Source organism: Leisingera sp., from assembly GCF_982940295.1.
This window is the reverse complement of record NZ_CEYXRG010000005.1, coordinates 165,096-219,006: the sequence shown is the minus strand read 5'-3', so window position 1 is coordinate 219,006 and position 53,911 is coordinate 165,096. Positions and strand designations below refer to the sequence as shown.

52 protein-coding genes, 1 other RNA gene, 1 pseudogene and 1 riboswitch (1 of these 55 running past the window's edge) are annotated in these 53,911 nt (G+C 64.7%); of the genes and pseudogenes, 22 read left to right on the top strand and 32 right to left on the bottom strand.

The genetic code is table 11. The features are described from left to right. Positions 1–87 precede the first annotated feature (87 nt). The 5 genes from ccoS to AC4HIX_RS07050 form a co-directional block, all read right to left on the bottom strand. Positions 88–246 carry a cbb3-type cytochrome oxidase assembly protein CcoS gene (gene ccoS / locus AC4HIX_RS07070; RefSeq protein WP_490398444.1) on the bottom strand — a complete coding sequence of 53 codons (159 nt, stop codon included), beginning with the start codon at positions 244–246 and terminating at the stop codon, positions 88–90. Between the two features lie 30 nt (positions 247–276). Then, the gene (locus AC4HIX_RS07065) at positions 277–2,454 is read right to left on the bottom strand and encodes a heavy metal translocating P-type ATPase (RefSeq protein WP_490398443.1); all 2,178 of its coding nucleotides are present in this window, start codon (positions 2,452–2,454) and stop codon (positions 277–279) included. A gap of 5 nt (positions 2,455–2,459) precedes the next feature. Continuing rightward, a complete protein-coding gene (locus tag AC4HIX_RS07060; protein ID WP_490398442.1) occupies positions 2,460–2,924 on the bottom strand; it encodes a FixH family protein in 465 nt (154 codons plus the stop codon). Between the two features lie 3 nt (positions 2,925–2,927). Continuing rightward, the gene (ccoG, locus tag AC4HIX_RS07055; protein ID WP_490398441.1) at positions 2,928–4,490 is read right to left on the bottom strand and encodes a cytochrome c oxidase accessory protein CcoG; all 1,563 of its coding nucleotides are present in this window, start codon (positions 4,488–4,490) and stop codon (positions 2,928–2,930) included. A gap of 231 nt (positions 4,491–4,721) precedes the next feature. After that, on the bottom strand, positions 4,722–5,597 hold the full coding sequence (locus tag AC4HIX_RS07050; protein WP_490398440.1) for a LysR family transcriptional regulator: 876 nt from the start codon (positions 5,595–5,597) through the stop codon (positions 4,722–4,724). Positions 5,598–5,695: 98 nt separating this feature from the next. Between AC4HIX_RS07050 and AC4HIX_RS07045 the strand changes: the two genes are divergently transcribed. After that, a complete protein-coding gene (locus tag AC4HIX_RS07045) occupies positions 5,696–5,896 on the top strand; it encodes a hypothetical protein (protein ID WP_475049968.1) in 201 nt (66 codons plus the stop codon). 255 nt (positions 5,897–6,151) lie between these two features. Next, complete coding sequence (locus AC4HIX_RS07040) at positions 6,152–6,901, top strand: DUF2270 domain-containing protein (protein ID WP_490398439.1); 750 nt, start codon at positions 6,152–6,154, stop codon at positions 6,899–6,901. Here AC4HIX_RS07040 and AC4HIX_RS07035 read toward each other — a convergent pair. From AC4HIX_RS07035 to ccoN, 6 genes and pseudogenes are all read right to left on the bottom strand, one after another. Then, positions 6,871–7,935, bottom strand: coding sequence for a calcium/sodium antiporter (locus AC4HIX_RS07035; RefSeq protein WP_490398438.1), 1,065 nt, complete (start codon positions 7,933–7,935; stop codon positions 6,871–6,873). The genes AC4HIX_RS07040 and AC4HIX_RS07035 overlap by 31 nt on opposite strands. A gap of 206 nt (positions 7,936–8,141) precedes the next feature. Further along, a pseudogene (locus tag AC4HIX_RS07030) lies at positions 8,142–9,271 on the bottom strand (WD40/YVTN/BNR-like repeat-containing protein). A 187-nt stretch (positions 9,272–9,458) separates the two neighbouring features. Further along, on the bottom strand, positions 9,459–10,328 hold the full coding sequence (ccoP, locus tag AC4HIX_RS07025; protein ID WP_475049960.1) for a cytochrome-c oxidase, cbb3-type subunit III: 870 nt from the start codon (positions 10,326–10,328) through the stop codon (positions 9,459–9,461). Then, positions 10,325–10,564, bottom strand: coding sequence for a cbb3-type cytochrome c oxidase subunit 3 (locus AC4HIX_RS07020; RefSeq protein WP_475049958.1), 240 nt, complete (start codon positions 10,562–10,564; stop codon positions 10,325–10,327). Before AC4HIX_RS07020 ends, ccoP begins: the two co-directional genes overlap by 4 nt. A gap of 11 nt (positions 10,565–10,575) precedes the next feature. Continuing rightward, positions 10,576–11,304 (bottom strand): cytochrome-c oxidase, cbb3-type subunit II, encoded by a 729-nt coding sequence (gene ccoO, locus AC4HIX_RS07015; protein WP_490398437.1) that lies wholly within the window; start codon positions 11,302–11,304, stop codon positions 10,576–10,578. A 14-nt stretch (positions 11,305–11,318) separates the two neighbouring features. Continuing rightward, a complete protein-coding gene (gene ccoN / locus AC4HIX_RS07010) occupies positions 11,319–12,929 on the bottom strand; it encodes a cytochrome-c oxidase, cbb3-type subunit I (RefSeq protein ID WP_490398436.1) in 1,611 nt (536 codons plus the stop codon). 206 nt (positions 12,930–13,135) lie between these two features. Between ccoN and AC4HIX_RS07005 the strand changes: the two genes are divergently transcribed. Next, positions 13,136–13,975, top strand: a complete 840-nt coding sequence (locus AC4HIX_RS07005) for a universal stress protein (protein WP_490398435.1) — start codon at positions 13,136–13,138, stop codon at positions 13,973–13,975. Between the two features lie 80 nt (positions 13,976–14,055). Here the strand turns inward: AC4HIX_RS07005 and AC4HIX_RS07000 are convergent, their stop codons facing one another. Both AC4HIX_RS07000 and fnrL read right to left on the bottom strand, forming a co-directional pair. After that, entirely contained in the window at positions 14,056–14,313 is a 258-nt protein-coding gene (locus tag AC4HIX_RS07000) for a GlsB/YeaQ/YmgE family stress response membrane protein (protein ID WP_490398434.1), read from the bottom strand. A 314-nt stretch (positions 14,314–14,627) separates the two neighbouring features. Continuing rightward, positions 14,628–15,368: a transcriptional regulator FnrL gene (gene fnrL, locus AC4HIX_RS06995; protein ID WP_058285088.1), complete on the bottom strand. Its 741-nt coding sequence runs from the start codon at positions 15,366–15,368 to the stop codon at positions 14,628–14,630. A gap of 61 nt (positions 15,369–15,429) precedes the next feature. Here fnrL and hemN point away from each other — a divergent pair, with 61 nt between their 5' ends. Beyond that, a complete protein-coding gene (gene hemN, locus AC4HIX_RS06990; protein ID WP_490398433.1) occupies positions 15,430–16,785 on the top strand; it encodes an oxygen-independent coproporphyrinogen III oxidase in 1,356 nt (451 codons plus the stop codon). A gap of 285 nt (positions 16,786–17,070) precedes the next feature. Here hemN and AC4HIX_RS06985 read toward each other — a convergent pair whose 3' ends face one another. The 5 genes from AC4HIX_RS06985 to AC4HIX_RS06965 form a co-directional block, all read right to left on the bottom strand. Further along, on the bottom strand, positions 17,071–17,799 hold the full coding sequence (locus tag AC4HIX_RS06985; RefSeq protein WP_490398432.1) for a helix-turn-helix transcriptional regulator: 729 nt from the start codon (positions 17,797–17,799) through the stop codon (positions 17,071–17,073). Positions 17,800–17,915: 116 nt separating this feature from the next. Further along, positions 17,916–19,508, bottom strand: a complete 1,593-nt coding sequence (locus tag AC4HIX_RS06980) for an ABC transporter ATP-binding protein (RefSeq protein WP_490398431.1) — start codon at positions 19,506–19,508, stop codon at positions 17,916–17,918. 133 nt (positions 19,509–19,641) lie between these two features. Beyond that, positions 19,642–20,748: an ABC transporter permease gene (locus AC4HIX_RS06975; RefSeq protein WP_475049937.1), complete on the bottom strand. Its 1,107-nt coding sequence runs from the start codon at positions 20,746–20,748 to the stop codon at positions 19,642–19,644. Positions 20,749–20,751: 3 nt separating this feature from the next. Then, positions 20,752–21,837 carry a microcin C ABC transporter permease YejB gene (locus tag AC4HIX_RS06970; RefSeq protein WP_475049934.1) on the bottom strand — a complete coding sequence of 362 codons (1,086 nt, stop codon included), beginning with the start codon at positions 21,835–21,837 and terminating at the stop codon, positions 20,752–20,754. 9 nt (positions 21,838–21,846) lie between these two features. After that, the gene (locus tag AC4HIX_RS06965) at positions 21,847–23,760 is read right to left on the bottom strand and encodes an extracellular solute-binding protein (protein WP_490398430.1); all 1,914 of its coding nucleotides are present in this window, start codon (positions 23,758–23,760) and stop codon (positions 21,847–21,849) included. A 218-nt stretch (positions 23,761–23,978) separates the two neighbouring features. Between AC4HIX_RS06965 and AC4HIX_RS06960 the strand changes: the two genes are divergently transcribed. Next, positions 23,979–24,215, top strand: a complete 237-nt coding sequence (locus tag AC4HIX_RS06960; protein WP_475049929.1) for a putative hemolysin — start codon at positions 23,979–23,981, stop codon at positions 24,213–24,215. 86 nt (positions 24,216–24,301) lie between these two features. Here the strand turns inward: AC4HIX_RS06960 and AC4HIX_RS06955 are convergent, their stop codons facing one another. Continuing rightward, on the bottom strand, positions 24,302–24,808 hold the full coding sequence (locus tag AC4HIX_RS06955) for a c-type cytochrome (RefSeq protein ID WP_490398429.1): 507 nt from the start codon (positions 24,806–24,808) through the stop codon (positions 24,302–24,304). 118 nt (positions 24,809–24,926) lie between these two features. Here AC4HIX_RS06955 and AC4HIX_RS06950 point away from each other — a divergent pair, with 118 nt between their 5' ends. Beyond that, positions 24,927–25,760: a prephenate dehydratase gene (locus tag AC4HIX_RS06950; RefSeq protein WP_475049923.1), complete on the top strand. Its 834-nt coding sequence runs from the start codon at positions 24,927–24,929 to the stop codon at positions 25,758–25,760. A 102-nt stretch (positions 25,761–25,862) separates the two neighbouring features. On the opposite strand, the gene ffs is transcribed toward AC4HIX_RS06950, so the two are convergent. After that, positions 25,863–25,961: signal recognition particle sRNA small type (gene ffs, locus AC4HIX_RS06945), an RNA gene on the bottom strand. A gap of 63 nt (positions 25,962–26,024) precedes the next feature. Then, complete coding sequence (locus AC4HIX_RS06940) at positions 26,025–27,881, bottom strand: 5'-nucleotidase C-terminal domain-containing protein (protein ID WP_490398428.1); 1,857 nt, start codon at positions 27,879–27,881, stop codon at positions 26,025–26,027. Positions 27,882–28,216: 335 nt separating this feature from the next. Here AC4HIX_RS06940 and nudC point away from each other — a divergent pair, with 335 nt between their 5' ends. Both nudC and AC4HIX_RS06930 read left to right on the top strand, forming a co-directional pair. After that, on the top strand, positions 28,217–29,200 hold the full coding sequence (gene nudC / locus AC4HIX_RS06935) for an NAD(+) diphosphatase (RefSeq protein ID WP_490398427.1): 984 nt from the start codon (positions 28,217–28,219) through the stop codon (positions 29,198–29,200). Positions 29,201–29,257: 57 nt separating this feature from the next. Then, on the top strand, positions 29,258–29,725 hold the full coding sequence (locus tag AC4HIX_RS06930; protein ID WP_490398426.1) for an SRPBCC family protein: 468 nt from the start codon (positions 29,258–29,260) through the stop codon (positions 29,723–29,725). Positions 29,726–29,752: 27 nt separating this feature from the next. On the opposite strand, the gene AC4HIX_RS06925 is transcribed toward AC4HIX_RS06930, so the two are convergent. Further along, the gene (locus AC4HIX_RS06925; RefSeq protein WP_490398425.1) at positions 29,753–30,631 is read right to left on the bottom strand and encodes an alpha/beta hydrolase family protein; all 879 of its coding nucleotides are present in this window, start codon (positions 30,629–30,631) and stop codon (positions 29,753–29,755) included. A gap of 70 nt (positions 30,632–30,701) precedes the next feature. On the opposite strand from AC4HIX_RS06925, the gene AC4HIX_RS06920 reads away from it, so the two are divergent. Both AC4HIX_RS06920 and AC4HIX_RS06915 read left to right on the top strand, forming a co-directional pair. Next, entirely contained in the window at positions 30,702–31,298 is a 597-nt protein-coding gene (locus tag AC4HIX_RS06920; RefSeq protein WP_490398424.1) for a TetR/AcrR family transcriptional regulator, read from the top strand. Positions 31,299–31,316: 18 nt separating this feature from the next. Then, positions 31,317–31,539: riboswitch (cobalamin riboswitch) on the top strand. Between the two features lie 108 nt (positions 31,540–31,647). After that, positions 31,648–32,052, top strand: a complete 405-nt coding sequence (locus AC4HIX_RS06915) for a hypothetical protein (RefSeq protein ID WP_490398423.1) — start codon at positions 31,648–31,650, stop codon at positions 32,050–32,052. 75 nt (positions 32,053–32,127) lie between these two features. Here the strand turns inward: AC4HIX_RS06915 and AC4HIX_RS06910 are convergent, their stop codons facing one another. After that, positions 32,128–32,658: a protein-tyrosine phosphatase family protein gene (locus tag AC4HIX_RS06910; RefSeq protein ID WP_475049905.1), complete on the bottom strand. Its 531-nt coding sequence runs from the start codon at positions 32,656–32,658 to the stop codon at positions 32,128–32,130. A 192-nt stretch (positions 32,659–32,850) separates the two neighbouring features. Between AC4HIX_RS06910 and AC4HIX_RS06905 the strand changes: the two genes are divergently transcribed. Next, the gene (locus tag AC4HIX_RS06905; RefSeq protein ID WP_490398422.1) at positions 32,851–34,659 is read left to right on the top strand and encodes a DNA polymerase III subunit gamma/tau; all 1,809 of its coding nucleotides are present in this window, start codon (positions 32,851–32,853) and stop codon (positions 34,657–34,659) included. Between the two features lie 192 nt (positions 34,660–34,851). Then, the gene (locus tag AC4HIX_RS06900; RefSeq protein WP_421053220.1) at positions 34,852–35,196 is read left to right on the top strand and encodes a YbaB/EbfC family nucleoid-associated protein; all 345 of its coding nucleotides are present in this window, start codon (positions 34,852–34,854) and stop codon (positions 35,194–35,196) included. A 63-nt stretch (positions 35,197–35,259) separates the two neighbouring features. On the opposite strand, the gene AC4HIX_RS06895 is transcribed toward AC4HIX_RS06900, so the two are convergent. After that, positions 35,260–35,742 (bottom strand): GNAT family N-acetyltransferase, encoded by a 483-nt coding sequence (locus AC4HIX_RS06895; RefSeq protein ID WP_490398421.1) that lies wholly within the window; start codon positions 35,740–35,742, stop codon positions 35,260–35,262. Positions 35,743–35,897: 155 nt separating this feature from the next. Here AC4HIX_RS06895 and recR point away from each other — a divergent pair, with 155 nt between their 5' ends. Then, complete coding sequence (recR, locus tag AC4HIX_RS06890) at positions 35,898–36,497, top strand: recombination mediator RecR (protein ID WP_490398420.1); 600 nt, start codon at positions 35,898–35,900, stop codon at positions 36,495–36,497. A gap of 22 nt (positions 36,498–36,519) precedes the next feature. Here the strand turns inward: recR and ltaE are convergent, their stop codons facing one another. Together ltaE and AC4HIX_RS06880 are read right to left on the bottom strand one after the other, a co-directional pair. Then, entirely contained in the window at positions 36,520–37,569 is a 1,050-nt protein-coding gene (ltaE, locus tag AC4HIX_RS06885) for a low-specificity L-threonine aldolase (protein WP_490398419.1), read from the bottom strand. Further along, positions 37,566–38,243: a hypothetical protein gene (locus tag AC4HIX_RS06880; RefSeq protein WP_490398418.1), complete on the bottom strand. Its 678-nt coding sequence runs from the start codon at positions 38,241–38,243 to the stop codon at positions 37,566–37,568. Before AC4HIX_RS06880 ends, ltaE begins: the two co-directional genes overlap by 4 nt. A gap of 137 nt (positions 38,244–38,380) precedes the next feature. On the opposite strand from AC4HIX_RS06880, the gene AC4HIX_RS06875 reads away from it, so the two are divergent. Next, positions 38,381–39,268: a LysR substrate-binding domain-containing protein gene (locus AC4HIX_RS06875; RefSeq protein ID WP_490398417.1), complete on the top strand. Its 888-nt coding sequence runs from the start codon at positions 38,381–38,383 to the stop codon at positions 39,266–39,268. A 107-nt stretch (positions 39,269–39,375) separates the two neighbouring features. Here AC4HIX_RS06875 and AC4HIX_RS06870 read toward each other — a convergent pair whose 3' ends face one another. Beyond that, complete coding sequence (locus AC4HIX_RS06870) at positions 39,376–41,499, bottom strand: ATP-binding protein (protein ID WP_490398416.1); 2,124 nt, start codon at positions 41,497–41,499, stop codon at positions 39,376–39,378. A 309-nt stretch (positions 41,500–41,808) separates the two neighbouring features. Further along, a complete protein-coding gene (locus AC4HIX_RS06865; RefSeq protein ID WP_475049890.1) occupies positions 41,809–42,576 on the bottom strand; it encodes a DUF1013 domain-containing protein in 768 nt (255 codons plus the stop codon). Between the two features lie 144 nt (positions 42,577–42,720). On the opposite strand from AC4HIX_RS06865, the gene AC4HIX_RS06860 reads away from it, so the two are divergent. Both AC4HIX_RS06860 and AC4HIX_RS06855 read left to right on the top strand, forming a co-directional pair. Continuing rightward, positions 42,721–43,365 carry a ribonuclease T2 family protein gene (locus AC4HIX_RS06860; RefSeq protein ID WP_490398415.1) on the top strand — a complete coding sequence of 215 codons (645 nt, stop codon included), beginning with the start codon at positions 42,721–42,723 and terminating at the stop codon, positions 43,363–43,365. Between the two features lie 309 nt (positions 43,366–43,674). Then, positions 43,675–44,532: a DUF2189 domain-containing protein gene (locus AC4HIX_RS06855; RefSeq protein WP_490398414.1), complete on the top strand. Its 858-nt coding sequence runs from the start codon at positions 43,675–43,677 to the stop codon at positions 44,530–44,532. Between the two features lie 63 nt (positions 44,533–44,595). Here AC4HIX_RS06855 and AC4HIX_RS06850 read toward each other — a convergent pair whose 3' ends face one another. Beyond that, positions 44,596–45,579, bottom strand: a complete 984-nt coding sequence (locus AC4HIX_RS06850) for an NAD(P)H-quinone oxidoreductase (RefSeq protein ID WP_475049885.1) — start codon at positions 45,577–45,579, stop codon at positions 44,596–44,598. Positions 45,580–45,842: 263 nt separating this feature from the next. Between AC4HIX_RS06850 and AC4HIX_RS06845 the strand changes: the two genes are divergently transcribed. After that, complete coding sequence (locus AC4HIX_RS06845) at positions 45,843–46,670, top strand: SDR family NAD(P)-dependent oxidoreductase (RefSeq protein ID WP_490398413.1); 828 nt, start codon at positions 45,843–45,845, stop codon at positions 46,668–46,670. A gap of 119 nt (positions 46,671–46,789) precedes the next feature. Here AC4HIX_RS06845 and AC4HIX_RS06840 read toward each other — a convergent pair whose 3' ends face one another. Further along, positions 46,790–47,491 carry a COQ9 family protein gene (locus tag AC4HIX_RS06840; RefSeq protein ID WP_490398412.1) on the bottom strand — a complete coding sequence of 234 codons (702 nt, stop codon included), beginning with the start codon at positions 47,489–47,491 and terminating at the stop codon, positions 46,790–46,792. A gap of 116 nt (positions 47,492–47,607) precedes the next feature. On the opposite strand from AC4HIX_RS06840, the gene rpsU reads away from it, so the two are divergent. Both rpsU and AC4HIX_RS06830 read left to right on the top strand, forming a co-directional pair. Then, the gene (gene rpsU, locus AC4HIX_RS06835; protein WP_005614280.1) at positions 47,608–47,814 is read left to right on the top strand and encodes a 30S ribosomal protein S21; all 207 of its coding nucleotides are present in this window, start codon (positions 47,608–47,610) and stop codon (positions 47,812–47,814) included. 708 nt (positions 47,815–48,522) lie between these two features. Beyond that, complete coding sequence (locus AC4HIX_RS06830; protein WP_475049879.1) at positions 48,523–49,590, top strand: CAP domain-containing protein; 1,068 nt, start codon at positions 48,523–48,525, stop codon at positions 49,588–49,590. An 85-nt stretch (positions 49,591–49,675) separates the two neighbouring features. Here AC4HIX_RS06830 and ppk2 read toward each other — a convergent pair whose 3' ends face one another. Beyond that, a complete protein-coding gene (gene ppk2 / locus AC4HIX_RS06825; protein WP_421053206.1) occupies positions 49,676–50,593 on the bottom strand; it encodes a polyphosphate kinase 2 in 918 nt (305 codons plus the stop codon). 269 nt (positions 50,594–50,862) lie between these two features. Here ppk2 and AC4HIX_RS06820 point away from each other — a divergent pair, with 269 nt between their 5' ends. After that, positions 50,863–51,702, top strand: a complete 840-nt coding sequence (locus AC4HIX_RS06820) for a CPBP family intramembrane glutamic endopeptidase (RefSeq protein WP_490398411.1) — start codon at positions 50,863–50,865, stop codon at positions 51,700–51,702. 65 nt (positions 51,703–51,767) lie between these two features. Here the strand turns inward: AC4HIX_RS06820 and AC4HIX_RS06815 are convergent, their stop codons facing one another. After that, a complete protein-coding gene (locus AC4HIX_RS06815) occupies positions 51,768–52,226 on the bottom strand; it encodes an Lrp/AsnC family transcriptional regulator (RefSeq protein WP_475049874.1) in 459 nt (152 codons plus the stop codon). 139 nt (positions 52,227–52,365) lie between these two features. Between AC4HIX_RS06815 and ald the strand changes: the two genes are divergently transcribed. Together ald and AC4HIX_RS06805 are read left to right on the top strand one after the other, a co-directional pair. After that, positions 52,366–53,484, top strand: coding sequence for an alanine dehydrogenase (ald, locus tag AC4HIX_RS06810; protein ID WP_475049872.1), 1,119 nt, complete (start codon positions 52,366–52,368; stop codon positions 53,482–53,484). 239 nt (positions 53,485–53,723) lie between these two features. Next, a protein-coding gene (locus tag AC4HIX_RS06805; protein ID WP_490398410.1) for a calcium-binding protein crosses the window boundary here: on the top strand, positions 53,724–53,911 show its 5' portion. Its footprint extends 718 nt past the window's final position; 188 of the gene's 906 nt are visible here — the first part of the coding sequence; it begins with the start codon at positions 53,724–53,726; its stop codon lies beyond the right edge, outside the window.

The window sequence follows — 53,911 nt, the reverse complement described above, 5'->3', positions numbered from 1 at the left end:
TAGCGCGGTGCCACGCCCAACGCCGCCAAGGGGCGCTGGCCTCAGCCAGGGCACCTGCGGGGCGGGAGTTTTTGGGGGAATAGCCGATCAGGGCTTGGGCTTGTTGTCCCACTCGTCGCTGAGAATGCGGCGGGCGTCGCCTTCGGGGTCATCGTACTGGTTGCTGCGCACCGTGTAGATGAAAGCCGCCAGACCCACCGCGCCAAGGATCAGGGAAATCGGGATCAGGTAGGTGAGGACGCTCATGGGGTCGGTTCCGTGATTTCAGGCCCGCCCTCAGCGCAGCCGCAGCGCGTTGAGGGAGACGGTAATGGAAGAGGTAGACATCGCCAGCGCCGCAATCAAGGGCGTGGCCAGCCCGGCAATCGCCAGCGGCACCGCGATCACGTTGTAGAGCGTGGCAATTCGGAAGTTCTCGCGGATCCGGCGGGTGGCCTTCTGCGCCACGCCGCAGGCCTCGGCTATGGGCTCAAGGTCCTGGCCCAGGAGCACGATGTCGGAGGCCACCCGCGCCGCATCCAGCGCCGAGGCCGGGGAGACCGACACATGCGCCGCCGCCAGGGCTGCGGTGTCGTTGAGGCCGTCACCGACCATCAGCACCTTCTTGCCCTGATCCGACAGAATCTGCACCCGGGCGGATTTATCGGCAGGCAGTGCCTCGGCCACCCATTTGGTGATGCCCAGACGCCGGGCCAGATCCTCGACCGCGCCGGTGGTGTCGCCGGAGATCAGCAGCACGTCTTTGCCCGCCTCCTTCAGCGCCTGCACAGCCTCCGCCGCGCCGGGGCGCAAGGCATCGGTGAACAGGAAGGCTTTGGCTGCCCCTGCCCCGCTGTCGAGCCAGGCCGCCGTCTGGCTGCCCTGCTCCGCGCCGACCCAGGCCGCCCTGCCGAGCCGGACACGGCTGCCGCGGTACAAGCCTTCAGCGCCGTAGCCCGGGACCTCGGTGATCTCCTGCACTGCGGCCGGTTTGACCCCGGCCTCCCGCGCGGCGCGAGACAGAGCCACCGACAGGGGGTGCGAGGAGCCTTCGGCCAGCGCAAGGGCAATTTCCAGATCGGCGCGGGCATGATCGCCCAGGTTGGTGACTTCCGGCGTGCCTGCGGTCAGCGTGCCGGTCTTGTCGAACACAACGGTGTCCACCTCCGCCAGCCGCTCCAGCGCGGTGGCGTGCTTGATCAGCATGCCCTTCTTGAACAACCGGCCCGAGGCGGCGGTGGTTACTGCCGGAACCGCAAGGCCCAACGCGCAGGGGCAGGTGATGATCAGCACCGCGGCGGCGATGTTCAGCGCCGTGCGGATGTCGAAGGTGTAGAGATACCAGCCAGCAAAGGCGAGCGCCGACAGGATGTGGACCCCCGGTGCATAGAGCTTGGCCGCGCTGTCGGCGAGCGAGGTGTAGCGGGAGCGGCCCGATTCCGCGATGGCGACCAAATCGGTCATTCGGTGCAGCGAGGTGTCCTCGCCCACCGCGGTCGCGCGGACGGTCAGCGGGCCGGTCAGATTCACTTCACCAGCGGAAACCGCCAGGCCCGGGGCGGCAAAGACCGGCAGCGTCTCGCCCGTCAGCAGCGAGCGGTCCAGTTCCGACTGACCCGCAACGATTTCGCCATCCACCGGCATCCGCCCGCCCGGGCGCACCAGGATCAGGTCGCCGATGGCGAGGTCCGCCACCGGCACCTCGTATTCATCCCCGTCCAGCAGCCGGATTGCGCGCGGCACCTCCAGCGCCGCCAGCTCCTCAGCCGCGGAACGGGCCACGGCGCGGGTGCGGTAGTCCAGGTAACGGCCTGCCAGCAGGAAGAAGGTCAGTGTCAGGGCAGCGTCGAAATAGGCGTGCTCGCCGGACAGGAAAGTTTCCCACAGCGAGGTCACCAGCGCCAGCACAAGCGCCAGCACGATCGGCACGTCCATGTTGAGCCGCCTGACCCGCAGCGCGCTCCAGGCATTGGCAAAGAACGGCTGGGCGGAGAAGATGATCGCCGGGAAGGTGATCGCGGCGGAAATCCAGTGGAACATGTCCCGTGTCGCGTCCGAGGCGCCGGACCAGACCGACACCGACAGCAGCATGACATTCATCGAGGCAAAGCCCGCTACCGCCAGCCGCATCAGCAGGTCGCGGCCCGCCTTGTCGCTCTGCGTGGCTGCCAGCGCCGCCAGATCCAGCTCATGCGCCTCGTAGCCGATGCTTTCCAGCACCGGGATCAGGTCGGCTGCGCGGATTTCCGGGTCAGCTTCGATCAGGGCGCGCTTGAGGGTCAGGTTCACCCGCGCCGAATGGATGCCGGGATGGGCATTCAGCGCCCGCTCCACCGCTGAGATGCAGGCCTGGCAATGGATGCCTGGCAGCGACAGCGCCAGCCGCGCCTCGGTTGGGGCCTGCTCTGCACTGTCATGCCGGGCGGCAACGCAGGCCGGACAGGCTGCAAGCGAGGGACGGAGCTGGGCGGTCATGGCGGTCAGCCTTTCACATGCAGGATCACACGCTGGGTGAACTCGGTGCCGTTCTTGGCCCGGGCCACCATGCGGATGTTCCAGTTGCCCGGACCCAGATCCGCCGGCGCCAAATAGGCCTGGCCATCAAAGGTGAATTCCGGCTGCTGGTCGTCCTTCACATGGGTTGCCCGGCCCAGGGTGGCGCTCAGCTTGGCCACCTCCACCGGGTTGCCATCGGCATCGGTGATCTCCAGCTTGACCTGATCGCCCTGCGAGGAGGCGTAGACCGACCAGCCCAGCGCTTCCTGCGCGCTTCGGCGCTGATCGAACTCCTGGCTGGCGACATAGGAGTTCTTCACCTCCAGCCCCGGAAAGGTTTTCACCGCGTTCACGGCCAGGGCGATATTCACCCCGATGATCACCGTAAAGGCGCCGCCGAACAGCATCAATGCGTGCTTGCCGGTAAATTCCCGCTCGCGCTTGGCCATGGCTCAATTCCCCTTGCCGTTAAAGCTGGTGTCCTTGTGGGCGCGTTCCCCGTTTATCAGATCCTCGACCCAGATGCGAACCGGGCTGGTGTCTGTCTGCGCGGGAACGGAACCCTTGGGAGCGACGATGTAGACCCGTTGCAGCAGCGCGGTGTCGGCCGGCACATTCACCGAATGATAGACCGTGCCTTCCAGCTGCAAACGCATCGCCGGATCGCCCTTGATCGAGAGTTTGAACACACGGTCTTCGCCATGCTTGTTGCGCAGGCGCACGTCATAGGTGTTGCGGATCGAGCCGTCGGACAGCGTCACATAGGTCGGGTTGCGTTCCGGCGCCACCGTCAGCTCGATGTCGGAGCGGATGAACAGCGCAAACAGCAGCCCCAAGCCCACCAGCGACCACATGGTGGTGTACATAATGGTGCGCGGCCGCAGGATGTGCTTCCAGATGTTCTTGGGCGGTTTACCCTCACGCTCCTGCACCTCATCCGACAGCGCCATATAGTCGATCAGGCCCCGCGGCTTGCCGATCTTGGCCATCACGTCGTCGCAGGCGTCGATGCACAGCGCGCAGGTAATGCATTCCATCTGCTGGCCGTCGCGGATGTCGATCCCCATCGGGCAGACGTTCACACAGGCCATGCAGTCGATGCAGTCACCGGGCCCTGCGGCTTCGGCTGTACTGGTCGCGGCAGTCGGGTCGGCTTCCGGAGAGAGGCCCGGGTAAGGCGTGCCGGCATAAGCCGCCTGGCCGGGACCCGCCGCCTGAGCTGCCTGTTCGGCCGCCTCTGCTTCGGCCTTGCTGCGGCGGCGGACGTTGCCCTTGCCGCGCGGCTCGCCCCGCCATTCGCGGTAGCCGACGGTCAGCGTATCCTCATCCATCATCGCCGCCTGAATGCGCGGCCAGGGACAGGCATAGATGCAGATCTGTTCGCGCGCGAAGCCGCCGAACAGGAAGGTGGTCGCGGTCAGCACCAGCATGGTGGTGTAGGCAATGGGGTGCGCGTTCAGCGTCACCAGGTCATAGGCAAGCGTCGGCGCATCAGCGAAATAGAACACCCAGGCGCCGCCGGTGGCCAGCCCGATCAGGAACCAGGCCACCCATTTGGTCACCCGCAGGCGGGCCTTGCGGAAATCCATTTTCTTTTGCCGGTGCAGGCGCAGGCGGGCGTTCCGGTCGCCCTCGATCCATCGTTCCACCAGGATGAACAGGTCGGTCCAGACGGTCTGCGGGCAGGCATAGCCGCACCAGACCCGGCCCAGGGCAGAGGTGAACAGAAACAGCCCCAGCCCCGCCATGATCAGGAGCCCCGCAACGAAGTAGAATTCGTGCGGCCAGATCTCGATCCAGAAGAAATAGAACCGGCGGTTCGCCAGATCCAGCAGCACCGCCTGATCCGGCAGCGACGGCCCGCGGTCCCAGCGGATCCAAGGGGTCAGATAGTAAATCCCCAGCGTCACCGCCATGATGTACCATTTCAGGTTCCGGAAGGGTCCGGAGACGCGCCGGGGGAAAATCGGTTCCCTGGCGGCGTACAGGCTCGGGGCTGGGTTGGAATCGCTCACGGACTCTCTCCGTCTTGTGGCTGTCTGGCGCCCTTGTCACAGATGCAAAGTGCCGGAACTTTGACGTGGATCAAAAAGCGTATCACACAATCATGTTTTCACGCCCGGCAAAGCGCCTTGTGAAGGCAAAATGCCACCTATGCTTGGGTGCCGCGGGCCGCCAGAGGCAAGTTGCCGCAGCGCAGCGGCTGCCGCGGGGCGCGGCCGCTTTCCGTTGCGGAAACAGATGTTTCAGCGCGCCTGCTGCTGCCGCCTGAGCCAGGCGATGAACTTGCGCGCCTCTGCCCGCAGCACGCCGGGGCGGGCGGCGATGTGGTAGCCTCGGCCTTCGCCCTCGGTGAACAGCGCCAGCAGTCTGCCCTCTGCCAAGTCTTCCTCGACAAAGGCGCGCACACTGACCGCGACACCCTGCCCCGCCTTCACTGCCTGCATCAGCAGGTTGCCCGGCAGCCGGGTGCGGGGGCCGCGCAGGCCTTCGCTGACGCCGCGCGACTGCAGCCAGTGGCTGGCCTCAGAGGTGCCCAGCTCTTCCAGCCACGGCAGGTCCAGCAGATCCTCCGGCGCCGTTACGCTCCGCCCGTCCAGCAGCCCCGGCGCGGCAATCACCACCATCGGCGAGGCCAGCAGCAGCTCCGTTTCCAGCCCCGGCCAGTTGCCGTCGCCATAGCGCAGCGCGATGTCGATGCCGCCGGGCTTCAGTTCGACAAGGCCGCCGGAGGGGTCCAGGACCAGGTCGATGCCGGGATGTTCTGCCTGGAACCCCGGCAGCCGCGGCATCAGCCAGTGGGCGGCAAACATCGGTGTGCAAGTGACATGCAGCGGGCGGGCGGCGCTGGAGCGGGACAGCTCCAGGACAGCCGTCTGGATTGCGCCAAAGCCCAGCTGCAGCGCCCGTGCCAGATGCGCCCCTTCTGAGGTCAGGGCCAGCGCCCGGCCGCTGCGGTCCAGCAAGGCGACGCCCAGATGCGCCTCCAGTGCCCTCAGCTGCTGGCTGATGGCAGCGTGGCTGACATTCAGTGCGACGCCTGCCTGCACCACGTTTCCGGCTTCTGCGAAGGCAGCAAAAGCGCGCAGAGATGAAAGCGGCGGCATATGCAACCAGTCCATATGCAATTTCACCTTACATGTTGCGATTTTTCTTAACTCGCAGGAATCACCCGCTCGCGCAAGGATCAGGAACAGACAGCAGGATAGGAGGCTGACCCATGCTGACCGATATCTACGCCCGCTCGATGCTGACCGCGGCACGCCAGGACTGCGTGAAACTTCGCGATATGCCCGCCGCCAAACCGCTGCCGCGCGCTTATGAGGCACCGCGCCGCCGCGCGGGGCTGCTGAAACGGCTGGCGCTTTGGCTGCGCCGCCGCCCGGCCAGGACGCGCTGCATCCATCCGCAGAACATCTGAGGGTTTGACCTTGATGAGAGAAAGAAAAAGCGCCGGTTTTCCAGGAAACGCGCGAACAGATCGGAAAACCGGCGCATAGCCCGTTTGGCCTGCACGTCGGCCTTGCGGGATCTCATGCTGCCCGGGAGGGGGATGTTGGCTGGGCAGCAATCTCTTTCACCTGTGTGTTTAGCGCGGTTCGCCGCGGGGCTGTTTGACACGGATCAAACAGACGCAAAAATTTGCCCGTCTCCCGCAAAAAACTACTCTCATTTCATGGCCAAGGGAGAGAACGGACAGGCAGACGCCGGGAAACGCGCTCCGCTGTCGGCGGCCGAGGTCGGCGCTTTGGCGCATTTGTACCGCGGCGAGGTTTATCGCAGCGTTATGTGGCGCACCCGGCTGGACATCACCACCAACTGGGCGGTGGTGACGCTGGGCGTTGCGCTGTCGATTTCCTATTCCTCACCCGAGGCGTCCCCTTTGCCGCTGATCCTGGTCGGCATCCTGATCATCTTCTTCCTGATGCTGGAGGCGCGGCGCTACCGGTTCTACAACGTTTTCCGCGCCCGGGCCCGCTGGCTGGAGAAGCATTTCTACGCGCCGATGCTGCATGACGGCGACCTGCATCTGGAGGAGAACTGGCAGAAGGTTCTGGCGCATGACTACAACCGGCCGGACTATCACATCAACCTGCTGCAATCGATCGGGCGGCGGATCAAGCGCAACTACCTGTGGGTGCTGCTGATCCAGTCGCTGGCCTATGCCGGCAAGATCGCGGTGCACCCGCGCCCGATCGAGTCATTCGACCAGGCGCTGGAACGGGCGGAGATCGGGCCGCTGCCGGGCGGCGTGGTGATCGTGTTCGGCGTTCTTTATGTGGTGAGCTGGAGCTGCATTGCCGTCTGGAGCAGCCTCTATGACCAGCAGGGTCTGGGCATCCGCCCGCCGGCGGCGGGGGGCAAGCCCAAGACCCTGGCCGACTCGGCGGCGGCTCAGGCCGCGGGCCAAAGCCACCAGAGATAGGCACAGTAGCCTGCCAGCAGCACCGCGCCCTCGCGCCGGGACACCCGCAGGCCGGTCCAGGCCAGCGCGAGCAGCGCAAGCGACACCAGAACCATCAGCGGGTTGTCGAACCCCACGATCTGCGCGGGCACCGGCGAAGGCGCGATCGCCGCGGTGACGCCGCCGATGCCGAGGATGTTGTAGATGTTGGAGCCGACGATATTGCCGAACGCCATGTCACCCTGACGCCGCAGCGCCGCCATCACCGAGGTCGCGAGTTCCGGCGCCGAGGTGCCGATGGCAACGATGGTGAGGCCAATCACGGTTTCCGAGACTGCCAGCGAACGGGCCAGCTGCACAGCGCCGTCCACCAGCCAACCGCCGCCTGCCACAACCAGGCCAAGCCCTGCCAGTGCAATAGCCAGCGAGGACCACAAGCCTGGCCGGTCGGCTGGCGCAGGTGCCGGGTCCGCAGGGGTGAGCGCCGGGTCCAGCGCCTCCAGCGCCGCCGCCTTCTCATGCAGCGCACCATGCCCCTCATCCGGCTCAGCTGCGCTGCCGGTTGCCGCGTTAGCCGGGCCGGCCGCAGGCACAGCCACGGCTGCCCCGGCGCGCTCCTGGCGGAAGGCAAGGAAAATATAGCCGGCGAGCGCCAGCACGAAGAGGATGCCCGCGGTGCGGGTGACCGGCATCACCGCCGCCAGCGCCGCAAACACTACTGCGGCCGCCAGCATCACCGCCCCGTCACGCTTCAGCGCCGCCGACTGCACCGCCATCGGTGCAATCAGGGCCGAAACCCCGGCGATCAGCAGGATGTTGGCGATGTTGGAGCCGACGATATTGCCATAGGCAATGCCGGGTGCGCCCGAAAGCGCGGCGCGCACCGAAGTCACCAGCTCTGGCGCCGAGGTGCCGAAGCCGACAAGGGTGAGACCGATGACCAGCGGCGACACTCCGAAGCGCTCCGCAACGCGCACTGCCCCTCGGACGAGGAACTCGCCGCCCAGGATCAGCAGAAGAAGCCCGCCCAGAAGCGGCAGCCAGATATCGAACACGTTTAATCTCTCCGGGAATGCGCCCCTTGCCCTTGCCAAGCGCCGCGCAGCTGACGCCACTGCTGCGCCCCTCATCTTCCTTAGCAGAGCAGATTGGCCAGCAAGCATCCAGCGCGGAAGTGAGATTTCGCCTTCCGGTTTTCAAGAGGCCGCAGCGGTCATTTCTTCGCGGTATCCCAGCCGCAGGCCGCAGCGCCGCCGCAAGGTTACTGGCTCAGGGTCTCCACCGACAGGATTGTTGGCAGGTGCCGGGCGATTTCGATCCAGTTTTCGCCCTCGTCAGAGCTGGCAAAGACCGAGCCCGAGTTGGTTCCGAAATAGAGGCCCGCCTCTGCATCGGTAGCCATCGACTGCCGCAGCACCGTGAAGAAACAGCTGCCCTGCGGCAGCCCGTCCCGCTTGGCCGCCCACGTTTCACCGCCGTCGGTGGATTTCCAAACCGCGGCCGATGCATCAGGCGGGAAACGGCCGTCCGCGTCGCCGTTCAGCGGCAGCACCCAGATTGTATCCGGGTCGTGCGGGTGGATCGCAACCGGGAAGCCGAAGGTGGACGGCAGCCCGGCGGTGATATCGCTCCATGTGCGCCCGCCATCCGTGCTGCGGTAGGTGCCGTGGTGGTTCTGCTGATAGAGCAAATCGCCGGGGCCGCGCTGCATGTTGTGCACGCAATGGCCGGTTTCGCCGTTCTGCGGCGCGGCGGGGTGATGGTGCCCGGTGCAGACCGTGTCGTTAGACAGGCGATTGCGGCGTTCCCAGGTCTTGCCGCCGTCCTCCGTGGCGAAAACCCCTGCCGCAGATATGCCCAGCCACATCTTGCCGGCGCTGCCAGGGTCGCTAAGCAAAGTGTGCAGCACCAGCCCGGCCGCGCCGGGGTTCCAGCTGTCGCGGGACGGATGATTTTCGAGCGCGGTATTCTTCTGCCATGTCCTGCCGCCATCCGCGCTGGACAATAGTTCGGCGGGATTGGTGCCCGCGTAGAGCACCCCATGCGCACTGTGCAGCGACCAGACAGCCTTGAGGTTTTCAAAGGGAACCTCGGTGGGCTCCAATTGAAGAAAGCCGCCGTTTCCGGGTCCGAGGCGGCCCATTCGTCGATCTGGCCGTTTGACAGCTTGGACAGCTCCCAGCTCTCACCATCCTCGGAACGCCAGACACCTGCCCCGTGCCACTCGCCGCCCCCGCCCGCCCAAAGTGTGCCGCTGTCCGGGTCACCGATGACGTGGTTGATGCTCCATCCATCGCAGTGGGGGCCTGAAACGGACCAGTCCTTGCCCCGCGGGGTCAGAATAAAGGCGCCTTTGGTCGTGCCGAGAAGAATGCGTGCGGATGCGGTCATAGCTGGCCTCCAAGCGCAAGGATACCACAACCTATCAGAGATGTCGCATGTGCAAGGGCGGCAGGGCGGAAACTGGCTGTTCCAGGCCTTCGCGGCCTCACGGCCGGGCAGGTGCCGGTGGCGGCCAGACGAAAAAAGGGCCGCCCGCAGGCAGCCCCTTCGATCTTCTTCTAAAACCCGGTCCGGCTTATTCGCCGCCGCCCAGCTGGTGGACATAGGCCGAGACGGCGCGGATTTGCGCTTCGGTCAGGCGGGTATTCCAGGCCGGCATCACGCCATAGCGCGAGTTGCTCACGGTCTCGGTCAGGGTGGCGTAGTCGCCGCCATAAAGCCAGATCGCATCGGCCAGGTTCGGCGCGCCCTGCGAGCGGTCGCCGGTGCCGTCTTCCATGTGGCAGGAGGCGCAGTTATCGGCAAAGACTACCGAACCGGCCTCGACCTTGGACGCATCCTGCGGCTCACCCGACAGGGACATCACGTAGTTGACCACTTGGCTGATCTCTTCTTTCTCCAGAAGTTCATCGCGGCCGAAGGCAGGCATCTCGGAGTAGCGCGCGTCGTCGCTGTCCTCGTTGCGGATGCCGTGCGCGATGGTGGCATGGATGTCCTCCACCGAACCGCCCCAGAGCCAGTCGTCGTCCAGGAGGTTCGGGTAGCCCTTGGCACCGGCCGCGCCGGAGCCGTGGCACTGGGCGCACCAGGTCTTGAACACGGCGGAGCCTGCAGACACTGCGTATGTGTTCAGTTCCGTGTCACCCGCGATAGCAGTCAGCTCAGCCGCTTCCAGCTTGGCGTTGACCGGCGCGTTGGCTTCTTCCACCGCGGTGATCTCGGCCGCCACGTCGCCGCGGGTCGACCAGCCCAGGATGCCTGCGGTGGCCGAGTTGACCAGCGGCCAGGCCGGATAGGCGATGGTGTAGAGGACGCCCCAGATGATGGTGGCGTAGAAGGTCCATAGCCACCAGCGCGGCATCGGGTTGTCGAATTCCTCGATCCCGTCCCACTCATGGCCGGTGGTGTTCGGATCGCCCTCGAACTTTTTCGATTTTTTGCTCATGCCCTCGCCTCCTTAGTCGCGGCGGGTTTGTCGTCGCCCTTGCGGGGCGCTGCTGCATCGGCTCCCCGGCGGGGCGCCGGAGCATCAACGTGGCGGAACGGGATGTTTGCGGTATCCTCGTAGGCCTTGGTGCTGCCTGGGCGGAACGCCCAGACAATTATTCCGATGAAGACGATGAACAGGAACAGCAGCATCCAGCTATCTGCAAATTCCCGCAGGAGTGTATAGAGTTCCATCCTATCCTCCCTTACCGGCTTGCATCCGGGGTGAAGGTCGAGAAGTCGACCAGCGTGCCCAGCATCTGCAGATAGGCGATCAGCGCATCGGCCTCGGAGACACCTGGCTGACCATCGAAGTTGCGCACGTTGACCTTGTCGCCATAGCGCTCCAGCAGCCCGTCATAGTCGCTGTCCGGATCCGCCTGGGCGCGGAAGTCGGCCTGTGCGGTCTCGATCATCTCCTCGCTGTAGGGCGTGCCCAGCATGGCGTTGGTGGCCATGATGTCGCCGATGTATTTGCCGTCGATCTTCTTGTCTTCGAGGAAGCCGTATTTCGGCATCACCGATTCCGGCACAACGGCCTGCGGGTCGCGCAGGTGGTCGACGTGCCACTCATCCGAGTAGCGGCCGCCCACCCGGGCCAGGTCGGGCCCGGTCCGCTTGGAGCCCCACTGGAACGGGCGGTCGTACATCGACTCCGCCGCCAGCGAGTAGTGGCCGTAGCGTTCGACCTCGTCGCGCATCGGGCGGATCATCTGGCTGTGGCAGACATAGCAGCCTTCCCGGATGTAGACCTCGCGGCCCGCCAGTTCGAGCGGGGTGTAGGGACGCATGCCCTCCACCTCCTCGATGGTGTTTTCCAGGTAGAACAGCGGTGTGATCTGCACCAGACCGCCGATGGTCACGACCAGGAAGCTGCAAATCAGCAGGAGGGTCGCGTTGGTCTCGAGGATCTTATGTTTGTCGAGAATAGCCATTGCTCCGGCCCTCCTTATTCAGCCGGGACCTGAACCGACAGGCTGGCCTCTTTGGCCGGTGCCCGGCGGACGGTCATCCACAGGTTGTAGCACATGATGATGGAGCCCGCGAGGAACATGACCCCGCCCAGACCGCGCACCACATACATCGGGAACTTCGCTGCCACGGTGTCGGCAAAGGAGTTCACCAGGAAGCCGTTAGCGTCCACTTCGCGCCACATCAGGCCTTCCATGATACCGGTCACCCACATCGACGCGGCGTAGAGCACGATGCCAATGGTGGCGAGCCAGAAGTGCCAGGACACGAGGCTGAGGCTGTACAGGCGTTCACGCTTCCACAGCACCGGCACCAGGTAGTACAGCGCGCCAAAGGTGATCATGCCGTTCCAGCCGAGTGCGCCGGAGTGCACGTGGCCAATGGTCCAGTCAGTGTAGTGGCTCAGCGAGTTCACTGCGCGGATCGACATCATCGGGCCCTCAAAGGTGGACATGCCGTAGAAGCCGACGGAGATCACCATCATCCGGATCACCGGGTCGGTGCGCAGCTTGTCCCAGGCACCCGAAAGGGTCATCAGGCCGTTGATCATGCCGCCCCAGCTGGGCATCCACAGGATCACCGAAAACACCATGCCCAGGGTCGAGGCCCAGTCAGGCAGCGCGGTGTAGTGCAGGTGGTGCGGACCGGCCCAGATGTACAGGAAGATCAGCGCCCAGAAGTGGATGATCGACAGCTTGTAGGAGAACACGGGACGTTCGGCCTGCTTCGGGATGAAGTAGTACATCATGCCCAGGAAGCCTGCGGTCAGGAAGAAGCCCACGGCGTTGTGCCCGTACCACCACTGCACCATCGCATCCTGCACGCCCGGCCAGACGATCACGGACTTGGAACCCCAGATCGACACCGGAATGGTCGCGTTGTTGACCAGGTGCAGCATGGCCACGGTGACGATGAACGACAGGAAGAACCAGTTCGCCACGTAGATGTGCGGTTCCTTGCGTTTGATGATGGTGCCCAGGAACACGGCCAGATAGGCGACCCAGACGATGGTCAGCCACAGGTCAACGTACCATTCCGGCTCCGCGTATTCCTTGGACTGGGTGCCGCCCAGCAAGTAGCCGGTTGCCGCCAGCACGATGAACAGCTGGTAGCCCCAGAACACGAACCAGGCCAAGTTGCCGCCCCAGAGGCGCGCCGCGGAAGTCCGCTGCACCACGTAGAAGGAGGTTGCGATCAGCGCGTTGCCGCCAAATGCAAAAATCACTGCAGAAGTGTGCAGCGGGCGCAGGCGGCCGAAATTGGCAAACCCTTGCGCCCAATCGAAATTCAGCGCCGGAAAGGCCAGCTGGAACGCAATGAAGGTCCCTGCCAGAAACCCGACCACGCCCCAAAAGGCGGTTGCAATTGTACCAGCGCGCACAACGCTGTCGAAATACTCATTTTCCAGACCAACAACTGCCTTTTTCGGCTCGTTGGTGTGGCGCAAAGTATAGAGGAACAGGCCACCGGCCACGATCATCACGATGACCGCATGCACCTGGTAAGCCAGATCCCGCGCGTAATTGGTACCGATCATCGCAAACAGCGTGACCAAACCAAGCGCTATCAGCTTGATATAGTTAGACATCTTGCGTCCCTTTGCCGTGCCCCCGCGAATCCTGCGGATACGGGGACGTTAATAGACCGCGCTCTTCTTGCAAAACGCGCCTCCCTCCTGCCTTGATCTGCATCAAGACAATTCCTGGCAACATGTGACACTTCTTCCCGTGCAGTGAAAACCCCCGCGCCGGGGCCATGGGGGCCCGCGGCGCTGAGACCCCGCCGGGAGGTGTCATGTCCTACAAGTCCTTGCTTACCGTTCTGACGGCTGCGGAAACCGCAGCGGCGCCCCTGGCGCAAATTGCGGCCCTGGCAGAAGAGTTCGGCGCCCATGCCGATGCGCTCTGCCTCGGTGTCGACCGCACCCAGACGGGCTATTACTACGCTGGCGCCAATGCCATGGTGCTGCAGGAAACCCTGGCCCGCGCCCAGGAAGAGGCCGAAGCGGTCCAGGCCGGCGCCGAGGAGGCGATGCAACGGGCGGGCGTGCCCTTTGCCACCGACAGCGGTGTTGCCCAGATCGCCGATCTTGGCCGCCACGTGGCGCGCCACGCGCGGTTCTCCGATCTGGTGGTGCTGGGCAAGCCCTATGGCAAGGAGAAACGCGCCGAGGCCGAGCCGATCGTCGAATCGGCGCTGTTCGAAGGCCGCGCGCCAGTGCTGGTGGTGCCGGACAAAGGCGAACCGCTGCGCAGACCCAAAACCGTGCTGGTGGCCTGGAACGAAAGCCTTGAGGCGATGACCGCAATCCGCAAATCTCTGCCGTTCCTGGTTGGCGCCGACCTCGTGCGCATTGCGGTGATCGACCCGCCGCAGCATGGGCCGGAGCGTTCGGATCCAGGCGGCATGCTGGCGCAGATGCTGTCCCGCCACGGCGTCACCTGCGAAATCGACGTGCTCAGCAAGACGCTGACCCGGGTGTCGGACATCCTGAACCGCCATGCGGCGGATACCGCCGCCGACCTGATCGTGATGGGCGCCTACGGCCATTCCCGTTTCCGCGAGGCCATCCTCGGCGGCGCCACCCGAAACATGCTGGAACAGGCGGCGGTCCCGGTGCTGATGGCGCATTGATACGCGCCGCAAGCTGATACTGATACAGACAAGAAAGGCGCCCCGCGGGGCGCCTTTTCTGTTTCGGGGCCTCGAGCGGCCTAGCTGGCCTTGCGGATCAGCCCGATCAGGAACAGCAGGATCACCGCGCCGATCGTGGCGTGGATCAGCGACCAGAAAAACCCTCCCCCTGCGGCAAAGCCCAGCGCCGGAAAGATCGTTCCGGCCAGAAAGGCGCCGACCACGCCGATGATGATATTGCCCAACAGGCCAAATCCGCGCCCCTGCATGATCTTGCCCGACAGCCACCCGGCCAGGGCTCCGATGATCAGCATCCCGATCACGCTTCCAAAATGCATTGCCGCCTCCGCTTTTGTGATGCGGCCAGTAGACCACAGTCCTTTTGCCGGGTCACGTTCAAGGTTGAGCTTGCCGGCAACCGGATCTCTGCCAAGCTGTCCCGTGGAACTCCCGACCGTCGTCCGCCCTTCCTAACGGGAGGACGCCAGCGGGTCCGGCGCAGCCGGGCACGCGCGGCCGCGGGAGCTTCCCGCCGCTTAAGCGGTAAGCTGCTTTGATCAACCCACTCGGCCGGCGCGCAAGCCCGCGCTGGCGGGCCGGCCTCAACCGCCAGCAAACAGTTCGGCAAAAAAGGAAAACGCCGCCCGCCCGGTTAGCCCAGGAAGCCGCCGTCGCTGTCGTCGCCGGCCTCTTCCATCAGGCGGCGCATGTCGGGCACGGTCACATGCCGCTTGCCCTCGAGTTCGATGATGCCGTCCTTCTTGAGCGCCGAGATCTGGCGGCTCACGGTTTCCAGCGTCAGGCCCAGGTAGTCGGCCATCGCCTCGCGGGTCAGCGGCAGGTCGAACACCATCCGGTTGGTGGCGCCGCCCGGCGTCAGCGTCGCATCGCGGCGGGCGATGATGGCCAGGAGGCTCGCGATTTTCTCGCGCGCGGTCTTGCGGCCCAGGACCAGCATCCACTCGCGCGCCGCGTCCAGCTCGTCCAGCGTCATCTCCAGCAGCCGGTGCGCGATATGCGGCGTGCGCTCCATCAGCTCCTCGAACGGCTTCTTGCGGAAGCAGCACATCACCACATCGGTGGTCGCCGCCACATCATAGGCCGCGCCTTCGCGGCCCGGGCGGCCGACAAAATCGCTGGGCAGCAAGAGCCCCACCATCTGGGTGCGCCCGTCCTCCATCGTCTGGGTCAGAGAGGCAATGCCCGACACAACCGAGCCGACGAAATTCATCACGTCGCCCGACCAGATGATCGGCTGCCCCGCCTCATAGGTACGGTAGTATTTTATGGCGTCCAGCTCCTCCAGCTCATCCGCATTGCAGCGTGCACAGACGGCACGGTGGCGGATCGGGCAGTCCCCGCATCTGGACTGTGACAGGATAGGAGCGTTCATTTGGGGGTCCGGTTGATCTGGGTCAAGGCTTGAGCTCGCGCGCTCCCTTAACGGTAATGGAATGGATCAGAAAGCTCAATTGGCCAAACTCGGTTTGTTTGACGCCAAAGTGCCGCGCTATACCAGTTATCCGACGGCGCCGCACTTTGGCAGATCGACCGATTCCGCACGGTCTTCCAGTTGGATGTCGAGCATTGCACCGGGCAGCAGCATCTCATTGTATGTTCATGTGCCTTTCTGCCGCAGATTATGCTGGTTTTGCGCCTGCCGCACGCAGGGCACCCAATCGGACGCGCCTGTGGCGGCCTATGTGGAGGTCCTCAAAGCGGAAATCGCCCTGCTCCGCCAGCAGCTGCCCGAGGGCATCACGCTATCGCGCCTGCATTGGGGCGGCGGCACCCCGACACTGCTGAACGCGGAGCAGATCCGGGATCTGGCGGCAGCGGTCACCGGCGCGTTTCCGCTGGCGCCTTATGCTGAGTTTTCGGTGGAGATCGACCCGAATGAGGTCGGCGACCGGCGCCTGGATGCGCTGGCCGAGTCGGGCATGAACCGCGCGTCTGTCGGGGTGCAGGACTTCGACAGCACCATCCAGCAGGCGATCGGCCGGATCCAGAGTTTCGAGACTACTAAGCAGGCCATCGACATGCTGCGGTCGCACGGGATCGGCAGCCTCAATGCCGATATCCTGTTCGGGCTGCCGCATCAGACCCCGGAGCGGATGACCGAAAGCGTGCAGAAGCTTTTGTCGCTCACCCCCGACCGGGTGGCGGTCTACGGCTATGCCCATGTGCCTTGGATGGCCGGGCGGCAAAGTATGATCCGGTCGGACACACTGCCAACGCCGGAGGCCCGGCTGGAGCTGTTTGAGACCGCGCGCCAACTGTTCTTGTGGGACGGATACCGGGAGATCGGCATCGACCATTTCTCACGGCCCGCGGACGGGCTGGCTATTGCCCAGCGCAGCGGCCGGCTGAGGCGCAACTTCCAGGGTTATACCGACGATCCGGCAGACGTGCTGATCGGCATCGGCGCCTCCGCCATTTCGCGCTTCCCGCAAGGCTATGCCCAGAATGCCCCCGGCACGTCGGACTACATCCGCGCCATCCGCACAGGCCGGTTCGCCACCGCCCGCGGCCATGCGTTCCAGGGCGAGGATCTGCTGCGGGCGCGGCTGATCGAAGCGCTGATGTGCGATTTCCGGATCTGCCGCCAGGAGATCCTGGCTCGCTTTGATGTCTCCCCGGCCCGGCTCGACACGCTGCTGCGCGCAACGGCAGCGGCGTTTCCCGGGATGCTGCAACTGTCGCCCGCCGGTCTGGAGATCAAGCAGGAAGCCCGGCCTCTGACCCGGATTATTGCCCGCAGCCTGGACGCCTATGAGCTGAGCAAAACCGGGCACAGTCCTGCGATCTGATCTCGCTGCGGCATCGGGATATCGGAATCGATAGCTGGCACGGCCTTTAAGCCGCCTGCACACTGGCACTGTGCTTCGGGATTCCCCATCGCTGCGCTTACGAAGAGCTTTCCACGTTTGCGGGCTTTGTTCCTCCCGAAGCACCAATGGGGCTGCTGCTTCATTTGAGTTGCGGCCCGCCGCAACGGGTGATTTATGCCCGCCTGGCTCTGGGGGACAGGGCGGCGCTGGCTTAGCAGTGCCGTAGCAATTAAGCGAAGGCCGGGATCTCTATCCCGGCCTGTTTCAGAACTCCAGCAGCCCCGCCTTGACAGCAATGGCGAGCGCTTCCTCCCGTGTTTTCGCGCCCAGCTTCTGACGCGCGGACAACAGGGTTTTGCGCACGGTGACTTCGGCGATGCCCAGCTCGTGCGCTATCCGGGTATTCAGATACCCTGCTGCAAGCAAAGCCAGAACCTGCTTTTCCCGGCCTGAGAGTGTCTTCCCGGCCCCCAGGTCATAAAGATCGAGACACTCCTCACCTTTGCCTGGCGCGCTGATAAATGCGGCGACGGCTGTTCCCGCCTGCCGGATCTTCTCGAACTGATCCTGGGTGAATTCCGAGGCCTTCTCGCGGGCGCAAAATACGACTGTCTTGCTGGTGTCCGGGCTGGCCCCGGCAAACCGCATGGCATACCCCAGCGTGTACCCCATATCCCAGGTTGTCCAATTGAAGTCCAAATGCCGCTGGCTTGGCGCCGCAGCGCGTTCCAACGTGCCGGTTATATGCAGGGACGGGTAGAAAGGCTGGGCAATTTCACAAACAAACTGATCCACCTCGTAAAATTTTTGGCTTGCATACTCGGTCAGGAATTCGCTGCTCATGCTGCTTCTCATCCAAAGAAGCCTGCGGGTTTTGATTTCAACCTCAGCCACGTTCAGCGCGGCGGCTCCAAGCGAGGCCATTACCTCGTTTGCAATACGCCACCGGTCAGCGCTGGTCTGTGCCGACATGAATCTTTCGTAAAGATCCATTCCCCCAATCTGCATTCGGATATTTTTGCATAATTTTACGGTATTTTGAACTGAATAAAAATTATGCACTCTATGCGCGCACTCAAAACAGCGGAAACATCCGCAACCTCAAGGGTTTATCCAGCAGCCGCCAAAAGCCTTCTGGTGTAGTCCTGCTGCGGATTGCGGAACAGGGCATCGGCCGGCCCGGCTTCGACCACATCGCCCTGGTTCATCACCAGCACATTGTGCGACATCGCCCGCACCACGTTCAGGTCGTGGCTGATGAACAGATACGCCAGCCCGTAACGCGCCTGCAGGTCGCGCAGCAGCTCGACGATCTGCACCTGCACGGTCATGTCCAGCGCCGAGGTCGGCTCGTCCAGCACCACCAGCTTGGGCCGCAGCACCATGGCGCGGGCAATGGCGATGCGCTGGCGCTGGCCGCCGGAGAACTCATGCGGGTAGCGGTCCATTGCGCCTGGGTCCAGCCCCACCTCGCGCATCACCTCGGCCACCAGTTCGCGGGTATCGCGGTGCCGGTCCACCTTGTGGATCGACAGCCCCTCCGCGATGATCTGGGCGCAGGTCATCCGCGGGCTGAGCGAACCGAAAGGGTCCTGGAACACGATCTGCATGTCCTTGCGCAAGCGGCGCAGGTCGCGGGTCGACCATTTGCGCAGGTCCTGGCCTTGGAAATTCACCGCGCCTTCCGACGCGATCAGCCGCATGATGGCCAGCGCCAGCGTGGTCTTGCCGGAGCCGCTTTCGCCGACGATCCCCAGCGTCTCGCCTGCCCGGACCGAGACCGTCACCGGGTTCACTGCCTTCACATGCCCCACGGTGCGTTTCAACAGGCCGCGCTGGATCGGGAACCAGACCTTGAGATCGCGGGTGGCAACCAGTTCTTCGGCGCCTTGGGGCACTGGCGGCGGGGTGCCGGAAGGCTCTGCCGCCAGCAGTTTCTGCGTATAGGGGTGTTGCGGGTTCGCGAAAATCTCCGCTGCCGGGCCTTCCTCGACAATCTCACCGTCCTTCATCACGCAGACCCGGTCGGCGATGCGGCGCACGATGCCGAGGTCATGGGTGATGAACAACAGCCCCATGCCCTCGCTTTCCTTCAGCTCCGCCAGCAGATCAAGGATCTGCGCCTGGATGGTCACATCCAGCGCGGTGGTGGGTTCATCCGCGATCAGGATGTCGGGCTTGTTGGCCAGCGCCATGGCGATCATCACCCGCTGCCGCTGTCCGCCCGACAGCTGGTGCGGATAGGCGCTGAGCCGGTTTTCCGCATCGCGGATGCCGACCTTCTCCATCAGTTCCAGAATGCGCGCACGGGCCGCCTTGCCGGTCAGCCCCTGGTGCAGCGCCAGCGATTCCTCCAGCTGGCGTTCGATGGTGTGCAGCGGGTTGAGCGAGGTCATCGGCTCCTGAAAGATGAAGCTGATGTCATTGCCGCGCACCTGCATCAGGTGCTTCTCGTCGGCGCCGACCATTTCGGTGCCGTCATAGGTGACGGAGCCCTCGACGATGGCGCTGTCGCCCAGCAGCGACACGGTGGAGAGCGCCGAGACCGATTTGCCGGAGCCGCTCTCGCCGACCAGTGCCACGGTCTCGCCGCGGCCCACCGAGAAGGACACGCCGCGCACGGCCTGGGTGATCTTGCCGTCCTGCCGGAAGGAGACGCGCAAGTCTTTGACGTTCAGGAGTGGGGAGGCCAGTGTTGTCATAATTCTTCGCTTGGCAACTTTTCAGCAAGGGCGGTGCCCGTCCGCGGGCGGAAACGAAGTGCCCGCCCATGGGGGCGGACGGGCACTGCCCGGCGTGCCGCCGGGCGGTACACATCAAGGGTACCTGCGTCACTCATGAAAACGTCTTCCTCGGATCAAAGGCATCGCGCACGCCCTCAAAGATGAACACCAGCAGCGACAGCATGATGGCAAAGGTGAAAAAGGCGGTGAAGGCGAGCCAGGGCGCCTCCAGGTTCTGTTTGGCCTGCAGGGTCAGCTCCCCCAGCGAGGGCGCCGAGGACGGCAGGCCGAAGCCAAGGAAGTCCAGCCCCGCCAGCGCCGAGATGGTGCCGGTCACGATGAACGGCAGCATGGTCAGCGTCGCCACCATCGCATTGGGCAGCATGTGACGGAACATGATGGTCATGTTGCCGACCCCCAGCGCCTTGGCCGCGCGGACATATTCCAGGTTGCGGGCGCGCAGGAACTCGGCCCTGACCACGCCGACCAGCGCGGTCCAGCCGAACAGCACCATCAGGAACACCAGGAGCCAGAAACTGCGCCCCAGGATCGCAAACATGATGATGATCACGTAAAGCGTCGGCGTGGAGCTCCAGATCTCGATGATGCGCTGGAACACCAGGTCCAGCCAGCCGCCGAAATACCCCTGCACTGCGCCCGCCAAGATGCCCAGCACCGTGGCCGCGCCGGTCACGATCAAGGTGAACAGGATCGACAGGCGGAAGCCGTGGATCACCCGCGCCAGCACATCTCGCTTGGTGTCATCGGTGCCCAAGAGGTTCTGGCCGTTGGGCGGCAGCGGCGCCGCGCCGGGGCGGTCGACAGTGGTGTTGTAGCTGTAGGGGATCGGCGGCCAAAGGGTCCAGCCTTCCTCAAACCCTTCTGCGGCATAGGTGCCTGCGGAGATATCCTCCAGGATCGTCTCCGGTTCATCAAAGCAATCCTCGATCCCGCCGGAGCGGATCAGGCATTCCACCTCCGGGTCGCTGTAAATCGCCTCGGTCCTGAAGTCGCCGCCGAATTGGGTCTCCGGGTAGAACTTGAACACTGGAGTGTAGATCTCTCCGCGGTAGCTCACCAGGATCGGTTTGTCGTTGGCGATGAACTCGGCAAACAGCGACATCGTGAACAGCACGGTGAAGATGATCAGCGACCAGAAGGCGCGCTTGTTCTTGCGGAAATTGTTCCAGCGGCGCTGGTTCAGGGGGGAGAGTGCCATCCCTCAGCCCTCCCGCTTTTCAAAGTCGATACGCGGATCGACCAGCACGTACATCAGGTCGGAGATGATGCCGACCACCAGGCTCATCAAGCCAAAGATGAACAGCGTGCCAAAGATCACCGGGTAATCCCGCGCCACCGCGGCCTCGAACCCCAGCCGGCCCAGGCCATCCAGCGAGAAGATCGTCTCGATGATCAGCGAGCCGGAGAAGAAGATGCCGATGAAGACAGACGGGAAACCCGCGATCACGATCAGCATCGCATTGCGGAACACATGGCCATAGAGCACCCGGTTCTCGCTGAGCCCCTTGGCGCGGGCGGTCATCACGTAGTGCTTCTTGATCTCGTCGAGGAAGGAGTTCTTGGTCAAGAGCGTCAGCGTTGCAAAGGCGCCAATGGTCGAGGCCAGCACCGGCAGCGCAATGTGCCAGAAGTAATCGCCAATCTTGCCCAGCAGGCTCAGCTGATCCCAATTGTCCGACGTCAGCCCGCGCAACGGGAAGATCTGCCAGTAGGAGCCGCCGGCAAACAGCACCAGCAGCATGATGGCAAACAGGAAGGACGGGATTGCATAGGCCGCGATGATCACGCCGCTGGTCCAGGTGTCAAAGCGCGAGCCGTCGCCCAGCGCCTTGCGGATGCCCATCGGGATCGAGATCATGTAGGCGATCACCGTCGACCACAGGCCGAGCGAGATCGACACCGGCATCTTCTCCAGCACCAGGTCTGTCACGTCGATCTTGCGGAAATAGCTTTCGCCGAAATCGAACTGCACATAGTTCCACAGCATCGTCAGGAACCGTTCCAACGGCGGCTTGTCGAGGCCGAATTGCTCCTCCAGCTCCTTGATCAGCTCCGGCGGCAGGCCTTGGCGGCCGGCATAGTTTTCATTGGCGCTGATCGCCTCGGTGCCCGCGTCACCGCCGCCGCCGGCAAAGCCCTCGAACACGTCGCCGCCGCCTTCCAGCTGGGCGATGATCTGTTCCACAGGGCCGCCTGGCACAAACTGCACCAGCGCAAAATTCACCAGCAGGATGCCGAACAGCGTCGGGATCACCAGAAGCAGGCGTCGGAGGATATAGGCTGCCATGTCCGTGTCTTACCGCAGGGCGCCAGCGGCCTTGAGCTCCGCCTCGCGGGCGGCGTCGATCCACCACAGATCCAGCATCCCCGTGTTATACGGCGGCAGGTTTTCCGGGTGGCGGTACATGTCCCAATAGGCAATCCAGTTCACGTCCAGATACCAGGCCGGCACCATGAACCGCTTGGCGCGCAGCACCCGGTCCAAAGCGCGGGCATTGGCGCGCAGCTCCTCCTGGGTGTTGGCATTGACGATATTGCCGATCAGCGCATCCACCGCCGGATCGGCCAGGCCTGCCGGGTTGAACACCGAATACTCATGCGCTTCGGAGCCGAAATACTGGTAGAGCCCGGTCGAGGGCTCCAGCGACATCGGAAAGGCATGGGAGATCATGTCGAACTCCTTTTCCCGGCGGCGGCTGGTGTACTGGGCGTAATCCACCCGGTTCAGCAGCGCATCTACCCCCATGGTGCGCAGGTTGCTGATATAGGGCTGCACGATGCGTTCGATGGTCGGGCTGTCGGCGAGGAATTCGACCTTCAGCACCTTGCCTTGGGTGTTGCGGCGCACCCCGTCATCGCCAACGGTCCAGCCGGCCTCTTCCAGCAGCTTCATCGCCCGGCGCAGGTTCTTGCGGTCGCCCGGCCGTGACGCCTTGGAGCTGTGCGCCATCACCGGTTCTGAGGTCAGGATTGACGGGTCGATCTGATCACCCAGCGCTTCCAGCACCTCTTTCTCGCGGCCCTCCGGCAGGCCCTTCGCCGCAAGCGGAGAATCCTGCCAGAAAGACGAGCGGTGGCGGAACAGCCCGTATTGCAGGCTCTCGTTGGTCCATTCGAAATTGAACGCCAGCTGCAGCGCCTCCCGCACACGGATGTCCTGGAACTTGGGCTTAAGCAGGTTCATCACAAAGCCATTGGCGGCGGGCACGTTGCCGTCCGGGATTTCACCCTTGATCACTTGGCCCTTTTCCACCGCGGCAAAGTCATAAGCGGTGGCCCAGCTTTTGGAATTGTTCTCCGGCCGCAAGGTATAGACCCCTGCCTTGAACCCTTCCATCGCAGCAATCGCGTCGCCGAAATACTCCACCCGGATGCGGTCATAGTTGTGGCGGCCCACGTTCACATTCAGGTCTGCGCCCCAATAGTTGGGGTTGCGCTTGTAGGTGATGCGCTGGTTCACCTCGGCGCTTTCCAGCATGTAGGGGCCGGAGCCGATGCCCGGATCCAGCCTCGGCTCATCCAAGCGGCGGTTCTCCGGGTCGGCCTCGAACCAGGCCTTGGAGAACACCGGCGTGCCGCCCACCTGGGTGATCATCGCCCGGCGCGGGAAGTCTGGGCTGAAATGGAACTTCACCCGGTGCGGCCCCAGTGCCTCGGCCTTGGGGATGCGCTTGCGCACCGCCTCGGCATAGGATTTCAGGCCCTGATCCAGCAGGATATTATGGGAGAACACCACGTCGTCAGCAGCAACTGGGGAGCCGTCGGAAAACGTCGCCTCGGGGCGCAGGTTAAAAATTACCCAATCCTGGCTTTCGGGGTATTCCAGGCTCTCGGCAATCAGCCCGTAGTAGGAGCCGGGCTCATCATAGGATTCCACCAGCAGGCTTTCGAAATGGTCCGACGACAGCGCCCCTGCCCTTCCCTTACGGGTGAAGGGGTTCATGCTGTCAAAGGTGCCGACAGCAGAGATCGACAGCTCGCCGCCCTTTGGCGCCTCCGGGTTCACATAGTCGAAATGGGCGAAGCCTTCCGGGTATTTCAGCTCGCCGAACTCGGCAAAGCCGTGGCTCTTGATGATGGTCTCTTCCGCCTTGGCCAGCGTGGCCGCCGCAAGTGCCAGAATCAGACCCAAGGCCAGCGCCGCCGCGGCCTGCAGCGGGTTCACCCTGTCTTTCACGCGCACGCGTGCCGCAGCTCGAGCGGTTTTCATCTGCCAAGACCTCCTATGCCCGGAACGTCGGCCCGGATTTTTCGCCCCCAAGCTAATGTCCGCAGGCGGTAACATTCAAGTTGAGATTGGGTGATTGGGAGCGTGATCTGGGCATAAAGCAGCCGAAACAAGGACCTGCGCGCAACCGCGCTTGCGCGAAATAAAATTGCCTGCCAGCCTCACATCACAATTGCGTTATGGAATGAGGGAGTCTGCCGATGCTGAAATCAATGAAGTTTGCCGCGCTTGCGGTTGCCGGAGCCGCCGCGCTCAGCGCCTGCGCCCAGCAGGAAGAAGAAGTGGTCTACAGCAGCCCGGAAGAGGCATATTGCGTGCAGACCGGCGGCAGTTACGTGCTGCGCAGCGGCAAGGCCGGCACCATCGGCGTCTGCATCCTGCCCGACGGCACAGAGCGCGATGCGCTGGCCTATTACCGGGAGAACAATCCGGCCTAAGCCGGCGCCACTTGCGAGGGCATCAAAAAAAGCCGCTGCGGTCTGCAGCGGCTTCTTTGTTTGGATAGCTGGGACAGCGGTCCGGATCAGTCGTCCAGGCTGTCCAGATAGGCGATGAGGTTCACCCGGTCGGCCTGCTTCTTCAGGCCGGCGAACGACATGGTGGTGCCGGAGGCATAGGCAGACGGCTTGGCCAGGAAGGCGTCCAGCTCTTCCGGGGTCCAAGCACCCGGCAGTGCGGAGAGGGCACCGGAGTAGCCAAAGCCCGGCGCGGCGGCGATTTCGCGGCCGACAATACCATACAGGTACGGGCCGGTGGCGTTGGCGCCATCTTCCAGCTTGTGGCAGGCAGAGCATTTCTTGAATACCTTGGCGCCTTTCGCGGCATCGGCGGAAGCCATCAGCTCTTCGAAGCTGACTTCCGGCTCGTCGCTGCCGGCGTCCTCGGCGGTGGCAACTTCGATCACATAGGAAGCCTCACCGTGGCTGTCCATGTGATACAGTACTTCTGCGCCCCATTTGCCCAGAAGGAATACCAGGAACGCGCCGCAGACGCCTGCGGTCGCTTTGGTGAGGGTCATCGTGTCAAACATGATCGCGAGTCCATTTAGCTGTCTGACGGGGTGTCTAAGGCTTCCCCTCCCAAGTGGCAAGGTATAGACAGCGCGACGAAACGCCCAAATATTGAAGTTTTGCACGGGGAACACACCCATGAGCCGCAAAATCGCCATTCAGGGGGAGCTGGGCTCCTACAGCCACGAGGCCTGCCGCATCGCCCGCCCCGGCATGGAGGTGCTGGCCTGCCGCACCTTCGAGGACATTCTGGAGGCGGTGCGCACCGGCGAGGCAGAGCAGGCAATGCTGCCGGTGGAGAACTCCACCTACGGGCGGGTGGCCGACAGCCACCGGCTGCTTCCGCACAGCGGGCTGCACATTATCGACGAAGCCTTTGTGCGGGTGCATATCAACCTGCTGGCGGTGCCGGGGGCGAAATTGGAAGACATCCGCGAGGCGCATTCGCATCTGGTGCTGCTGCCGCAGTGCGGAACCTTCCTGCGCGAGCATGGCATCCGCGGCCGCGTCAGCCCCGACAACGCCCGCGCCGCCCGTGACGTGGCCGAGGCCGGCGACATCCACTCCGCCGCGCTGGCCAGCGAACTGGCGGGCGAGATTTACGGGCTGGAGGTGCTGGCCCGCCACATCGAGGACAACGGCGACAACACCACCCGCTTCCTGATCATGGCGCAAGAGCCGGATTACACCCGCCGCGGCGCCCACAACATGATCACCAGCTTCGTTTTTCAGGTTCGCAACATCCCGGCGGCGCTCTACAAGGCGATGGGCGGCTTTGCCACCAATGGCATCAACATGACCAAGCTGGAAAGCTACATGGTGGACGGATCGTTCACAGCCACCCAGTTCTATGCCGATATCGAAGGCCACCCGGACGATGCCAATGTGCAGCTGGCAATGGATGAGCTGAGCTATTTCACCACCAACGTGGAAATCCTCGGCGTCTACCCGGCGGACAACGGCCGGTTCTAGGCCCGCCGGAATTCGGCGCGAATTCCGGCCAGGAAAAATCGACTTTTCCTGGCCGTTTTCATTGTATGAAAACGGCGCCCTGCATCAAGCTGTTTGGGAATTAAGTGAGAGGCTGGACATCGACCCAAGCGGGGCTCGTTGTGGCTGCTTCCTTCCGGACCTGACCAGGTTGGCGAGGCGCTTGCCCGCGCCAACCTCTCGAATCCCGATATAAGCGCGGCCGCCGGGATTGGCAAGGGCCGCACACACCGGGCGTTCTATGGCTCAGAGCCGCAGCTCGAGCTGCCAGAAACCGCTGCCAGTGACCCCGCGCGGTGTCACCAGTCCGGCGGGCAGCTCATCCATATGCGCAGCCGCCGCCGGCCCGGTCACAGCCACTGCGCTGGTGCCGGGCATCGGCGCCAGGCGCCAGGGGTATGGCGCCTCTGCCAGCGGGTCGGCAGGCAGCCGACCGGCGATATAGTCGCGCACCGCCTGGCGGATCCGCATTGGCGCCAGCGGCAGCTCTTCGGCCTCTCGCAGCATCCGGAAGCTGCCGCCGCCGCTGACCCGGTAGCTGTTTGCAGCCACCGCGAAACGCTGCTCCGGCGCCACTGGCCGCCCGTTCCAGCTCAGATCCGCGATCCGGCGCGCCGAGGGATTTATGCACTCCCCTGTGGCGGAAAACCGCGGCGGCTGCGACAGATCGATCTGATAGGTCAGCCCGAAAACCACGTCGAAATGATGCCCCGCCCGTTGCGGATCGGCCAGCAGGCTGCCGGAGCTGCCGGGTTCGATCCGGTTGAACAGCCCCGCCGACATCTCCAGCCACTCCCGCAGCTGCGCACCGGTGACCGTGACCACCCGCAGTTCATTGGGAAAGACCTGCAAATCGGCAATGTTGCGCGCGCACAGTTCCCCGGCCGGGATGTCGGTATAGGAATGCGGGCCGGAACGGCCGCCGAATTTGCACGGCGCCGCGGCAGACAGCAGCGGCAGGTGTTCCGTGGCGGTGCCCCGCAGCAGCGGCCGCACCGCAGCCGCCTGGGCACAAGCAACCAGCGCCAGGCCCCGGTCGGGCGCGAAAAAGGTGAAATAGGAATGCATCGCCACTGGACTGTAGCCCGCAGGCTGCCGCATCCGTTCCAGGGTCCGGGCGTGGTCTGCCGCCATCGCCCGGGTGAATCCGGCCTCCTCATCCACCAGTGGCTCAGCAGCACCGGAAGGCCCTGTCTGCGCCACCGGCTGAAGGCTGGCGGTGCCGCCAGCAAGCTGCCAGCCCGCGCCGGTATGCTCCAGCTCCAGGCTTATGACGCCCAGGTGCGACCCGTGCGCGCCTGGCATCACCACCGGCTTGGCGAAAGGATACTCCGGGTCGGGCAGCGTTAAATGGGTATGTCCGCCCACCACCGCATCAATCCCGGGCAGCGCCGCCAGCTGTTCCAGCGCGTTCTCGCTGTGGTCCGCCCCGGTCCTGGCCGCGATGCCGGTGTGCGCCAGTGCCAGCACCACATCGCAGCCTTCATCCCTCAGCCGCCGGGCCTGGGCTTCGGCGGTTTCCACGATACCCGCGGCCTCCAGCTCCACTTCCAGCGCGTGGCCGCTCCAGATCAGTGTCTGGGGCGGCAGCACCGACAGCAGGCCGATCCGCACCGGCGGCAGGCCGGGGCAGCCCGGGATTTGCCGCTCCAGTACCGCGTTCTTTGCGAAAGGCAGTTCATACCCGGGCTGCACCGCCGTCAGGCTGGAGCACAGCACCGGGCAAGGCACGTCCGCAAGCACACCCGCCAGCGCTGTGAGACCGTAATCAAAATCGTGATTGCCCAGGCCGGCCGCATCATACTCCAGCACCTGAAAGGCGCGCGCCAGCGGATGCGGCCCTTTGGCACCAGGAACGATATCGCCCAGCGGCGAGCCCTGAAAGCCGTCACCGTTGTCGACCAAAATACAGGCTGCACCCTGCTCAACCGCCGCGGCACGCTCGCGGGCGATCAGGCTGGCCACCCGGGACAGGCCGATGGCCGGGTCGGGGCGGTCGGAATAATAGTCATGGCTCAGCAGGTTGCAGTGCAGGTCCGTGGTCGCCAGGACGCGCAGCACCCCAGCGGGCCGGGCCTTCGGAGCCCCCGCCCCGCTCGTCATGTCCGAATCTCTGCTGACACCGCCTGCCCGCCGCTCCTCTCGCACCATTCGGCGCCATTCTTGATTGACGGCTATTTGAGTCAGCGTTCTAAGGATTTGCAATAACTCCTTTCGGCGGTTTGTTAACTTTTTGCGGCCGCCTCACCCCCTGCGGCATGGTTGCACCATGGTTTACTGAAAAAAGCCCCCGCGGCAGCCCGAAAGGTGTGGCGGCGCAGCGACAGGCAAGCGCGTATCGCGGTGAAATACTGGCAACGCCTGCGGCACACTGTCATGGATTGCCGCAGCCGGTCCGGGATGCCGGGTCAACAGCCGCCAGTCAGAGGGGAGCCGCCATGAAACGCGCAGAACAAGTGACCTTCGGCGGCGGCGGGCTGGATCGGGCTGCGCATCTGCGTACCGACGCAGTAGCGTTGAACACGGCCTGGCACAGCGCCAAGGCCCGGGTGCTCTTGATGTGGCGCGGCAAGCCGCTGACACTGCGTAAAACAGAGGCGGATCTGCCCTGCGGCCTGGCCTGGACCGCGCCGGACCACCCGCTGGCCGCCAGCGGCCGGGACACAGCTCTGTTCCTCGGGCTGGAGCCCGGCGGCGCGCCCTGCTTCGCCTGCGATATCAGCGGCTGGCAGCCCGAAGGCCTGGACCAGGAGGCGCTCAACAGCTTTGCCGACGCCAGCGAGCAGCAGCACCCGGATCTGCCGAAGGCCCATGTCTTTGCCGAGCTGCGCCGGGTAATGACCCGCCTCACGCCGCTGGAGGCCGAACTGGCCACCACTGCCAAGGCCATGCTGTCCTGGCATCGCAGCCACCGGTTCTGCGCCTGCTGCGGCGCGCCCAGCGACATGGCGCAGGCGGGCTGGCAGCGGGTCTGCCCATCTTGCAAGGCGCCGCATTTTCCGCGCACCGACCCGGTTGTGATAATGCTGATCACCCATGGAGATTCAGTGCTGATGGGCCGCTCGCCCGGCTGGCCCGAGGGGATGTATTCGCTGCTCGCAGGGTTTGTTGAACCCGGCGAGACGCTGGAGGCCGCGGTGCGCCGCGAGGTGCTGGAGGAAACAGGCGTCAGGGTCGGCCCTGCCAGCTACCTGTCAAGCCAGCCCTGGGCCTTTCCCATGTCTCTGATGTTCGGCTGCGCAGGCGAGGCGCTCAGCCGTGAAATCACCGTCGATCCGGCAGAGATCGAGGACGCGCTGTGGATCAGCCGCCAGGAGATGATGACGGTCTTTGCAGGCGATCACCCGGTTCTAAAGCCTGCACGGGAGGGGGCAATTGCCCATTTTCTGCTGAAGAACTGGCTTGCGGACACGCTGGACTAAGGCGCATATTGCCGCAAACCGCGCCACAGCCAGGCGGCGCATAAGAGGCAGGCAGATATGAAATTTCAAAGCAAAGAAGACATCGAGTCCCCTATTGCCGAGGTCTTCGGTGCGATTTCCGATTTTGAGCTGCTGGAGCGCTCCGCCCTGCGCCGCGGCGTGGAGCTGCAGCGGACAGGCGACCTTGCCCATCCGGAGAACGGCCTGGCCTGGGACCTGAAATTCAGCTTCCGCGGCAAGCCGCGCGACATCCAGCTGACTTTGTCGTCCTACGCACCGGTGACGGGCCTGACTCTGTCCGGCAGCGGCAGCGGCGTTGACGGCCGGATGGAAGTGGAGCTGCTGGCGCTGTCGCCGCAGCGGACGCGGATGTCTGTAGAGCTGAAGCTGACCCCCTCCAACCTGACCGGCCGCCTGCTGGTGCAATCCCTGAAGCTGGCGCGCAGCAACCTGACCCGCCGCTTCAAACTGCGCCTCGCCGAATTCGCAAAACTCACCGAAGAACGGCTGAACCGCACCGCCTGAGCCGCTGCCAGGCGCCCGGCCCCCGGGTCAGGCCTGCGGCAGCAGGCGCGGCCACAAGGCAGCGTTTTCGCGGGCAAATGCCCCCAGGTGGCCAATTGACTTCAGCCCCAGCTCCCGCGGGGCCAGAACTGCCCGGCTCTGCGCAGCACCGCCGAACACCTCACCCAGCCGCCAGACCGCCTCCGGCGGCACAACGTCATCATCCGCCATCGCAAACAGATCCACCGGGATGCCGGTCTCTGCCCAGCGCGGCTGCGGCAGTCCGCGCCCCGTCTCCGGCAGATAGCTGCCACGGGTGGTGCACCAGCGCCGCCATTGCCAGTAAACTCCTGCCGGCAAATCGGCCCCGAACCCCACCGCACGCCCGGGCAGATAGCCCAGGACACGGGCCGCCAGCGGCACATGGCCGAACCAGAAAGCCAGCGCCAGCGCGCGGTAGGGCCAGGGATGATCGTGGTGATGCACCAAGCCGCCCGCAACCACGATCATGCGGGCGACGTCCTCAAGATCGTCCTGCAAGGGCATCAGCATCGCGCCCAGCGAATGGCCGATCACCCACAACGGCACGCCCGCATAGTGCCGCCGCATTTCGGCCCGGGCAGCGGGCTGATCCGCCAGCGCCCAGTCGGCCATCGTCACCTTGGACCGGCGCGGATGGTCCCGCGCCGAGTCTCCGAAATCCGTGTAGTCATAGGTCAGGCAGGCAATCTGCTGCTCTGCCGCCAGCCAGCGTGCGAAATGCCGGTAAAACCGCTGCGGCACCCCGGTTGCGCCGTTCAGCACCACCGCTGCCTTCACCGCGCCATCCGGGAGGTACAACCGTCCCGCCAGCGCCCCCGTTCGCGAGGCAAAGCGCACCTCTTCCTCCCGGAAACCGGCGGTAAGTTCTGCGTGTCCGTCGAGCATGGCAGCCTCCTAGACCAATCGGTCCAATTCCTGACTGGACCATTTGGTCTAATGCTGTCAAGCTGCCGCCATGACTGACGTGACGACAACCAGCCCGCCTACCGGCAGCCCGGCCCCGACCCGGGACCGGCTGATCCGGGCGGCCGCCGGCCTGTTCCGGAACAAGGGCTATAACGGCACTGGCCTGGCTGAATTGCTGGCCGCCGCCGAAGCGCCAAAGGGCTCGCTCTACCACCATTTCCCCAACGGCAAGTCCGACCTCGCGCTGGCGGCGTCCACTTGGGCCTCGGAGCAGATGCTGGCCCTGATTGACGCCGCCTTCGACCCGGCCCCAAGTTTCGAGGCCGGGGCCAAGACGGTCTGCTACAAGCTGGCGAAACTCTTTGACAAGCAGGGCAAATGGAGCGGCTGCCCGGTCTCTGCAACCCTGTTCGCCGGGCCGGAAAACGACGCCTTCCGTCAGCACGCCGCAGACCTGTTCGAGAGCTGGATCGCGGCCACCGCCCGCCACGCCCAGCGCCTGGGCCTCCCGCAGGATGAGGCGCGCGCGGCGGCGGAAAATTTCTATATCCTGCTGCAGGGCGGCTGGCAGCTGGCGCGGGTGCGGCGCGATTCGGATGTGATCCGCGCCCTGCACACTCAGATGCAGCTGCAGAAAACCGATTGACGACTCAGGGAACCAGCCGCTACCGCTTGTGGTGATGGTTCCCGTGCCACAGAATCTTGTGTCCGGGATGAAAAGGGAACACGGTGCGGCCCCGCCCCAGGCAAGGCCAAGTCCGCGACTGCCCCCGCAACTGTAAGCGGCGAGCGACCCCGATAGAGCCACTGGCCTGATGCGAGGCCGGGAAGGATCGGGAAAGCTGCGACCCGCAAGTCAGGAGACCTGCCATCGAACGTATAACTCGAACCCGGGCGGGGTGTCCGGACAGGGTCTGATGGCACCGCGGGACTCCCGCTTTCTCATCCGGTCTCTTGTCCCCCAAACCCCCGCACCACGCGCGGAGGGCGCAGATATGATGTGGACGGACCAGACGCATTTCTATGCGGCAACGGATTGCAAATACCTCGGGAAGCCTTGTCCAGCGGCAGAGCGGATGATCGCCAAACTGGCCGAGGCGATGACCAAGGCCAAGCCGCTGACGCAAGAAGATTTTGAAATCACCGGCACCACCGCGCTGGACGGCTGCCCGCGCACCTGCCCGGCGCAGTTTGCCGCCAGCCACGACCGGATCCGGCTGTTCTGCGGCGTCGGCGAGGATGCCCCGCGCGAGGGCCTCGACCGCTTTGCCGATGCGATCCTCAGCCGCGACGGCACCGGCTTTGCCGCCTCCCGCCTGGACGCCCGCCCCTGCGCGCTGATGGAAGCGCTGCCGAAGACGGCAGAGGCGCGGCAAGCAGAACATATGATGGCGCTTTGACCTGAAATTCAACCTGCCCGGCTTCTCGGCCGGGCGGTGCCGTATATACTCTTTCATACGCCTGTGGTTACCGCTCTACGGTGCACAGGCCCAGTCGAGCTGCGCGTCCGTTTCCACTGCGCAGGGCCTGACCGACCGCAGCCGCGCCAGTGCCTGCGCCGGATCCTCGCCGCATTCCACCATCAGCCGCAGCACCGCCATCCCGGAGCGCCCGCAGCCGCCCCGGCAATGCACCAGCACCCGGCCGCCGCCGCCCAGCGCCTGCCGCGCCGACCGGCTGGCAGCCGGCCATTTCGCCGCCACCTCCGGCGGCGGCGTGCCGAAATCCGGCACCGGCAGGTGCAGCCAGCGGCAGGCCATGCTCTGGAGGTCCACCCCCAGCCGCGGCGCCCCGGCGGCCACGTGCTCAGCCTCCGTGGTCATCGAGAACACCAGCCCCGGCTTCCATTGGTAAATCTGGATCAGGTCGCCGCGGTAATCCCCCTCTGCACCGGGCAGCCGGCACAGCGCCAGAATGCCGCCGCCCGCGGACAGCGCGTGGATTGTCAGCCCAGCTTGCGCCGCCTCATCCTGCGCTGCTGGATCAGAGGTATCTTCAGATCGCATACCGCCTCCTAGCCGCTGCGTTCCTGCCCCCCGCATTGCCCCCTATGCCCCAGCCTAACCGGTCAGCGCACATTCCCAAAGTGCTTTTGCAGCCAGAGGATTGCCCCGTTCTGCGGTGGACGAACGGGCTGCGCTTCAATACCCTGCGCGGAACGCGGACCACCCCGCACATCGAATCCGGCACGAGACACCATGAACGATACCCCCAGCGGCACCACCGGCGGCACCGGTCAATCCCAATACCAGGTTCTGGCCCGCAAATACCGGCCCGAGACCTTTGCCGATCTGGTGGGCCAGGACGCGATGGTTCGGACGCTGAAGAACGCCTTTGCCGCCGACCGCATCGCCCAGGCCTTCATCATGACCGGCATCCGCGGCACCGGCAAAACCACCACCGCACGGATCATCGCCAAGGGCATGAACTGCGTTGGCCCTGACGGCACCGGCGGCCCCACCACCGATCCTTGCGGCCGTTGCGAGCATTGCACGGCGATCATGGAAGGCCGCCATGTCGACGTGATGGAGATGGACGCCGCCTCCCGCACCGGCGTCAACGACATCCGCGAGATCATCGACTCGGTGCAGTACCGCGCGGCCTCGGCGCGCTACAAGATCTACATCATCGACGAGGTCCACATGCTGTCGACCAGCGCGTTTAACGCGCTGCTCAAGACGCTGGAGGAGCCGCCCGCGCATGTGAAGTTCATCTTCGCCACCACCGAGATCCGCAAGGTGCCGGTGACGGTTCTGTCCCGCTGCCAGCGCTTCGACCTGCGCCGGATCGAACCGGAGGTGATGATCTCCCTCCTGCGCAAGATCGCCACCGCTGAAGGCGCTGAGATCGCCGAAGACGCGCTCGCCCTCATTACCCGTGCCGCCGAAGGCTCTGCCCGCGATGCCACCTCGCTGCTGGACCAAGCGATTTCGCACGGGGCGGGTGAAACCACGGCCGATCAGGTCCGCGCCATGCTGGGCCTGGCCGACCGCGGCCGGGTGCTCGATCTGATGGACATGATCCTGCGCGGCGACGCGGCAGCAGCCCTTACCGAACTCAGCGGCCAGTACGCCGAAGGCGCCGACCCGCTGGCGGTGCTGCGCGATCTGGCGGAGATCACCCACTGGGTCTCGGTGGTGAAAATCACCCCCGACGCGGCGGAAGATCCCACCGTCAGCCCGGATGAGCGCGCCCGCGGGCAAGCGATGGCCGAAAACCTGCCGATGCGCGTCCTCACCCGGATGTGGCAGATGCTGCTGAAGGCGCTGGAGGAAGTCGCCGCCGCGCCCAACGCGATGATGGCCGCCGAGATGGCGGTGATCCGCATCACCCATGTGGCCGACCTGCCCTCGCCCGAGGAGCTGATCCGCAAGCTGCAGGACACCCCGCCCCCGCCGCCTCCGGGTCCCGGCAGCGGTGTGCCGATGCAGGGCATGGGCGCCCCGGCCCTTGGCGGATCGGGCGGCAGCAATGCCCAAGGCGGCCCAGGCGGCCCGGCCGGCGGCGCACCTGTGGCCCATGGCGGTGGCGGCACCGTAACCGCGCTGGCGCCGCAGGTCAGCTCCGCGCTGGCGCGCTACCCGACTTTCGAACATGTCGTCGAACTGATCCGCACCAACCGCGACGTGAAGCTGCTGGTCGAGGTCGAAGGCGGCGTGCGCCTGGTCTCCTACCAGCCGGGCCGGATCGAATTCACCCCCGCCGCCCAGGCGCCCAAGGACCTCGCCGCCCGGCTCGGCTCGGCGCTGCAGAACTGGACCGGTGCCCGCTGGGTGGTCTCGATCGCACCGGATGGTGACGCCCCCACCATTGCCGAGGTCCGCGACGCGGCTGAGAACGCCTTGCGCGAGAAAGCCACCGCGCACCCGCTGGTGCAGGCGGTGCTGGAAAGCTTCCCCAAGGCCAGGATCAAGCGCATCCGCACCCCCGAGGAGCTGGCTGCCGAAGTCGCCGCCGAGGCTCTGCCCGAGGTCGAGGACGAATGGGACCCGTTCGAAGACGGGTGATGAATTCACGTAGGGCAGCGCCTGACCTTGGGTGGGCGCGATAGCGCTTTCCCAGGGCAAAGGTCAGGCGCTGCCCGGCCTGCCAGCCGGGCGAAAGGGCACTAAAGACCAGCAGCAAGACGATGCTCCCCCTTGTTTCGCGCTCTTGCGGCCCGTATCTGTGCCCCAAACCGGAATCTCAGGAGAACACAGATGCTCAAAGGCCTCGGCGGTCTTGGCGACATGGCCAAGATGATGAAATCGGCACAGGAACTGCAGACCAAGATGGCGCAGATGCAGGAAGACCTGCACAACGTCATGGTGACGGGTGAAGCCGGCGCCGGGCTGGTCAAGGCCACGGCTTCGGCCAAGGGCGACCTGAAAGCCCTGGACATCGACCCTTCGATCTTCAACGGCGACGACAAGGAAGTGGTCGAGGACCTGATCCTGGCCGCAATCAAGGACGCCCAGGCCAAAGCCGCGGAGAAGGCGCAGGAAGAGATGACCAAGCTGACCGAAAGCATGGGCCTGCCCAAGGACATCAAGCTGCCGTTCTAAGCAGCTGCACGCTCCAATCCTTGAAAGGCGGCCCGTTCAGAGCCGCCTTTTTCCTTGCCTGCCTCAGCCCGTCTCGAGCCGGAATTTCAGGAAACGCCGCCCCTCGTATTGCACCTCCCCGGTCTGGACAGCCCCCAGCCGTGCCAGCGGGCGCAAATGGCGGCGTGTCGGCGGCAGCAGAAAGGTGACAAAGGGGATACGCGCATCGCGCCGGGCAAAATCCAGCGCCTTGCGGGCAATGGCGGGGCCAAGGCCAAAACACTCCGGCCGCAGCACCAGTCCGAAATCCCATTCGCTCCCTTCTTTCTGGAACCCGCCCCAGCCGAGGTAAGTGCCGCCGCGCAGAAACGACCAATGGCCCAGCCCGTCGCGCTGCCAGCAGGCCTCCTTGGCCGCCACAAATTCCTTGGCCGCCGTCTCATCCCAAGCCCCTGCCAGCAGCGGCATATGCTCTGCCATCCGCGGATCGGACATGTGGCGGGCAATCTGCTGCGGCGCAATCTCGGTCAGCCGGGCAAACCGCGGCTGCCGGGAAGTGTCTTGCATTCGCTTTGAGGCATATCCCATTCCGACCCTCCACCGGCCCTGCCAAGGCATACCCCCTGGAAGCGGCAAAACAAACCCTGAACATTTTACCGCCCCGCCCTTGCGCTCCCCTGCCCCGATCAGCCTATATGGCTGCGAAGAAAAGGGCCCAAGGCATGATCAAGAACTCTACCAGCGACATCGAAGACCTGATTGCCCTGATGGCCAAGCTGCCCGGACTGGGCCCGCGCTCGGCACGGCGCGCGGTGCTGCACCTGATCCGCAAGCGAGCGCTGTTGCTGGCGCCCTTGGCCGATGTGATGAGCGAGGTCGCCGCAACCGCCCGCGAATGCCTCAACTGCGGCAATGTCGGCACCAGCGAGATCTGCCCGATCTGCACCGATGAGCGGCGCGCCAACGGCGAACTCTGCGTGGTCGAGGATGTGGCCGACCTCTGGGCGATGGAGCGCGCAGCTGTGTTCAAGGGCCGGTACCACGTGCTGGGCGGCACCCTGTCGGCGCTGGATGCGGTGGGACCGGAAGATCTGCGCATTCCCCGGCTGGTGGACCGGGTGGCAACCGAAGGAATCAGCGAGGTGATCCTTGCCCTGAACGCCACCATCGACGGCCAGACCACCGCCCATTACATCGCCGACCAGCTGCAGGGGCAAGTCAAACTCACTTCGCTGGCCCAGGGCGTGCCGATCGGCGGCGAGCTGGATTACCTGGACGACGGCACCATTTCCGCAGCCCTTAAAGCGCGCAAGGAAATCTGACCGCGCGGCCTCCCTCAGCCTTTCAGCCGTAGAACCTCCGCAGTGCCTGCACCGCCTGCGCCAGCGAAGCGTCATCCGCATCCTTGTGCAGCACCATGCGGATCGCACCGGCACTGCCGCCGCCAATCACCACGCCCTCAGCCGCCAGATGCGCCCGCAGCACATCGTTGCGCCCGTCATCCGGCGTGAAGAACACCATGTTGGTGGCTTGTGCCACTTCTCCCGCGCCCAAACCCCGAAGCACACCGGCCAGTTCGGCGGCCCGGTCATGATCCGCCGCCAGCCGCCCCGCGTTATGTTGCAGCGCATAAAGGCCCGCAGCGGCCAGCACACCCGCCTGGCGCATGCCGCCGCCCAGCATCTTGCGCCAGCGCCGCGCCCGGGCGATCACATCCGAAGGCCCAACCAGGACCGAGCCCGCGGGTGTGCCCAGCCCCTTGGACAGGCAAACCGACACCGTATCCGCCAGCCCCGCCAGGTCTGTCTCAGAGCAGCCCAGCGCCGTCACCGCATTGAAGAACCGCGCCCCGTCCAAATGCACGGACAGCCCCGCCTTGCGCCCGGCCTCCGCCGTAGCCGCCATATCCGCCAGGGGCACCGCCAGCCCGTTGTGCGTGTTCTCCAGCGACAGCAGCCGGCTGATGGCCAGATGGCTGTCGTCCGCCTTGACCGCCCCGGCAACCACGCCCGGATCCAGCGATCCGTCCGCACGCACCGGCACCGGGCACAGCGCAATGCCGCCCAGAACCGAGGCGCCGGCGGCCTCATAGGCGTGCACATGGTAGCCTGCGCCGGTGATGATTTCCTCGCCGCGCTGGCAATGGGCCAGCAGACCCGCCAGGTTGCTCATGGTGCCGGTGGGCAGGAACAGCGCCGCCTCCTTGCCCAGCCGTTCCGCCAGCGTGGCCTCCAGCCGGTTCACGGACGGGTCTTCGCCATAGACGTCATCGCCCAGCTCCGCCGCCTGCATGGCCTGCATCATACCCGCATCGGGGCGCGTCACCGTATCGCTGCGCAGATCGCAGAGGACAGCACTGCCCCCCGCACCAGCAAGCCCTGCATATTGGCTCATTCCGTCACCTGCTCATAAGCCAGCGCCGCCACGATATGGACGCGCCGGGTTTCACCGCCGTTCAATGCGGTGTGGTAGCCGCGGGTGTCAGTGAAATACACCGACCCGTCCGCTGGCAAGTGGGTGACGTGATGGTTCACGATGAACAGCGAGCCGGGATTGGACAGCACCGGGATATGCAGCCGCGGCTCGGGGTCCCGGTGCCAGGAGTTGCAGTTGTACAGCCCCTTGGACAGCACCCGCGTCCGCCCGATCGGGAAACGCTTGGCCAGCTCGCTGTGTACATGCTCGAAATAGGTGCCCGCAAACTTCGGGTTGAACTCGGAAAACTCCACCTCCGGCACCAGATCCTCGCGCGGCTCCTCGACATAGCGGCTGTCGGCCCGCAGCCAGTAGCGGCCCGACAGGTCGTTTGCGGTCCACTCGGTCTGCCCCGGCCGCTGCGTCAGCGGCAGCGCGGCAAAGCCCTGGTCCTGCATGCCGCCCATGAACTCCTCGCGCCGCAGGCATTCCTCCAGCGCCTCCTGCAACAGCTGGATGTCAAACCTCAGCTCCAGCCGCTGGATACCGGGTCCGGGCACAAACTCCGCCACCGAGGCGGAATCGGGCATGGTCTTCATGGCTTGGGTGACAGCCTGCACATCGGCGTCGTTCATCTGCGGTTCAAATCTCATATCGCGCGCTCCCATATGTCTTGCTGATCGCGTTGGGTGATGCATTCGGCGCCAGTGTGTCAGCCCCGGTGCCACGAAAACAGCCGGTCTTCCGCACCCTCTATTGCAAAAATTGCAACACATGGCAGGGTGACCGCATGCGCCGCAAGATCCCGCCCACCGCTGCCCTCCTCTGTTTCGAGGCCGCCGCCCGCGCCGGCAGCTTTGCCCAGGGCGCCCGCGCCATGAACCTGTCCCAAAGCGCCTTCAGCCGCCAGATCCAGAGATTGGAGGCGCAGACCGGCCAGACCCTGTTCAAACGCGAACGGCAACGGGTGCAGCTGACCGGCGCAGGCAAGATGCTGCTGCAGGAACTCGCGCCGCAGCTGGAGGCGCTGGAGGCCACCTTCTACCGCCTGCGCACCCGGGATAACCCCTATGGCGCGCTCAATATCGGCACCTATCCGACGCTCGGCAGCCGCTGGCTGATGCCGCATCTGGCCCAGCTCGCCCGCGAGCAGCCGCGGCTTACGGTCAACACCATCACCTATCTGGACAACGCTCAGGTGGATGCCAGCCTGGTCGATCTCGCCATCGTGCAGGGGGACCCGCCCTGGCCCGGCTTCCGCGCCGACCCCCTGATGCCGGAGACGCTGATCGCCGTTGCGGCGCCCGGCCTTCTCGACGGCCCGGTGCAAACCGCAAACGCTCTGCTCGACCACCCTGCCCTGCAGCACACCACCCGGCCGCTCAGCTGGCAGATCTGGTTCGATGACCTGGGCCAAGCGCTGCCCGCGCAGCCCACCGGCCCGCTGTTCAGCCAGTTCGAAATGCTGATCGACGCAGTAAAATACGGCCACGGCGTGGCGGTCCTGCCAGAGCTTCTGGTGCGCCGCGACCTGGCGGACGGCACGCTGATGCTTGCCCACCCGCACCGTTGCACGCCTGCCAGCGCCTATTACCTGCTGACGCCGCAGGCCAAGGCCGGCACCAGCCGGATCGAACGGGTCCGCAGCTGGCTGCTGGAGCGCACCGCCGCCGGCTAGGCGCTGCCGCGCCGCGCGCCTGCGCGGCGCCGGACCCAAGGCTGCCAAGCGGCCCCGCCAGGGGCAGCCGCAGGCGCGGGAGCCCCCGCCGCCTGCCTGCGCCGCCCTCAGCGGAACAGCGCCTTGTACAGCTTTTCCTTGGTAAAGGGCTTGTCCAGCACCCGCACATCCGCCAGCTCCGGAAAGCCAGCGTCCGCCGCGCTGATGGCGAAACCGCTCATCATCACCGCATTCAGGCCCGGCTGCGCCGCCCGCAGGCCTGCCAGCGTTTCCCAGCCGCCGCGCCCGGGCATGCTCATGTCGATCACCGCGCCGTCAAACGGCCCCTCCGATGCCAGCAAGTCCAGCGCCGCGTCATACCCATCCGCCTGCGCGACCTCACAGCCGCGCAGCTGCAGCAGACCCGCCACCGCCCGGCGCACTGTGTCTTCGTCATCCACCACCAGGATCCGCCGCCCCCCTGCACCGCGCGCATCTGAAGACGCCCGCACCGCTGGCGCCGCCACCGCGCAGGCAGGGAAATAACAGCGGAAAACACTGCCCTTGCCCTCACGGCTCTCCACCGCCAGCCCGCCCTGGTGGCGGCTGATGACCCCCAGCGCCGCCGCCATGCCCAGGCCGCGCCCGCCGGGCTTGGTGGTGTAGAACGGATCAAAGATCCGGGTGACCATGTCCTGACCCATGCCGCCGCCGGTGTCGCTGACTTCCAGCAGCAGGCAGTCGTCCGCCGCCATCCTGCGCCCCTTGAGAAGCTGACGCCGCTCTGCTGCGCCCAGGCGGGTCCGCCGGGTCCTCACCGTGATGGTACCCGCGCCCGGGCCAATCGCCTCTGCAGCGTTGAGCACCAGGTTCAGCACCAGCTGGCGCACCTCTTCCGGGTCCAACTGTGCGGCCTGTGCGCCTTCGGCCAGATCCAGCACCACCGCCTTGCCCCGCCTGCACGCCAGCGGCACCAGCGCCATCGCCTCATGCACAATGGCATTGAGGTCGCAGGACGCAGGCACCTGGCCGCTGCCGCCCCTGGCAAAGCCTTGTAGCTGCCGCACCAGCCCAGCCAGGGAGTGCAGCCCCTGCCCGACCTCTTGCACATGCTGCTCAGCCGGATGGGAAGCTTCCAGATGCGCCAGCGCCAGCTCGGCCCTGCCCTGCATCGAAGCCAGCAGATTGTTGTACTCATGCGCGATGGCGCCCGCCAGCCGCCCCAGGCTCTCGGCCTTGTGCCGGATCAGCTGCGCCGCCTCTGCCTGATAGCGGCGCTTTTCGGCAGCCCGGCGGCGCATCTCCAGACCGGTGCGGGCCGCAACCAGCGCCACCAGATCCGCGCCCAGACTGCCCGCCCCGATCTCCCGGTCATGCAGCACCACGAGCCAGCCGGTAGCCGCACCGCCTGCATCCCGCAGCGGGTAGCCGAGGCAGAAATTCAGACGCTCCGCCTGCTCCGGAAGCACCTGGCGCAACCCGTCCGGCAGCCGGAACGCCTGCCATCCTTCAGGCAGGGAGGCGCCGGTTCCTTCAAAGCACGCAATCCGGTCTTCCGCCGCATCCGCCAGCTGACCGTCGAGACAGCACGCCAGCACACGGCAGCGGTCCAGCCTGCCGCCGGCGCTTTCGGCAATGAAGGCAGCACGCACCCCAAGCGCAGCCTGCAGTTCCTGTGCCAGCTGCCGGAAGGCCGCGCCCGCAGACAGGCTGCGCGGCCCCTCTGCCAGGGCCGCCAAAGCCGCCAGCCGCCGCCGGTTTGAAATCGCTGCGCCAAGCCGCGGTGCAAACCGCTCCATCAGATCCACAGCCCGCTGCGCCCGCCGGTCCCCGATGTCGCGGCGCCAGGCCGCCTGCACCAAGCCTGCCGTGCCGCCGCCGGAGCCCTTCAGGGCAACGCCTGCATAACTGCGGATGCCTTCCTCAATGAGCATCCCATCCTCGGGATACAGCTCCTGCACCCCGCAGGGGACGACCTGCGGCTTTCCGCTCCGGACCACGTCAAGGCATGGCGCCCCGTGCGCGTCATATTCGAAATCCCCCAGCGGCAGCCCGTCGAAACTGCTGGCCAGAACCCTGATGCGTCCGGGTTCCGCGGCCCCCAGTTCGCCGACGGCGACCAGATCCGCCCCAGTGCAATGTGAAAGCTGTTCCGCAAATTCCTGACAGAACTCCAGCCCGTGCAGTTCCGCCAACACCCCCAGATCCAGGCCGCGGCCGTCCCCCAGCCCCGGCGTCGCCGATGCGTCCATGTCTTGTACTCCTGCCATCCCTGCAAAGACCGGCTTCCTGCACCGGCCCGCTGGCAACACTCATTAAACTTTGTCCCTGACACAGCGGGAAGCCGCCCCTCTTTTCGGAGGCCTTTCCCGTTTCCCAATGACTGCGAGCAACCTAGAACACAGCCGCCCGCAACATCATGCTGCGCAAATCATTGGTGCGTAGTCAACATATTGTAATCTTGAGACTCAATTCTAACAGAAAAAGCCGAAAATCCGGAGCACCGGATTTGCGGCTTTTTAATGACTTCCCCAAATCCGGCCCGGGCAGGCCCGCCTGGATCAGATACGGGAATCCTCGTCGTCGTCCTCGTCGTCACCGCCAGACGGCAGGTTGAAGAAGCTGTCGGCGTCGAGGATTTCCTCTTCCTTCTTCTCCTCCTCGCTGCTGGAGCCGCCGCCCAGGGTAAAGGTCTCCAGGCCTTCGATGGCGCTCGGGATCTTCGGTTCGGCTTCCATCTCCAGCGATTGCTCGGTGGACACCAGCTTGCGGCGCTCGTCGTCGCTCATCACGCCGCCCTCGGCTGCCTTCTTGGCCGCCGCCTTCTGCACGGCCGAGTCCAGCTCGGACTGTTTGCACAGCCCCAGCGCGACCGGATCAATCGGCTGCATGTTGGCGATGTTCCAGTGGGTGCGCTCGCGGATCGACTGGATGGTCGGCTTGGTGGTGCCCACCAGCTTGGCGATCTGGCCGTCGCTCAGTTCCGGGTGGAACTTGACCAGCCACAGGATCGAGTTCGGCCGGTCCTGGCGCTTGGACAGCGGGGTGTAGCGCGGGCCGCGGCGCTTTTCCTCGCCAGCGGCTGCCGGGTTGAACTTGAGCTTCAGCTTGTGCAGCGGGTTGCCCTGCGCCTTGTCGATCTCGTCCTGGGTCAGCTGGTTGTTGGCCACCGGGTCAAAGCCCTTGACGCCCACCGCCACTTCGCCGTCGGCGATGCCCTGGATTTCCAGTTCGTGCATGCCCACGAAATCTGCGATCTGCTTGAAGCTGATCGTGGTATTGTCCACCAGCCACACGGCGGTTGCCTTGGCCATCAACGGTTTTGCCATGTGCTCATCTCCTTAAAACACCTTGATCCCCGGATACATCTCTCCCGCCGCCTGAAAGGGCGTCCCCGGCGTGCGGGGCAGGTTTCCGTTGTCGGGGAACTTCTGACCTATATAGTCAGCTTGATTTCATAAGGAAAGAGGCCAATGCGCAAGTTATTGCTGGGTTTGGCGGCTGTTTTGACCGGTTTTGCCACGCTTGCGGCGGCAGAAGGCGAGCCGGCCGGAGAGTTCGACTACTACGTGCTGGCGCTCAGCTGGTCGCCGAACTGGTGCGAACAGGAGGGCGATGCCCGCGATGCGGAGCAATGCGATGCCCGGCATGACTATGGCTGGACCCTGCACGGGCTCTGGCCGCAATACCACCGCAGCTGGCCCAGCTACTGCCGCACCGCCGAGGCGCCGCCCAGCCGGGCGATGAGCCGCGAGATGGCGGACATCATGGGCAGCGCGGGCCTCGCCTGGCACCAGTGGAAGAAACACGGCACCTGCGCGGGCCTCAGCGCCCGCCAGTATTACACCCTGATGCGCGAGGCCTACGCCCGCGTCACCCGCCCCGCCGTCTTCCGCAGGCTGGACAAACCCGTCACCCTGCCCGCATCGGTGGTGGAAGAGGCGTTTCTCAAGGAAAATCCGCAGCTCACGAGAGACAGCCTGACCATCACCTGCCGCGACGGCGCCATCCAAGAGGCCCGCATCTGCCTGACCAAGGCGCTTGACCCGGTGCCCTGCGGACGCGATGTGATCAAGGACTGCACACTAAAGGACGCGCGCTTCGCGCCGGTGCGCTGAACCTGCCCGAAGGCTAATCAAGGGCGCTGCCCCTCTTGGCCTTTCGGCCAATTCACCCCGGAGTTTTTCGGGAAAGATGAAGCTGCCGCCACACGCTTTCCAAGCGGCGCGGCCGAAGCCGCCGCCTCTTCATCTTTCTGCAAATACTCCCGCCGGAGGCCGGCGCCGCCAGGCGCCCCTCTCCTCGCGCGGCAATAAATGGCCTGTGAAGCACACTTTGCCGAGAATTGTGCTAGTATTAGATTATGTGCCGCGCCCGGCCCTGCCTGAACGGCACTTCCGTTTTGGTCAGCGAGGAGGAGGAAGCGCATGGCAAAAACAATCGGTAATCCGCTCAGCTGGCTTCTGCAGGGTGCAGAAACCACAGGGCACCATATCAGCGAAACCGTCGGCGAAATGGGCAGCGACGGTGTCAGAGAGATGCCCAAGGCGCGCGACCTGAGCATGGATGACATAATCCATTCTTTGGCCGCGGGTCTTGAGGACTTTGCCGCCTGCCGCAGCGACGCGATGTTCCTGGTGCTGTTCTATCCGCTCATCGGCATCGCGCTGATCGTGATGAGCCTGTCGATGAATTTGCTGCCGCTGATCGTGCCTATGATCATGGGCTTCGCGATTCTCGGGCCGGTCGCAGCAATCGGCCTTTATGAAATGTCCAAGCGCCGCGAAGAAGGTTTTGAGCCGCGCTGGGTCGATGCCTTCGGTGTCATCCGCTCGCCCGCCTTTGGCGCCATCCTGGTGCTGGGGCTGTACCTGGCGGTGCTGTTCATTATCTGGCTGGTGGCGGCTGACATGATCTACAGCCGCACCCTGGGCCCGGAGCCGCCGGCCTCGATCGCAAGCTTCGCCAGCGACGTGCTCACCACCCGCGCCGGCTGGATCATGGCAATTGCCGGCGGCGCGGTGGGCGCGGTCTTTGCCTTTGCCGCACTGGCGATGAGCCTGGTGTCCTTCCCGCTGCTGCTGGACCGCCACGTAGGCCTGCCGGTGGCAGTGGCCACCTCGATTAAGGTGCTGCGCAGAAACCCGGTGGTCTGCATGACCTGGGGCGCGCTTGTCGGCGCGGCGCTGGTGATCGGCGCAATCCCGTTCCTGGCCGGGCTGATCATCGTGGTGCCGGTGCTGGGCCATGCCACCTGGCACCTGTACCGGCGCGCCGTGCAGTAGCACCCATGCAATCAAAAAAGGCCGGCGGATCCGCCGGCCTTTTTGCGTGGACCTCCTGAGGCGTCACCCGACCTTCAAAACGATCTTGCCGATATGGCCGGAGCTTTCCATCCGGGCGTGCGCCGCGGCCGCGTCCTCCAGCGCAAATTCGCTGTCCATCACCGGCGCCACCTTGCCCGCCGCAATCAAGGGCCAGACCGCCTCGCGCAGGTCCTGAGCAATCTGCGCCTTGGCCAGATCGCTTTGCGGACGCAGGGTGGAGCCGGTCAGCGTCAGCCGCTTCACCATCATCAGGGCAAAGTTCAGCTCCACCTTCGGCCCCTGCAGAAAGGCGATCTGCACCAGCCGCCCGTCCTCGGCCATCGCCTTGACGTTGCGCGGGATGTAGTCGCCGCCAACCATATCCAGCACCAGATCGGCGCCGCCTTCCTCCCGCATCACCTTGACGAAATCCTCGTCGCGGTAGTTGATCGCCCGCTCGGCGCCCAAATCCAGACAGGCCTGGCACTTCTCGTCCGAGCCTGCGGTGGCAAACACACGCGCCCCGAATTCCCGGGCCAGCTGGATCGCGGTGGTGCCGATCCCGGAAGAGCCGCCATGCACCAGGAACCGCTCACCCGCCTTCAGCCCGCCGCGGGTGAAGACATTGGACCAGACGGTAAAGAAGGTCTCCGGCAAACATGCCGCCTGTTTCAGGTCCATCCTTTCCGGCACCGGCAAACAATGCGCCGCAGGCGTCGCCACATATTCCGCATAACCGCCGCCGGGCAGCAGCGCGCAGACCTGATCGCCTGCCGCGATGCCGCTGACGCCCGCACCTACGGCCACCACCTCGCCCGAGGCTTCCAGCCCCGGCAGGTCGCTGGCGCCCTTGGGCGGATCATAGGCCCCCGCACGCTGCAGCGCATCCGGGCGGTTCACACCGGCATAGGCCACCTTGATCACCACCTCGCCATGGCCCGGCTGCGGCACCGGGCGCTGCGTCAGCTGCAGCACCTCCGGCCCGCCGGGTTTGCTGATCTCCACCGCGCGCATCATCTCTGTCATCGGAAAATGTCCTCCTGATCCTTGCCCCTGCCTAGCACCCGCCCGGTCAAGCGCAAACAGCAAAGGCGCCGCAGCTGGGGCGGTTTGCGGAGTGCGCGCCGGCGGAAATCAACTGCCAGAGCGGCATCAAAAAGTTGACACAGAAATCTGGCCCGTTTTGGGGAAACAATGCGGGACTTTGCTGCCGTTCGCGAAATACTTGATATCTCTGAATATCCATGTAGCGCTGTTGAGTCACAATGAGCCAATAACGGGATGGTCAATTGGGAACTCTTTCAGGGAAAACGGCCATAGTCACGGGCGCGTCGGCTCCTCAGGGGATCGGTCGAGCGATAGCATTAAGGCTGGCGATGGACGGGGCTGACATCGTTGCCGCAGATGTTGACGGCACGGTAGAAGTGCAGGGAGAGCCCCGCTCCAGAGCGAACTTGCTTGCCGGCCTTGTTGCGGAGATCAACCAAGGCCAAAGCCGGGCGATTGCCGTGAGACTGGACGTGACGCGCGAGGAGGATGTGAAGGCGTGCATCATCCAGACCAATTCGGCGTTCGCCCGAATAGATATTCTGGTCAACAACGCGGGATCGCTTGCCGGCTCAGACAATTTCCTTTCGACAACACCTAATCAGTGGGAAAATAGCTTTCGCGTCAACATGTTGGGTCCGATGATGATGGCCCAGGCGGTGATCCCCGAAATGCGAAAGACTGGTGGTGGACGGATCATCAACATAGGCTCTACAGGAAGCCTTGGCGCGGAACCGGGATTCGGTGCCTACACTGCAATGAAGCATGGGCTCGTCGGACTTACCAAGACGTTGGCCGCAGAGTTTGGTGTTGATGGCATTCTCTGCAACACAGTTTGTCCGGGCTACATTGCAACGGATATGCATACGGCTGCCAACGTTCGGCTCGCCGCTGAGAGCGGTACTTCCCTCGACGAAATAAAGACACAGCGCTACGCCAATGTTGCACTGCGGGATGCGGGTTTGCCAAAGGATGTGGCGAATGCGGTGGCCTATCTCGCGGGACCGCAGGCAAACTATGTCACTGGTATCAACTTGCCGGTTACGGGTGGCGTCCCGGTCGGAATATAGTCAGCAAGCAAAGGCAGATGTAGGCTCTCTGCCCCGTCCGCTGCAAGATGCGCGATTGTGCGCTTTGGCTGGTGGTATGGATCGCGCCTGCCGCGGACAGGCGTCCGCCCTCCTGCGCCCTACCGCCGCGGATTAACCGACCCTGGCAGATCATCGCGGCCCTTCGGCGGCTTGATCTGCTCGGCCAGCCAGTTAGGACCCACCAGGAACGGCTTCAGGAACGGGTTCTTCTGCAGCCCCGCTTTCAGCTTCTCGAAATCCATCACGTTATCAATGCGCCGGTCCAGAAAGTCCCAGGTCGCCTGATAGTTCAGGCTGTCGTCGCCCAGCCAGTACAGCACGGTGGCGGAATAGACGCCCGCCAGCGAGGCGCGCTTGGTGTACCAGTTCAGATCGTCGGAGCCGTCGCCCAGCGCCTCCCAGATCAGGTCGCAGGTGCCCCAGATCGCCTTGACCCCGTCGCCCGCATACTGCGGCAGCGTCAGCAGCGTTGTGCCGCGGCGCACCGCCTCCTTGTCGTCGACCGCTTCCAGCCGGAACCGCACCGCCGCCGCCACCTTGTCGCGGAAGCGCATCCCCGACAGATCCTCGGCCGCCAGCCGCTCCAGCATCAGCGAATCGCCGCGCGCATGATAGGCCAGCGCCAGGTCGACCCCGCCGCGCGGGCACACCGCATGGGCCAGCACCTCCGGCACCTCGGCGTCGTGGCAAGCGGCGCGGAACGTCACCTCCGACCAGCCGTCAAACGGCACATGCAACAGCGCCGCATCCAGCAGTTTTTCCCTGATATCGTCCTGCGCGTGATCCTGGTCTTCGGTCATCTCACCCTCCAGCTGGCAGTGTCCTGACACCCTACTAGACAAATTAGCGGCGCTTTGCTATACGGCCACTTCCTGCAAATCCTTGCAACTCAACTTAGAAAGGTGGTGAAAACCACATGCAGGTTAGTGTTCGCGACAACAACGTCGATCAGGCGCTTCGTGCCCTGAAGAAAAAGCTGCAGCGTGAAGGCGTCTTCCGCGAAATGAAGCTCAAGCAACATTTCGAGAAGCCGTCCGAGAAAAAAGCGCGCGAGAAAGCTGAAGCGATCCGCCGTGCCCGTAAACTGGCACGCAAGAAAGCCCAGCGCGAAGGTCTGCTGTAAGCAAACCTTGCTCTCCAGCTTTGGACAGCACTACGGCGGTCCCCGGACCTGCCGGAATATAAGTTCAGACAACCCCCGCGGCCCCGCCCGGGGGTTCGTCATTTTTTGACGAACCGCAAACATCGCCGAGCTTTTTGCAGCACACGCAAAAATCGTGAAATCTTTAGGATTACATCTTTAGGGTGTATTTTTTGATTTCTGCCTGCTATAAAGGTGGTACGGCAGGGCAAAGCTGATGCGTTTCCCTTACCTTGTCCCCGCCGTCCGGGCCTGGAACACCCGGGAACACTGAAACCCGGGGCTGGCTGCGTCCCCCCCCCTTTAATACCGGCGCCTGTCTTGGTCCCTGCAAACAAGGCACGCCTCTCCGGGTTTTCAATTGATGCCGGGCGCCGCCAGCTTCCCCCCGCCGGCGCCCGGCCCGCCCGTTTCCGCAGCATGAAAATCCATCCCCGGCCGCCTGCCCCGCGGATCAGAGCGAATCCCGCGCCGTCCATGCCTGCGCCAGGCGGCGGGATAGCGCCGGCGGAGGAGCCGGCCTGCCCGTACCCGCGCTGCGCGCAGGAATCCGCGTATCGCGCCCCGCGCTTCGGGCAGAGCTTTGCCGCAATCCCGCACCGCCACAGTGCTGCCCTTTCAGCGCCGGGAATTTCCGTTAACGGGATAGCGCACCGCCGCACAGCCGGCACACTCACGGAGCAGTAAACGATGTCACAGGCAAGCGAACTCGAGCGCCAGATGCTCGACCTGATCAACGCCGAGCGCACTTCACGCGGGCTTAATCCAGTGCAGCTGGAGCTGCGTCTCAACGATTCGGCAGAAGACCACAGCGAGTGGATGCTGCAGCAGAATGTGTTCTCCCACACCGGCGCAGGCGGCTCCAGCGCGGGCGACCGGATGGAAGACGCAGGCTTTCAGTTCTCCGGCAGCTGGACCTGGGCCGAAAACATCGCCTGGCAGAGCGAGCGCGGCGCCGCCGGCCTCTCTGACGACGTCGTCGACTTGCACAACTCGCTGATGGACAGCCCCGGCCACCGCGCGAATATCCTGAACGCAAATGTCGAAGTGATCGGCATCGGCGTTGAGCAGGGCAACTTCAACGGCTGGGACGCTGTCATGGTCACCCAGAACTTCGCCAGGACCAGCGCCGGCCTGCAGCTCGACAACGGCGGTTCGGGCGGCGGATCGGACGGCGGTTCGGGCGGCAACGAAGGCGGCAGCACCGGCAATGGCGCCACCGCCGGCGATGACAGCCTGACCCTCAGCAGCGCAGGCAGCCTGGACGGGCTGGCAGGCAACGACACCCTGACCGGCAGCAGCGGCGGCGACAGCCTCAGCGGCAATGACGGCCGCGACAAGCTGCTGGGCAAAGGCGGCAGCGACGGCCTGAACGGCGGTTCGGGCAACGATGTCCTGCGCGGAAGCCGCGGTGCCGATGACCTCAACGGCGGAAGCGGCAAAGACAAGCTGTACGGCGGCAGCGGCAGCGACACCCTGGATGGCGGCAACGGCAATGACCGGCTGACCGGCAAAAGCGGCGCTGACATCTTTGTGTTCAGCAACGGCAACGATACCGTCACCGATTTCAACCCGAATGCCAGCGGCGAGCGTATCGACCTGGGCGCAGCGGACGGCATCGGCGGTTTCAGCGATCTGATGAACAACCACACCCGCCAGACCTCCAACGGCCTGCTGATCACTGACAACGACGGCGACAGCATGCTGCTCAGCGGCATCACCGCTCAGGACCTCGGCGCGGGCGACTTCCTGTTCTGATATCCCCACCGGGCAAATCTGATAAGGGCGCGCGGCCGCGCGCCCTTAAGCATGTTCAGGCCCCTCCCCCTTGGGGTCTCAAACCTCAATAGATCTTCGGCACATACAGCTCATCCGGCAGCACCTGGCGCTCATAGTCCGGATTGTACTTGCGGTCCGGCAGCTCGACCTTCTCATGCTGCACCTCCTCATAGGGGATCTTGGTCAGCAGGTGCTCGATGCAGTTCAGCCGCTCGCGCTTCTTGTCGTTGCCCTCGACAATGTACCAGGGCGCCTCAGGAATGTTGGTGCGCTTGAACATCGCCTCCTTGGCCTTGGTGTACTGCTCCCAGCGGATCCGGCTCTCCAGGTCCATCGGCGACAGTTTCCACTGCTTCATCGGGTCATGGATACGCATCATGAACCGCAGCTGCTGTTCTTCGTCGGTGATCGAGAACCAGTATTTCAGCAGGATGATACCCGACCGCACCAGCATCCGCTCGAATTCCGGAACGTCCTGAAAGAACTGCTCGACCTGGTCGTCGCTGGCAAAGCCCATCACCCGCTCGACCCCGGCGCGGTTGTACCAGGAGCGGTCAAACAGCACGATCTCGCCGCCCGCCGGCAGATGCGGCACATAGCGCTGGAAGAACCACTGGCTCTGCTCGCGCCGGTTCGGCGCCGGCAGCGCCACCACCCGCGCCACCCGCGGGTCCAGCCGCTGAGTGATCCGCTTGATCACCCCGCCCTTGCCCGCCGCATCGCGGCCTTCGAACAGGATGCAGACCTTGGCGCCGCTATGCTGCACCCAGTCCTGCACCTTGATAAGCTCCGCCTGAAGCCGCAGCAGGTTACGGAAATAGACCTGCCGGTCGAGCATCTCCGGGTGCTGCTCGCGGTAGATCTTGCGGATCTCCTGACTCAGCATCGGCTCGGAGAACTCGATCTCGATATCCTCGTCCAGCGTGTCCTGCAGCTCCGCTTCCAGCCAGTCCAGGGATGCGGTCTCATATTCGCGGGTCACGGGCAGGGTTCCTTCCTTGTCAGGTGCTGAAAAAGCCGCCTTGTACCGGCGGCATGTGAATGTTTGATGTCACCCCGCAGGGTCAGCCGCCGAAATCATGGCTGCGCCTAACGGGAAACCGCCTGACGGAGCGCCTCCGGACAGAAAACCGCGGGCCGGCAGGTTCCTTTAAGGCAACCGGAAAACCCGCCCGGGTTCAAGCGCAAAAGCCCAGGACTGCCCGCCGAGCCGGCTGGAAAGCCGGCAGCTGACCGGATTAAGTGCAAGCCATGAGCTTTCTTGTGACAACCCTGCCCCAGACCTGGCCTTGGCTGATCCTGATGGCGGCGCTGGCCGCGGGCTGGAGCGGGCAGCGCGGGCGGGCCTTTGCCCTGCTCGCTGTCTTTGCTGCGGCCGCCGTTGCTGCCGGCCACCTGACGCCGCTCGCTCTGGTGGCAATGGCAACCGGCCTGCTGTTTGCCTCATTCATCCCCCGCACCCGCGGCCCGGTCCGCTTGATCGGCCATGCGGTGCTGATCCTCTGGTCGCTGGCCCTGGGCGCGCATCTGCTTCCGGGCGTGCAGAACCTCCTGATTCTAGACAATGTGCAGTCCGGCCCCGCCAGCGCGCCCTACTCGTTGCATCTGAATCTCGACAAGCCGGTGGTATTCTTCACCCTGCTGCTGGCGTGGCCCGTCCTGCTCCGGCGCAATGATCCGGCGGGGCGCCCGGCCTTGCTGTCCGGCCTGTTTCTCCTCGCCGCGCTGCTGCCGCTGGCCCTGTTGACCGGCGCGTTGCGGCTGGAACCCGGCTTTCCGGAATGGGCGCTCCTGTGGATGGCGTCGAACCTGCTGCTCACCTGCCTGGCAGAGGAAGCCTTCTTCCGCGGCTACCTGCAGCAGGGCCTCAGCCGCCGCTTCGGGCCCGCAGCCGGCATCGCCGCGGCGAGCCTGCTGTTCGGTCTTGTCCACTTGGGAGCAGGCCCGGCAATCGCCGGTTTCGCCACGCTCCTGGGTTTGGCCTGCGGGCTGGGCTATTGGGGAAGCGGCACCTTCCGGGTCCCGGTGCTGATGCACTTCGCCTTCAACCTCACCCACCTTCTGCTGTTCACTTACCCCGCCCCGGCGTGAATTTCCGCCGCGCCGGTGCACAGGAGGTGTACAGGGGGTGCACGCATGTCACCCCCTCCTATGGCTCAAACCGGCAGCGCCGTCGTCTTGAACACGGTGCGCAGCGCAAAGCTTGACTGCATCTGCGCCACGCCCGGCAGCCGCGCCAGATGCTGGCGGTGAATGCGGGCGAAGTCCTCGGTGTTCTCCGCCACCACCTTGAGGATGTAATCCGCCGTCCCCGCCATCAGATGGCACTCCAGCACATCCGGAATCCGCGACACCGCTTTCTCGAACGCGTCCAGCACCTCATCCGCCTGGCCGGACAGGGTGATCTCCACAAAAACCGTGGTCGGCACGTTCATCTTGCGCGCATCCAACAGCGCGACATAATCACGGATATAGCCCTCCGCCTCCAGCCGCTGCACGCGGCGGTGGCAAGCCGAGGCCGACAGGTTCACCCGCTCCGACAGGTCCGCGTTGGAGATGCGCCCCTGTTTTTGCAGCACCGAGAGAATGCGACGATCTGTTTCGTCCAAAGACATTTTGCGAAGATCCTTGCTGATCTTCGCCTATATAGACGAAGATTCTTCGAAAGGCATGTTTTTATTTTGCCCAAAAAAGCAGCACCTTTTTCGATGCCTGCGGCAAAATGACCGCAGAGAGTTTTGAGGAGATACTCACATGAAAATCGGCTGCCCCACCGAGATCAAACCGCAGGAATTCCGCGTCGGCATGACCCCCGACGCCGCCCGCGAGGCCGTCATCCGCGGCCATGAGGTTGTCATTCAGCAAGGCGCCGGCATGGGCGCCGGCTTCACCGACGAGGACTATGTCTCCGCCGGAGCCGTGATCCTCGACACTGCCGAGGAAATCTTTGCCACCGCCGACATGATCGTCAAAGTGAAGGAACCCCAGGCAGTTGAGCGCAAGATGCTGCGCGAAGGCCAGCTGCTGTTCACCTACCTGCACCTGGCGCCCGATCCGGAGCAGACCAAGGACCTGCTGGAATCCGGTTGCACCGCAATCGCTTACGAGACCGTCACCGACGACCGCGGCGGCCTGCCGCTGCTGGCGCCGATGTCGGAAGTGGCTGGCCGCCTGGCCCCGCAGGTCGGCAGCTGGACACTGCAGAAGGCCAACGGCGGCCGCGGCGTGCTGATGGGCGGCGTGCCCGGCGTGGCCCCGGCCAAGGTTGTCGTGATCGGCGGCGGCGTCGTCGGCACCCACGCAGCCAAGATCGCGGCCGGCATGGGCGCGGATGTCACCATCCTCGACCGCTCGCTGACCCGCCTGAAGTACCTGGACGACGTCTTCGGCCGCACTTTCAAGAACCAGTACTCCACCGCCGGCGCAACGGCTGAGCTGGTGCGCGAGGCCGACATGGTGATCGGCGCGGTTCTGGTCCCGGGTGCCGCAGCCCCGAAACTGGTGTCCCGCGCGCAGCTGTCCGAAATGAAGCCGGGCGCGGTGCTGGTGGACGTTGCCATCGACCAGGGCGGCTGCTTCGAGACCTCCAAGGCGACCACCCACGCCGACCCGATCTATGAGGTCGACGGCATCATGCACTACTGCGTGGCCAACATGCCGGGCGCCGTGGCGCGCACCTCGACCCAGGCCTTGGGCAACGCCACCATGCCCTTCATGCTGAACCTGGCCAACAAGGGCTGGCGCCAGGCGTGCGAGGACGACCCGCACCTGCTGAACGGCCTGAACGTGCACGCAGGCCAGCTGACCTACTACGCGGTCGGCGAGGCCCTGGGCATCGACGTTCTGTCGCCGAAACTGGCGTTGAAGCAGTAAGGCCCAATAAGGCCCAAGCCATCAGGTAAAGCGAATAAAGGGAATAGCCCCGCCGGACCGGCGGGGCTTTTTCTGTTCCGGATGCAGGCACTCAGCCGTCCGAGGACCTCCAAATTCTTGACCTTACGGAAAGCCATGGGCAATCGGCACGGTTGATCCTTGAAAACGCCGCAACCCTTGGTATAGCCCCTTTTTGCCAGCACTTTTAACGACTGTAAAACTTATCAAGGGTTGAATTCATGCCGACAATGACTGTGACCGGGTCTCTGGAAACCCAGATGGCCGGGCTTGTTGCTACCTTCAACGGCGCACAGCTGAGCAACAAATACGACACTGGCACCTTCCTGCTGATCTACAATTACCCCTATTCCGTGAGCCTATACGGCGAAGATTTGCGGGTTCCCGGCTCCGGCAGCTACTTCATCAC

Coding starts and splice junctions, on each gene's coding strand:
- AC4HIX_RS06895 (WP_490398421.1), bottom strand. CDS start 35,742: ATGCAAGACACTTCCCGGCAGCCGCGGTTTGCCCGGCTGACCGAGATT.
- AC4HIX_RS06860 (WP_490398415.1), top strand. CDS start 42,721: ATGCGCAAGTTATTGCTGGGTTTGGCGGCTGTTTTGACCGGTTTTGCC.
- AC4HIX_RS06830 (WP_475049879.1), top strand. CDS start 48,523: ATGTCACAGGCAAGCGAACTCGAGCGCCAGATGCTCGACCTGATCAAC.
- AC4HIX_RS06950 (WP_475049923.1), top strand. CDS start 24,927: ATGAGCCGCAAAATCGCCATTCAGGGGGAGCTGGGCTCCTACAGCCAC.
- nudC (WP_490398427.1), top strand. CDS start 28,217: ATGAAACGCGCAGAACAAGTGACCTTCGGCGGCGGCGGGCTGGATCGG.
- AC4HIX_RS06940 (WP_490398428.1), bottom strand. CDS start 27,881: ATGACGAGCGGGGCGGGGGCTCCGAAGGCCCGGCCCGCTGGGGTGCTG.
- AC4HIX_RS07000 (WP_490398434.1), bottom strand. CDS start 14,313: ATGCATTTTGGAAGCGTGATCGGGATGCTGATCATCGGAGCCCTGGCC.
- AC4HIX_RS07050 (WP_490398440.1), bottom strand. CDS start 5,597: ATGGACTGGTTGCATATGCCGCCGCTTTCATCTCTGCGCGCTTTTGCT.
- AC4HIX_RS07060 (WP_490398442.1), bottom strand. CDS start 2,924: ATGGCCAAGCGCGAGCGGGAATTTACCGGCAAGCACGCATTGATGCTG.
- AC4HIX_RS06960 (WP_475049929.1), top strand. CDS start 23,979: ATGCTGAAATCAATGAAGTTTGCCGCGCTTGCGGTTGCCGGAGCCGCC.
- AC4HIX_RS06880 (WP_490398418.1), bottom strand. CDS start 38,243: ATGAGATTTGAACCGCAGATGAACGACGCCGATGTGCAGGCTGTCACC.
- AC4HIX_RS06975 (WP_475049937.1), bottom strand. CDS start 20,748: ATGGCACTCTCCCCCCTGAACCAGCGCCGCTGGAACAATTTCCGCAAG.
- AC4HIX_RS06855 (WP_490398414.1), top strand. CDS start 43,675: ATGGCAAAAACAATCGGTAATCCGCTCAGCTGGCTTCTGCAGGGTGCA.
- AC4HIX_RS06875 (WP_490398417.1), top strand. CDS start 38,381: ATGCGCCGCAAGATCCCGCCCACCGCTGCCCTCCTCTGTTTCGAGGCC.
- AC4HIX_RS06980 (WP_490398431.1), bottom strand. CDS start 19,508: ATGACAACACTGGCCTCCCCACTCCTGAACGTCAAAGACTTGCGCGTC.
- AC4HIX_RS06900 (WP_421053220.1), top strand. CDS start 34,852: ATGCTCAAAGGCCTCGGCGGTCTTGGCGACATGGCCAAGATGATGAAA.
- ltaE (WP_490398419.1), bottom strand. CDS start 37,569: ATGAGCCAATATGCAGGGCTTGCTGGTGCGGGGGGCAGTGCTGTCCTC.
- AC4HIX_RS06865 (WP_475049890.1), bottom strand. CDS start 42,576: ATGGCAAAACCGTTGATGGCCAAGGCAACCGCCGTGTGGCTGGTGGAC.
- AC4HIX_RS06970 (WP_475049934.1), bottom strand. CDS start 21,837: ATGGCAGCCTATATCCTCCGACGCCTGCTTCTGGTGATCCCGACGCTG.
- AC4HIX_RS07005 (WP_490398435.1), top strand. CDS start 13,136: ATGTCCTACAAGTCCTTGCTTACCGTTCTGACGGCTGCGGAAACCGCA.
- recR (WP_490398420.1), top strand. CDS start 35,898: ATGATCAAGAACTCTACCAGCGACATCGAAGACCTGATTGCCCTGATG.
- AC4HIX_RS06955 (WP_490398429.1), bottom strand. CDS start 24,808: ATGTTTGACACGATGACCCTCACCAAAGCGACCGCAGGCGTCTGCGGC.
- fnrL (WP_058285088.1), bottom strand. CDS start 15,368: ATGAACGCTCCTATCCTGTCACAGTCCAGATGCGGGGACTGCCCGATC.
- AC4HIX_RS06915 (WP_490398423.1), top strand. CDS start 31,648: ATGATGTGGACGGACCAGACGCATTTCTATGCGGCAACGGATTGCAAA.
- ccoP (WP_475049960.1), bottom strand. CDS start 10,328: ATGAGCAAAAAATCGAAAAAGTTCGAGGGCGATCCGAACACCACCGGC.
- AC4HIX_RS06850 (WP_475049885.1), bottom strand. CDS start 45,579: ATGACAGAGATGATGCGCGCGGTGGAGATCAGCAAACCCGGCGGGCCG.
- ald (WP_475049872.1), top strand. CDS start 52,366: ATGAAAATCGGCTGCCCCACCGAGATCAAACCGCAGGAATTCCGCGTC.
- AC4HIX_RS06840 (WP_490398412.1), bottom strand. CDS start 47,491: ATGACCGAAGACCAGGATCACGCGCAGGACGATATCAGGGAAAAACTG.
- ccoN (WP_490398436.1), bottom strand. CDS start 12,929: ATGTCTAACTATATCAAGCTGATAGCGCTTGGTTTGGTCACGCTGTTT.
- AC4HIX_RS06920 (WP_490398424.1), top strand. CDS start 30,702: ATGACTGACGTGACGACAACCAGCCCGCCTACCGGCAGCCCGGCCCCG.
- AC4HIX_RS06925 (WP_490398425.1), bottom strand. CDS start 30,631: ATGCTCGACGGACACGCAGAACTTACCGCCGGTTTCCGGGAGGAAGAG.
- AC4HIX_RS06930 (WP_490398426.1), top strand. CDS start 29,258: ATGAAATTTCAAAGCAAAGAAGACATCGAGTCCCCTATTGCCGAGGTC.
- AC4HIX_RS06815 (WP_475049874.1), bottom strand. CDS start 52,226: ATGTCTTTGGACGAAACAGATCGTCGCATTCTCTCGGTGCTGCAAAAA.
- AC4HIX_RS06910 (WP_475049905.1), bottom strand. CDS start 32,658: ATGCGATCTGAAGATACCTCTGATCCAGCAGCGCAGGATGAGGCGGCG.
- hemN (WP_490398433.1), top strand. CDS start 15,430: ATGGATCAGAAAGCTCAATTGGCCAAACTCGGTTTGTTTGACGCCAAA.
- AC4HIX_RS07045 (WP_475049968.1), top strand. CDS start 5,696: ATGCTGACCGATATCTACGCCCGCTCGATGCTGACCGCGGCACGCCAG.
- AC4HIX_RS07065 (WP_490398443.1), bottom strand. CDS start 2,454: ATGACCGCCCAGCTCCGTCCCTCGCTTGCAGCCTGTCCGGCCTGCGTT.
- AC4HIX_RS06905 (WP_490398422.1), top strand. CDS start 32,851: ATGAACGATACCCCCAGCGGCACCACCGGCGGCACCGGTCAATCCCAA.
- AC4HIX_RS06965 (WP_490398430.1), bottom strand. CDS start 23,760: ATGAAAACCGCTCGAGCTGCGGCACGCGTGCGCGTGAAAGACAGGGTG.
- ccoO (WP_490398437.1), bottom strand. CDS start 11,304: ATGGCTATTCTCGACAAACATAAGATCCTCGAGACCAACGCGACCCTC.
- AC4HIX_RS07040 (WP_490398439.1), top strand. CDS start 6,152: ATGGCCAAGGGAGAGAACGGACAGGCAGACGCCGGGAAACGCGCTCCG.
- rpsU (WP_005614280.1), top strand. CDS start 47,608: ATGCAGGTTAGTGTTCGCGACAACAACGTCGATCAGGCGCTTCGTGCC.
- AC4HIX_RS06820 (WP_490398411.1), top strand. CDS start 50,863: ATGAGCTTTCTTGTGACAACCCTGCCCCAGACCTGGCCTTGGCTGATC.
- AC4HIX_RS06985 (WP_490398432.1), bottom strand. CDS start 17,799: ATGGATCTTTACGAAAGATTCATGTCGGCACAGACCAGCGCTGACCGG.
- AC4HIX_RS06870 (WP_490398416.1), bottom strand. CDS start 41,499: ATGGACGCATCGGCGACGCCGGGGCTGGGGGACGGCCGCGGCCTGGAT.
- AC4HIX_RS07020 (WP_475049958.1), bottom strand. CDS start 10,564: ATGGAACTCTATACACTCCTGCGGGAATTTGCAGATAGCTGGATGCTG.
- ccoS (WP_490398444.1), bottom strand. CDS start 246: ATGAGCGTCCTCACCTACCTGATCCCGATTTCCCTGATCCTTGGCGCG.